The sequence below is a fragment of the Gilvimarinus polysaccharolyticus genome (assembly GCF_001187555.1).
GTDB lineage: Bacteria > Pseudomonadota > Gammaproteobacteria > Pseudomonadales > Cellvibrionaceae > Gilvimarinus > Gilvimarinus polysaccharolyticus.
This window is the reverse complement of the sequence record NZ_LFIJ01000002.1, coordinates 329,402-387,072: the sequence shown is the minus strand read 5'-3', so window position 1 is coordinate 387,072 and position 57,671 is coordinate 329,402. Positions and strand designations below refer to the sequence as shown.

Sequence of the window (57,671 nt, the reverse complement as noted above, 5' to 3'; positions counted from 1 at the left end):
AGCCACCACTCTCGCGACGAGTGCTGAATAAACGTTGTGTGAATTAATAAAGCGATTGCAGTAAACAATAATGCCCAGCGTGAGCCGCCTAATAGGCAGACAAACCAACCCACTTGAAATAGTGCCAAGTTGATAATAAGCCGAGCAATATGCATTTTTGGATTAATCATTTTTTAGGTTGCTCTGGAGTAAGATTTTCGCCATTGGGGTTTGCTCAATAAAAATTGTCCAGTGCCAATGACTCGCTCTTTAAAACCGCCTTCACAGTAGCTTAAGTAGTACTCCCACATGCGGATAAAGGTGTCGCTAAAACCCAGTGCTTTAACCTCGTTACGTTTGTTTTGAAAGCGACGGCTCCAATGTTCCAAGGTAAGTGCGTAATCTTCTCCAATCTCTTCCATAGCCACTATTTGCATATCGGTATGGCGACTAAGTTGTGTGGTTATTTCGCGATCGCTGGGTAGGCAGCCACCGGGAAAAATATACTTTTGAATAAAATCTACAGAATGTCGAGCGTATGCATAACGCTGATCTGGAATCGTGATCGCCTGTAACAGCATTAAGCCATCTGGTTTTAATAGTTTTGAGCAGGTTGTAAAGTATTCAGGGTAATATTTATGTCCTACGGCTTCGATCATTTCGATAGAGACGAGTTTGTCATAATGACCGGTAAGGTTTCGATAATCTTGACATAAAACTGTTATCTGTTCAGTTAGCCCTGCGTCTTTTACGGCCTCACATGCGTGACGGTACTGCTCTTTGGATATTGTAGTCGTAGTAACTTTACAGCCGTAATGGCGTGCAGCGTGCAGTGCCATGGCCCCCCAGCCTGTGCCTATTTCTAGTAGGTGATCGTGAGGAGTAAGATTTAGTTTCTGGCAAATATTATCGATTTTTTCTAATGCAGCATCTTCTAATGATGTCTCTTTAGTCGCGAATCTTGCGGCGGAATACATCATGCTGCTGTCTAAAAAAAGCGAGAAAAACTGATTGCTTAAATCGTAGTGAGCGGCAATGTTAGCGCGCGCGTTATCTTCGGTGTTGCGTCGTGACCAGTGATAAAACTTCTCTAATAGGCGCCCTAGGCCAAAGCGTGAACTGTCAACCTCGTTGAGTAGCTTGAGGTTGGCACACATGAGTCGAATGAGAGCCGTTAAATTGGGCGAGCTCCATGATCCTGCCATATAGCCTTCAGCTGCACCGATAGATCCAGCCAGCATAAAGCCTCGGTAAGCACTGGCTTTGTGTACATAGATGTGCGCGTGGTGTTCGGGGTTGGCATTGCTATCGCTATCACCAAAGCAGGTGATCTCTCCACCGTCCTCTATAATTAAGCGTCCGATAGTAATTTTTTTTAGCTGATTTAAAACAGTTTTTTTGGCAATCTGATCCAGCATGCTGGGTTTTACCTGTCGAGCAATTCTCGGACGGTTAAGCGACTCCATCGTCATGGTGGGTTACCTTAAGGTTTGGTTTTATTATCGACTGTTGCGTTAGCAGCTTGAGTCGGTTGATTGTGAAATGGTGAGCCTTTTAGCCAAAGTTTTAATGCTTGCCAGTAAATCGCGCCGACAACTTTTATGGTCATCCACGGATAACGCCAAATGACTCTGTTGAGTTCATGTGTGCTAATTGGTTCACGCTTAAGCGACAAGGTTGCATCCATCACGTCTTGTTTTTCTATCGAGCATCGCAAATCAATCAATAAACGCTCGCCAGGCACATTGCTGCGCCAATGGTATTGCATGTCCATGGGGTTAAATGGTGATACATGCATACCTTTATTAAAGGTAAATTTATTAACCCTGTCTCTTTGTTTTAGTTTACGTGGCCGCTCACTGTTCGGATCACAGCTAAGAACATAGCTGATACGCTCGTCCCAAGGTGTACTGGTAACCTGCGCGACAATAAACTGCAACTGTTGTTGCTCATTAAAGCAATAGTAGGTGGTTATTGGGTTGATAATGTAACCAAAGTAGCGCAAGTTGGTGAGTACTCGAATAGGTCCTGTATGGTGTTGTTGGGTTTTTTCTAAAATCTCATTGCGTATCGCGGTATCTAAACTCAGCGATGGATCACCAAAGAAATCTTTACGCCTAAATTGCGCTGGGGCCCAGCGACTTTTTGACCAAAATCTCGATTGGGCGAGAACGGCATCAATTTCGTTGATGTCGAGATACATCATAAAAACCCGATATAAAAACGAGTTCTTGCGTGGGCTAAAACGACGGTGCCTAACCCAGCCGTGATATATTCCACTGTGTTCAATGGTAGACTTTTCTAGTGACAAATCACTCACGGGGTGTGGCTCTTAGAGTTTTCCGAAGTTTTTAAGATTTTCTTTAATAGCATCACTTACACGTTTTGCGCTAACAACCCCGTCTTCGTGAAATCCGTTGCCCCAGTACGCACCACAAAACCATGTACGGTTTACACCATTGATAACGCTCCAGCGGTTCTGTGCATTTATCGCCTGGCGAGTAAAGACCGGATGAGAGTAATTAAAGCGTTGTAAAATAGTACTTGGGTCAATTGCTTGAGTATCGTTGAGCGTTACGCAAAAAGTTGTGTCGCTGACAATCCCCTGCAGAATATTCATGTTGTAAGTCAGTACGGGGCGTTGTTGCTCGCGCTGGCGTAAACGATAGTTCCAGCTTGACCAGGCTAAATTTCGCTTGGGTAATAGCTGGGTGTCGGTATGTAAAATCACCTCGTTTGATTGATAGTCTATAGCCCCTAATATCGCACTTTCATCGGGTGAAATGTCGGCTAATAAAGTGCTTGCTTGGTCGCTATGGCAAGCAAAAATAACTTGGTCGTATTCATCGTTCTGACCACAGGCTCGCTTAATAACAACGCTATTTTCCTGACGGATTATTTGCGTAATTTTAACATCGGTCTCAATTTTGGCACCGCTATCTTTAATGGCTTGGGTAAGGGCGGGTAGGTAATTGCTTGAGCCGCCAGTAATAACTCGCCACTGAGGTCGGTTACTGACACTTAACAGGCCGTGATTTTTAAAAAATCGAACAAAAAATAATAATGGGAAGTCGAGCATTGTTTTGGTCGAGGCCGACCAGATGGCGCATCCCATGGGAATTAAATAATGGTTAATAAAACTTTGGCTGTAACCGCGCTCTTGTAAATAGTGACCAAGGGTTATATCGGCATCAATACAGTCGGCCTCAAGATCGGCTACTGCTTGTTTATTAAACCGTAAAATATCGCGCACCATCATTAGAAAAGATGGGCGTAGTAAATTGCGTCTTTGGGCAAACAAGGTGTTGAGGTTGTTGCCGCCGTATTCTATGCCGGTTGTGTCACAGCTGACGCTAAAGCTCATTTCGGTGGTGTGTGTGGCAACCCCCAAAGTGTCCATCAAAGCGATAAAGTTAGGGTAGGTCCACTCGTTGTAAACAATAAACCCGGTATCGATGGAGTACTGCTTGCCATCCACCGCAACATCTACCGTAGCGGTATGGCCCCCCACGCGGTTGTCGCATTCGAGGATATGCAGGTTATGTTCGTCCTTTAAATAATAAGCGGCGCTTAAACCCGAGATGCCGGCCCCGATAATGGCGATTTTCATGGTGTTTTCTCTGGAGTATTTTGTTTTATCATGGCGCGGCGCCATAGACTGGGTAAGCGTCGTGCTAACCACAAACTGGCGCTTAACCGACGTGGAAAACTTAAGCTGATGGCACGTTTGTTAATGGCGCGTGCCATGCGCGTGGCAGCGTCATCGGCGTTCATTAAGAACGGCATTGAGAAATCGTTTTGAGCTGTCAGGGGGGTAGCGACAAAGCCTGGGTAAATAGCGGTTACATCGATCTCATGGGCTAAGTCGAGACGTAAGCTGCTAAGAAAATAACTCAGTGCGGCTTTGGATGCACCATAGGCTTCGGCGCGAGTGAAGGGGGCGTTGACCACTTGCGAGACGACCCCGACAATATGTCCGCGTCGCAGGTTGCTGCGTAACAGCGGTAATGCCGCCTCTATGGTGGCGACGGCGCCATTAAAATTTACCGCGAATACCCGTTCAATGGCGCTCCAGTCGGGGTGAGGAAAGTCCAGATATTCGCAGCTGCCGGCATTGGCGATCAGTCGATCGATACGCCCCAGTTTGATGTTGATAAGTTCGCTGGCGGCTAGCAGACTGCCGCGGTCGGTAACATCCAAAACAACGGTGAGAATACGCCCTGGCCCGGAGTTATCACTGGCAAGTTGGGCCAGCCCTTGTGGGCTACGGGCACTGGCGATCACCCAGTGCCCCTGCTGGGCTAGCTGTAGCGCTAAAGCTTTGCCTAAGCCGCTGCTGGCGCCGGTAATCCAGCTAATCTGGGTACTATCGGCTACGCTTTGGGTGTTGCTGAGTTGGGCTAGAGCTGTCATATATCCTCCTTGATTAGCGGGTTAGACGCGCTTTTAACCAGCGGGTGATACTGCCTAACAGTGGTACTTGCTCATACAGCATAGCTCCCATATCGTAGATGTCTTCATGAAAATCAATTTTGTCACTGAAGTGAATATGGGATACCCCGCGAACGCTAATCAAGCGGTTGCCCAGTTTGTTGTGGCGAAAGCGCATAACCCACTTTATATAGGCATTGTTGTCATCGAGTAGCTCATCTAAGTATTCAAACCGGCACTCTGTTAAACCCTCTGATTGTGCCGATAAGTAATCTTGTAGGGCAACCAGTCCTTCTATATCGTGCACGGGATCTTTGAATTTAACACCTGTTGCATAGACCTGATCGAGCTTTGCGATGCTGGTTTCGTCGAGCTTTTGGTACAGTTGCTTAAAGTCATTCAGTAAGCGGTAGGCAGCAGTGCCGGGTGTTATATTGGCGTGGGACATAGTCGGCTCGAATAATGAATGCGTGATATTAACCATACGTTATTAATTGACCGTTGGATCAGGTGATCCAACGGTCAATTTGCTGCGTAAAATAAATCATTACACACAAGCACCAAAAACCAGTAAAAAACAATGCGCCGCCATTAAGAGCTGGGGCACAACTTAAAAGGCAGGTAGCCATCTATATGGTGCAGGCACAAGTAAAAGCAGAGCAGCAAAAGCAGCTTAAGCAATGGCTTAAAGCCGTAGGGCAAAGCCAAGATAGGGCCGCCTTTGCCAAGCTATTTGAGCATTATGTGCCACTGTTGAGAGCTTACAGTTTGGCACAAGAGCCGGGTGCCACCTTAGTGGCCGACGATTTGGCACAAGAGGTCATGATTAAGATTTGGAACAAAGCTGCCAGCTACAACCCTAGCCTAGCCAACACCAATACTTGGGTGTTTACCTTGGCGCGTAATACCCGCATCGATGCGTTGCGCCGTAACGGTCGCTACAACACGACTATCGATGCCGATGATCTATTCGAGCACATAGAGGATGAAGGCCCAGGACCGTTTCAGGCGGCACAGACATTAATGACGCAAGAGGCTATTAACGCTGGGCTGGCACAGCTGCCAAAAGAGCAAGCTGATGTCTTACATAAGGTTTATTTACAGGGGCGCAGTCACCAGCAAGCGAGCGAAGAGCTGCGCTTACCGTTAGGGACAATCAAATCGCGAATCCGCTTAGCGTTAAAGAAAATGTACCTGCTGATGGGAGGCCAATAGCATGACGATTACACAACACCCCAGTAGTGACTGGCTATCAGCCTACGCCGCGGGCACACTGCCCTTGGGGCAATCACTGTGTGTAGCGACACACTTAGAGTTTTGTCATCAGTGTCGACAAAACTACAGCCGTCTTAATCAGTTGGGTGGCGAGTTAATGCAAACCCTCACGCCTGTGCCTAGCGCTAAGTTGTCGCTTGATGAGTTGATGGCGCGCATCGAGGCGCAGCCAGCTGCACCGAAACAAGATATCGAAGCTGAAGGGGTGACGTTATCTGGAGCAGCCGCGACAAGCCCAACCAAACATCCGACAGCGGGTGTGCCTCGTAGTTTGCGTAAATTGATTCCCGCTGGGTATCAAAAACTTAAATGGTCACGCATCTCTCCCAGTATCCGTGCTGCCGAGCTCTGTCGAGATAATAGCGGGCTTAAGGTTGAGCTGCTGCGTATTAAACCCGGTGGCGCAACACCCACGCACACTCATTTAGGTGACGAGTTAACATTGATTTTACAGGGCAGCTTTTCAGATGAAGAGGGGGTTTATCATGCGGGTGATTTTATGAGTTGTGACCAAAGTGATACCCATACCCCAGTGGCAAGCGTTGATCGTGAATGTATTTGTTTGACTGTGACCCAGGCACCCATTCAATTAACGGGCTTTTTTGGTCGTTGGCTCAATCCGCTGCTAAGACGGGGTTATACGTCGCATTAAGTTTACAAGAACGCCGGCAATAGCCGGCGTTCTTGGTTTTATAGTTGCACAAGCTGGGCTAAAAATAAGTTGATATCATTTAATAGCCAGTTGCCGAAGGGGGTGAGTAAATAGGTTAGGGCGCCGATGTTCAAAATAACGGTCAACCAAAACACCGTGCGAAATTCTTGTTTTTTTGATTTATGGCGCAAGTGTTGTTGGGCAAATAAAGCGCCAGGCCAGCCTCCTGCAACGGCAACTAAATGCAGTGTTACCTCTGGCATTCTACGTTGATTTTTACGCGCGGCCGATTTATCCCATGCATATATTATGTAAGAAAATAGACTGGCGCTTAAGTATAGCCATAAAAGCATATAAGGTATTATCTTCAGCACTGCTAACGAGGCAACAATAAATAAATACAAAGCACTGGTAAAAAAGGCGTTAACAGCCGGGCTTGTATGTTTGTTCCCTGGACTTGAGGTTAGTGGCCTTACCCGGCTTGCACGGTTACGCCCTTGCTTATCCCGCTCGGGGATAAAGGTGACTTTTAAACCTAAGGTTGGTCTGGTGTTATTTTTAAACGCCGAGACATGAAAAAACACCTCGCTTGCACCTGATTCGGGAGTAATAAAACCAAAGCCTTTATCGTCGATCCATTTACTGATGGTTCCAGTATTAGTGTGTTTCATAATGATATCTTTTACATGATTTCTTTTTAAACGCCAGATTCAATCATTTCTTTTATTTTGTAAGCTTTCTCAAAGTGATCAAGTCGATGGGTTTTAATCCACCAGGTGGCGGCTTCGAATAAGAGCTCAGGATTGTCGTTTTTATTGGCAAAAAAAGCGTAAAAAGACAATCCCACGGTATCGCCTTTGGCGGCTATTTTTTGCTCGCAAACGGTAATAATTTTTTGTCTTAACGTTGCTCTCATTGGGCTTCTTCGTTGTTGTAGAATATTTTAGCGTTTAGTATTTTTTGATCAGACTGATAGTGATGCTAAAACTTCATCAGTAGGCCGACTGTGACTGTTGGCGCATCTATTAAGTAGCTGGCGCTGAGTGTTAACAAAAAAGCAGTAGTATAAAAATACTTGCTGCCCGGGCAAGAATTTAGTTAGCCCGCATTTGGCTTGTGCGGGTTAACTGGTGCTTTAATCTGCTAAATTAAGCAGTTTTAATTATGCAGTTACAGGCGAGGTTAAAATCTGTAACGCTTGCTGTACATGCACCGCGGCCTCGTATCCTAACGTGGTTAAATAACCGCCATCTGGTTGAGTAATCAATTGTTTTTCATGCAATCGCTGAGTCGCTGCCACCACGGCGGGCGCTGCATCAGAATGCACCTTAATACCAATTTGAGTGCCGGACACATCAAAAGACCGTAAAACAGTAATTTCATCAACAAGCTCTGAGCTAATAGACATAAGGTGTTATCCGAGTGGTTATGGTTGGGGTGTATAAGTCGATAGAATGATAAAACAGACTATAGCAAAATAATCTGGACTTGGCTGTTATCGGAAACAATGATCGATTGAAGCCCGTGAGGGGTAACCAATTAAAGCCAAGGATAACGTCGCAGCTTCCTTGCTCTGACGGTTGCGCGCAGTGAATAAAGGTATATCTGCTTAGAGACAATTTTGAGTTATTTTTTGCTCATTAATTGCGCTAATTCAGTAATATCCTTGACGATATAATCGGGTTTTTCGGCCAGAGGGTATAAAGCTTTACCGGGTCTTGCCACAAACGCGGTTTGTAATCCGGCGGCTTTTGCGCCGGCAACATCCCAGCCGTGGGCGGCGACCATTAAGGCTTCTTCGGGCTGAATGTTCAATTGTTGTAATACCCACGCGTAAGCTCTTAAATCTGGCTTGTAAATTTTTATATCTTCGATGCTATATCGGGTATCAAAATAATCAGTCAATCCGGCATTCTCAAATTGAGTTTTAACACCGTTATTGGAAGAGTTGGTTAGGCTGACGATTTTAAAGCCTTGTTTTTGAAGAGTAGTTAATCCGGCCTTGACGTCTGGATGTGGAGGTAAGCTTAATAACGGAGTTACAATAGCGCTTTTAGCATCGTCGGCACTTAATTCAATAGCATTATTCTGAGCTACCATTAATAGCGATGCGACGCCGATCTTACCAAAATCTTGATAGTCGCCGGTTACTGTTGTCACCAGTGAGTTGTGCAGCATGGTAGAAAACCACAAAGGCAATAAATCCTCTCTATTGCCTAATGCCGTACCAATTGATGAGCGCATCGATTCAAGGTCAAGTAGCGTCTCATTAACATCAAAAATAATAACTTTAGGTTTTACTGGCGTTATTGCGATCTGATTTTTTCCGGATGATGAATTCTCTTGAGCCATAGTCGTGCCTCCGAAAAAAGTGCAGAGAATAAGTGAAATTATAGATAGGCAGCGTTTACTCGTAATCACGTCGGATGTCCTTGCTGGGTGTAGGGGAGAGTGTAGATGTTAATTTAATTGGGGTATAGAATTGGTGCGATTTCGGAGAAGGAAAGTGGCGCACCCGGCAGGATTCGAACCTGCGACCAACGGCTTCGGAAGCCGCTACTCTATCCAGCTGAGCTACGGATGCGTAGTACTGAAGTTTTAACTGGTTCAGTGCCAGTGTTTAGATAGTAGCGCTAAACGCGCTACCCGCTACTCCCCTCGCTACCCGCTACTCCCCTCGCTATCGCTCGGGCCCTGTCTTCCAGCACAGCTGAAAGCCGTTCGGCGGCGCACAAAGCAGCGCTTTGTAAAACGCTTGCCTCACCCAGCTGAGCTACGGATGCGTAGTACTGAAGTTTTACTGGTTCAGTGCCAGTGTTTAGATAGTAGCGCTTAGCTCTACATCAGTGAGAGCGCATTCTACTAGTCAAAATGTTAATCGTCTATGGCTGCAGAGCTAGGTTATTCACCTTGAGGGGTATTTCTGGCTATAATGACGCGCCAGAGACCCGAGCAGCATCCAGTGTTGCCGTTATATAGAGGAAGCATCCGTGAGCCAAGCGAAAAAAATGATCGGCCTGATGGTCGTACTGGGAATGGGGCTGTTTGCCTCTGGGTTGGCTATGAGCCAATCGAATGACGTTACAAAAGAGATTGCCGAGCGTATTGCGCCGGTGGGTGAGACTTGTATGGCAGGCGATGACTGTGCTGCGGCACCTGTAGCAGCCGTCAGTGAAGGTCCACGCTCGGGCCAGCAAGTATACGATACAGCTTGTCATACTTGTCATACTGCGGGTATTGCCGGTGCACCTAAGCTGGGCGATGCTGCAAGTTGGGCCGATCGCATAGCGAAGGGCATGGATACCTTGCACGAGCATGCATTGAAAGGCTTCAACGGCATGCCGGCGATGGGTTTGTGTGCCACTTGCTCGGATGATGAAGTGATGGCTGCGGTTGATTATATGGTTGAAAATAGCCAGTAATTAGCTTGCGATATAAAAAAACCCGCTACGGCGGGTTTTTTTATATCTACTATCTCGCAAAAATACCCTGTGCGATTAATCAAACATATTCAATAAGCTAGAGATGGTTTGTTCTCCGGTGGCTTTAACTTGCTCGGCCGTGGCTGGGCTAAAGCCTTCAAAGACGATATCTTCTTGTGGTAGTTCGTCGATAAAGCGGCTTGGAGTGGTCTCGTTAATATCGCCGTATTGTTTGCGTTTGCCGGCTAGGGTTAATGTCATGGTGCGTTGGGCTCGGGTAATGCCCACGTAGGCTAAACGGCGCTCCTCTTCTATGTTGTCGGTTTCGATACTGTTGCGATGCGGCAGTAAATCCTCCTCCATCCCCACTAAATAAACATGAGGAAACTCCAACCCTTTGGATGCGTGTAGCGTCATTAGCTGTACTTGGTCGAGGGTCTCCTCTTCCTCTTGGCGCTCTAGCATATCCCGCAGTACCAGCTTGCTGATGGCATCATCGATGGTGAGTGGTTCGCCATCGTCGCGTTCGAGCATTTTTTGGATCGAATCTGTTAGGTAGCGAACGTTATTCATACGCTTTTCGGCGGCTTTAGCGCTGGATGAATTTTGGTGTAGCCAGGCCTCGTAACCTATATCTTCTAACATTTGCTCAATGCCTGCGACCGGCTCTGGACCGTTACAGCGCTCAACCACGCGAGTAATCCAATCGCTAAAACGGCGTAAACGTTCTAGGTTTTGTTTGGGGACGTGGCGTTGTAGGGCAATATCGTCAGTGGCAGCCAGTAGGCTTAAGTGGCGTTCGCCAGCAAAGCGGCCCAATGCTTCTAAGGTACTGGTGCCAATTTGGCGGCGCGGGGTGTTAATAATACGTAAAAAAGCATTATCGTCGTCGGGGTTAACCAATAATCGTAGGTATGACATCACATCTTTGATTTCGGTTTTGCCGAAAAACGATGAGCCGCCACTGATTTTGTAGGGTACTTGGTGTTGTTGCAGTTTGATCTCTAGCAAACGCCCTTGATGGTTGCCCCGATATAAAATGGCATAGTCGCTAAATTTACCGCCACGACGCAGTTTGTTGGCCAAAATTTCGGTGGCAACGCGTTCGGCCTCGGCATCCTCAGAGGCGCACTTCACCACTCGGATCTCGTCTCCTAATCCCATCTCACTCCACAAGGCTTTGTCGTATTCGTGAGGGTTGTGGGCAATTAAGTGGTTGGCTACTCGTAAAATCCGGCTGGTAGAGCGGTAGTTTTGTTCAAGCTTAATTAAGTGCAGGTTGGGAAAGTCCTCTTTAAGCAGCACTAGGTTTTCGGGGCGCGCGCCGCGCCAAGCGTAAATAGATTGGTCGTCGTCGCCTACCACAGTTAGCGCATTGCGCCCGCCCACCAGTTGTTTAACCAGCAGGTACTGGCTGGAGTTGGTGTCTTGGTATTCATCCACCAATAAGTATTGAATTTTGCGTTGCCAGCGGGCGAGCACCTCGGGCTGGGTGTTAAATAGGTGTACCGGCACCAGAATCAGATCGTCAAAATCCACCGCGTTATAAGCCCGCAACGCTTGGTTATAGCGCTCATAAATGCGCACCATAGTGAGCTCGGCGGGGCTTTGGGCTAGTTCTTCGGCGGCCTCTGGGGTGGTCAGGTCGTTCTTCCAGTTGGAGATTTGGTTTTGCACCATATTGAGATGGTCGTTATCCATCTCGCCGTCTTTCATCATTAGTTCTTTTAACAGCGAGCGGGCGTCTTCGGCATCAAAGATAGAAAAGCCCGGTTTAAAGCCTAGGGTTTTGGCTTCGCGACGGATAATGTTGAGCCCTAGATTGTGAAAGGTCGACACCGTTAAGCCACGCGCTGCGCTGCCTTTTACTAAACTCCCCACACGCTCTTTCATCTCGCGGGCGGCTTTGTTGGTAAAGGTTAAGGCCGCAATGTGCCGTGCGGGCATATCGCATTTTTGAATCAAATAAGCGATTTTACGGGTAATAACCGAAGTTTTACCGCTACCGGCACCTGCAAGTACCAAGCAAGGGCCATCAACATACAGTACAGCTTCGCGTTGGCGGGGGTTGAGTCGGGTCACGGGGCCTCGTTACTAAATTGCAGGGGTGATATCACGGGGCGCCATTGTAGCAATGCAGCGAAGGAGTTGGAACGTAAAGGTAAATTCAACGCTGTACAAAAAATGGGCTAATGGTGTATGTTTACAGTCAGAGCAATTATGTTGATTTAGACGCAGTTTTTAACATTGTCAAAACACGACAGAATTAGAAAACTTACTCAATATTAACGCCTAAGATTGCCAATGGCCGTACAAAAGGCAGGTAGAAATGGAATTTTCACGTTGAACAGGGAACCACAATGATTAGCTGTACGCGCGTACTGTTGCTCGGCGGCGATCATTCGCTCGCCCAGTATTTAAGTGGTTTGTTGGACGAGATTAGCCCCGCAAGTTATCAACTACAGGCCGGTCATCTTGAAAAAGAGGGCTTAGAGGCATTGCTCGGCGGCGAATACGCGATCGGCTTAGTGTTGTTGTCCGATTGTGCAGCAGCTGCCCGAAACTTATTGGCCGAGATTAAAAACCAAACTTCCTCGATCCCTATAGTGGTCATGTCGCAAGCCATGGACTTATTGCTTGATCGTGAAGCCATCCCCTGTGGTGCCGCCGATTATTTAGTCCTCGATGATATCAACGCGGTGCTGCTAGAGCGCTCGGTACGCTACGCCATCGAGCGCAAACACAGCGAGCAAAATTTAGCGCGTCTGGCGCATCACGATCCTCTGACTGATATCCCCAATCGCGCCCTATTTCGCGATCGCCTCGAGCATGCGATTCGGGTGGCTACTCGAGATCGTGCCCGTTTTGCGCTGATGTTTATCGACTTAGATCATTTTAAGGTGGTCAACGATCGCTACGGTCACGATATTGGCGATAGTTTAATTCGTCAGTGTGCTGGGCGCTTGCAAACGCTTCTACGTCGCAGCGATTCGATGGCACGGATGGGAGGAGACGAATTTACCCTGTTGCTCCTAAATGTCGAAAGTTCATCAAAGATTGCGCATCTTGCGGTCAAGATCATTGAGACAATCACCTCAGTTTATAACATTAATGGTTATCAGCTCTCGGTTGGTTGCAGTGTTGGAGTGGCGTCTTTTCCCGAGGCCGGTCGCAGCGCCGATGCGCTGTTAAAAAGTGCCGATTTAGCGATGTACCAAGCCAAGCAACATGAGGGCAGTCACTTTCGTTTTTTTACCGAAGAGATGAACCGCGATGTGCGCTATCGTTTGAGTCTTGAAGAGGATCTACGGCGCGCGGTGGAGAACCGTGAGCTGTACTTGGAGTATCAGCCACGCTTTGCTGTGAATAGCGGCAAAGTTGTGACGCTTGAGGCATTGTTGCGTTGGAACCATCCACAAAAGGGTATTTTGAGCGCGCCTAACTTTATTTCGATTGCCGAGGATACCGGGCTTATTTTTGCCATAGGTTACTGGGCCGTGCGGCAAGCTTGTGGTGATTTACAACAATTAAAGGATGACTGTGACGTTGAATTAAAAATGGCGGTGCGACTTTCTGTGCGGCAGTTTCGCGACGATGCGATGGTGCAAACCATGGCCAATATATTTGCTCAAACGGGGGTCGACGCCAAGTGCATAGAGTTTGAGCTGACCGAGACGGCCTTGATGGAAAATATCGAAATGGTCAGTTTGTGCATGCGGCCTTTATCGTATTTTGGGGTGACGTTTACTTTAGATGACTTTGGCACCGGCAGCTCGTCTTTTTTGCACTTACAACGTTTGCCGATTGCTGCACTTAAAATAGATTCGCAGTTTATGGCGGATTTACTGCGGCGTAAGAGTGAGCGGCGATTAGTGGCGGCAATGATTACCCTTGCCCACAATTTAGGTAAGGTTGTGGTGGCCGACGGCGTGGAGTCGGGCCGCCAGCTGCAATGGTTGGTGGCCGAGGGATGCGACCAGGTTCAGGGACACCATCTTGGTGCTCCGATGGGCTATCGTCAGTTGGTAAACACGATTCACACTCTGCAGTTAGCCGGTGATCCGCCGCCTCAACCTTGAGCTTTTCTTGTTAAGGTGCACGATCCAGGGCTCTAAAACTTAACGCCTCGGCCAGCTGTGCGCGGCCAATAGTATCTTGTTGGATCATATCGGCCAGTGTGCGCGCTACCTTGAGTACCCGGTAATAAGAGCGAGTTGATAACCCCAGACGCACCACCGCAGCTTCTAAAAACTGTTGATCTTCCGCAGTTAACACACAAAATTGTTCAATATCTTTCGAGTTTATCTGTGCGTTAGGCTTGTTTTGCCGCTGTTGTTGTCGGTTAACCGTTCGGCTTACTCGCGCTTGCACAGTGGCGCTAGATTCACCCATAGGGGCGTTGTTAAGTTGGCTGGGCGGAATATTATGCACCGGGACGTGCAGATCGATCCGGTCGAGCATAGGGCCCGATATCTTATTGCGATAGCGTTGTATTTGCTCGCTGGTACAGCGGCAGCGATTATTATTACCGTTGATGGCTCCGCCAAAATAACCACATGGACAAGGGTTCATGGCGGCTATTAGTTGAACCCGCGCCGGATAGCAGGTTTGTGCTCGGGCGCGGGAGATACGAATCTCTCCGCTTTCCATAGGCTCGCGCAGCACCTCTAGTACTTGTCGTTGAAACTCGGGCAGCTCATCTAAAAATAACACCCCACCATGGGCCAGTGAGATTTCCCCCGGGCGTGGTTGAGTGCCGCCGCCCACTAGTGCCGCCGCCGAGGCGGTGTGGTGCGGCGCCCGAAAAGGTCGTTCAAGCCAGAGCGGCGTATGGCCTACACCACATACCGAATAAATCGCGGCAACGTCTAAGGCGTCGCGCTCATCAATAGCGGGCAAAATGCTAGGTAAGCGACTGGCAAGCATGGTTTTACCCGTGCCGGGCGGGCCAAACATCAATAGATTGTGACCGCCGCTGGCGGCGACTTCTAAGGCCCTTTTGGCCTGTTGTTGGCCCTTCACGTCGGCAAGCTCTGGCTGTGGACGGCGCGTAGGCGAGGCGGGAAACTCGGCGCTGGGTAGCTCGCCACGCCGATGTAGATGGGCGCAGACGCGCAGTAGGTTTTCGGCACTGTAGATGTGGGTGTCGCGCGCCAGAGCCGCTTCGGGGGCGTTGGCCGCAGCGACAATTAGACTGTGTCCAGCCTTACCTGCAGCTAATGCCGCTGGCAGTGTGCCGGTTACTGGCCGCACCGCACCAGATAGCGCCAGCTCGCCGATCAGCTCTAGTTCATTTAATAGCTCGGAGGGTACTTGCTCGGAGGCGGCCAGAATGCCAATGGCGATGGCCAGATCGTAGCGACCACCCTCTTTGGGTAAGTCGGCAGGGGCTAAATTGACGGTAATGCGACGAGCTGGAAACTCAAGATGAGAATTTAAAATTGCGCTGCGAACCCGATCTTTGCTTTCTTTGACCGCGGTTTCTGGCATTCCCACTATCGCTAATGATGGCAGGCCGTTAGACAGATGAACCTCAACGGTGACCGGTGGTGCATCGACGCCGAGCAGCGCGCGGGTGTGGACGATGGCGAGTGACATAGGCAATCCTTGCGTGACAAATTATCCCTTAAGTATAGAAGTGAGCGGGCTTAAAGCCCGCACTTTATAGAACTTAGCTGGCTCTACTGCTGGGGTCAATGGTGTGCTCGAGGGCGGCAACCTCGGTCTCGAGTGCCTCAAGGCGTGCCCGGGTGCGGGCCAGTACCGCCGCTTGTGCGTCAAAGTCGGCACGGGTGACTAAATCCATGCGTCGCACCACGGCCTCTAGCGCCGCCTGTAGCTGGGCTTTGGGTAATACATCGGCACCGGGTAAGGCATCTTGTAGTTCTTTAAGCATACGCTGAGTAAATTCTGACATGTTAGCGGCTCTGATAAATTCGGAATTGCGTATTGTACACCCTGAAAATCCCGTAAGTTGAGCCGAGTCGTCGGTTCGGTAATTCAATGCGCCGAGCGTTAGAGTTGTTTTTATTGCTCGGATCGATTTTTCTGCGGCGCTTGTATTGCCTACTCAAATCCTCTTGTTAATGTCGAAAAAAACGTCGCTCGCTAATGGTGCATAGCGCTTTGTGCTTGGGGCGTTTTTGGTGCGCGGCTGTGAATTGGCTGCTCCGTTTTCCGCAGGCGAGCTTTGCTTTGCACGCTAATCCTTTGAAAACAATAGAGTTTGTTTGGTTGGCCTGCTCTGTGCAAAGTTGTGCTTGGCAGTAATGGTTAGTGGCGATTAATCGCACGGCAACAGGTGCTGTTTTTATTGCGACGCGTTACTTGATCGATTTTCTAGGAGTTAAAAAATGAAACTAATAACAGCGATTATCAAGCCGTTTAAGCTCGATGTGGTGCGTGAAGCGCTTTCCGACATTGGTGTACACGGTATGACAGTGACTGAAGTAAAAGGTTTTGGTCGTCAAAAAGGTCACTCAGAGCTGTATCGCGGCGCTGAGTACGTTGTGGATTTTTTGCCTAAAACTAAGTTGGAAATAGCGGTTAAAGCGTCGGATGTCGACACCGTTGTCGAGGCCATTGGTAAAGCGGCTAACAACGGCAAAATAGGTGACGGCAAAATTTTTGTTGCGGCTCTTGAGCAAGTTATTCGGATACGTACCAACGAAACCGGCGATCAAGCGATTTAAGAATACTTATATACAACAGACGGGGATTAAGCGATGGAAAATCAAATTTTTCAGTTGCAGTACGCCATGGATACCTTTTATTTCTTGGTATGTGGTGCACTGGTAATGTGGATGGCCGCTGGCTTCTCCATGCTAGAGGCCGGCCTAGTTCGCGCCAAAAACACTACAGAGATTTTGACTAAAAACGTCGCTCTGTTCTCGATCTCGTGCATCATGTACTTGATCTGTGGCTACGCAATTATGTACGACGGAAGCTTCTTCCTGTCGGGCATTCAAGGTGGCGAAACCTTAGTGGCTGATGCACTAGCATCTTCTGCTGAAGAAGGTTTTGAAGGTGGCTCGGTTTACTCCGGCGCATCGGACTTCTTCTTCCAGGTGGTGTTTGTAGCTACGGCGATGTCGATCGTATCGGGCGCGGTTGCCGAGCGTATGAAGTTATGGGCATTCTTGGGTTTTGCGGTTGTTATGACTGGCTTTATCTACCCAATGGAAGGTAGCTGGACCTGGAATGGTGCCGACGTATTTGGTATGTACAACTTGGGTGACTTAGGTTTCTCTGACTTTGCAGGCTCGGGTATTGTCCACATGGCTGGTGCTGCGGCTGCTTTGGCTGGTGTTATCCTGCTGGGTGCGCGTAAAGGTAAATACGGTAAAAACGGTGAGATTCACGCGATTACCGGCGCTAACCTGCCAATGGCGACTTTGGGTACTTTCATCTTGTGGATGGGTTGGTTCGGCTTTAACGGTGGTTCGGTGTTAAAACTGGGCGATATCGCTAGCGCTAACTCGGTTGCCATGGTGTTCTTGAACACTAACGCTGCCGCCGCTGGTGGTTTGGTTGCCGCGCTGATTGTTGCTCGCATCTTGTTCGGTAAGGCCGACCTGACTATGGCGCTTAACGGTGCACTGGCCGGCCTGGTAGCGATTACCGCTGAGCCTTCAACCCCAAGTGCTCTGGGCGCCACCATCATCGGTGCTGTCGGTGGTATCATCGTCGTCTTCTCTATCCTGTCTTTGGATAAGATGAAAATCGATGATCCAGTAGGTGCCATCTCTGTACACGGTGTTGTCGGTCTGTTTGGTCTGCTGGTTGTCCCTTTAACTAACGACGGTTCGACCTTTGTTGGTCAGATTGTGGGTGCCTTGACCATCTTCATCTGGGTATTCGTTTGTAGCCTGATCGTATGGAGCATCATTAAGGTGATCATCGGTCTGCGCGTTAGCGAAGAAGAAGAGTACGAAGGTGTCGACTTGGTAGAGTGTGGTATGGAAGCCTACCCTGAGTTTACCTCTGCTAAGTAAGTAGTATGTAAGCAGATGACCAACTGCCGGGCGTTAGCTTGGCAGTTGGTTTAACTGGTATCTCTGGCGTAAAATACCCTATGTGCGGGCAGAGATGATTTTTTGACGGCTTGCGTGTATCTTTACCCATACTTTGGTAACCCTCTACAGGGTGAACCCCCAAACCATTCAGCAAGCTAGCTGGTTCCGCCGGATCAAGAAGGAAACTTACATGAAATTGATTACCGCTGTCGTAAAACCGTTCAAACTCGATGATGTACGCACAGGGCTGTCCGAGGTCGGGGTGCAGGGTATGACTGTAACTGAGGTTAAAGGCTTTGGCCGGCAGAAAGGTCATACAGAGCTATATCGTGGCGCCGAGTATGTGGTCGACTTTTTACCTAAAGTTAAAATCGAGCTGGCTGTCGATGATGCACTGGTCGATCAGGTCGTTGAGGCAATTACTAAAGCGGCCCAAACTGGTAAAATTGGTGACGGTAAAATCTTTATTACCCCGCTTGAAGAAATTATACGTATTCGCACTGGCGAGACCGGTAGCGATGCAATCTAGGTAAGACTAAATAAAGCATATAAAAAAACGGCGACTTTGGTCGCCGTTTTTTTATATGCTTTATTCCGTGCCGAAACACAACACTTAAGCATTTAGGCCTCTGGTTGCTGTAACGCGCGTCGAATTAAACGTAAATAGCGCCGCTGTTGAAGGACAAAAAAAGCCGGTAACACAACCACTAACATAATAATGGCGGCGGCATCTTGCGATAACCCAAGCGCTGGCGCTATAAGCGCCATAAAACCCACCGATCCGATAAACATTAGGCCAAATAATAGAGTGTTGCCGCGCCAACGCTGTAGACGGTTATCTGGACCAAAAGCAATGGCCTTGGCATTGTTCAGGCGCTGTTGTTGCTCTGCTACAGGTAGCTCTGATAGCTCTGGAAAGTACTTGAGCTCACGTGGGGTGGTCATGGTCAATCTCTTGTTCTATTTGTCGATGTTGTTTAGGTGGCGTGCAGTGTACGGTTTATCGACTGCCCTGACAAACAATGCGTGTGTTGCAAGGCTGCTGATATTACAGGGCGCAATTGAGAATGATTAGATTTTTAACTGGGGCTTTAAGGCTTAACAAGGGTAAATAACAAAAATGTAAGATGGCCGTCGTGCTAATAAAAAACAGGCCTAAAAAATTGTAAATAATCTGTGACGAAAAGCTCTCCTTGCGATATAAAGGGAACAAGCCCATATAACAAAAACAGTACCCTCAAAGAGGTTCTGATTTACATTTCAAGACAGTAAAAATTGGTTATGGGTGATTTTTGTTTTGGCATGAATAAGGCATACGGTTTGAGAGGTGTTATTTATGGCGAGTCAATATGAACTAAATGAAAGTGCTAGTTTAGATGACGATAATGACGTCGATATCGATGATAATGATGAGATCCAAGCTGACGTTAAAGGCAAGCCGTCAGAAGACCTAAGCATCGCATCACGTGAACGCGTAAGAATGGAGTTACAGGCCCAGATTGAGGCTTTTTTGGTCAACGGTGGCCGAGTTCATGAAATTCCTAGTCGTGTAGAAGATGCCAGTAGGCCTAGTAAGTTGGCCAATGTAGACTCTAGTTTGTTAATTTAATCCCTGTATCAAGGCTCGCTTACAGTGAGCCTTTTTAATTTCTCTTTTAAATAAACATTAACCTAAATTCTTAGGCTATTACTCATTAAAAAGTGGGTTTTAAGGCTATAAAATTGGTCTTAGTCGTTGGTCTTAGCTTCTTTAGCCATGATGGTTTTACAATAAAGCCTTGCTAAGTCTTAAACCCCACCGGTATACTTTTGCCATCGTCTTGTCGGAGTGCCCTTGTGGGCTGAGACTGTTTTACAGAATCCGCGGAACCTGATCCAGTTAATACTGGCGTAGGAATCAAGATTAAGCGTTAGATTTGTCTTTTTTTAAAGATAAACCGGCGCTGCGTCCCTTCGCATTAATGGCAGCTTCCCGTTCGGCAGACACTTACTTACTTTTAGTGGTGGCCGACATGTCAAAAGCAACATCCTCAGAAAAACCCGTTAACTTTAGTCAATCTTTTATTTCCGAGTTAAATCGTCAGCCGTTTCCTGCCTCCGATAAAGTGTATCTGGGGCAAGAGCTTGGCTTGCAAGTGCCTATGCGGCGTATCACACAAAGCGACACTCCGCTGGAGTCGGCAACCGGAGAGCTAAGTGTTGAAATCAACGAAGATATCTTTGTTTACGACACCTCTGGACCAATAACCGATGCCGATACTGTGGTGGATGTTCGCGCGGGCTTGCCTACGCTTCGCCAGCCCTGGATCGCTAATCGCAATGACAGCCTACAGGTTGCGCAAGCTGTGGTTGATACAAACTCGGCGTTACTTAACAAGCCGCACTTACAAGCTAAAGCCGGTAAGGCGGTAACGCAAATGGCCTATGCGCGGGCCGGTATTATCACCAAAGAAATGCAGTTTGTGGCGGTGCGCGAAAACTTAAACCGCAAAGCATATCGCTCCGAGCTTCTTAGACAGCAACATCTGGGAAACGCTTGGGGGGGGGCAACTCCTGATGATATTACTCCGGAATTTGTTCGTCAGGAAATCGCAGAAGGGCGCGCGATAATTCCAGCCAACTTAAATCACCCAGAGCTTGAGCCGATGATTATTGGGCGTAACTTTTTAGTTAAGGTTAATGCCAATATTGGCAATTCACCGATTAAATCAAACATCGAAGATGAAGTGGAAAAACTGGTCTGGTCTACCCGCTGGGGAGCCGACACTTTGATGGATTTATCCACTGGTGACAATATTCACCAAACCCGTGAGTGGATTATTCGCAATTCACCGATTCCCGTAGGTACGGTTCCTATTTATCAGGCGCTAGAAAAAGTGAATGGTATAGCGGAGGATTTAAGCTGGGAAATAATCCGCGATACGATTATCGAACAGGCAATTCAGGGCGTCGATTATATGACCTTGCATGCCGGAGTGCTGTTGCGCTTTATCCCGATGACGGCAAACCGCTTAACCGGCATCGTCTCACGCGGCGGCGCTATTATGGCAAAGTGGTGTTTGGCGCACCATCAAGAAAATTTTATTTACAGTCACTTTGATGAGCTGTGTAGTATTTTAAAACAGTACGATGTTTCTATTTCGCTAGGTGATGGGTTGCGCCCCGGCTCTATTTACGATGCGAACGATGAAGCACAATTCGCAGAGCTTCGAACACTGGGTGAGCTGACCAAAATTGCCTGGCAACACGATGTGCAGGTTATGATCGAAGGTCCAGGGCATGTACCACTACAGCTTATTAAAGAGAATATGGATGAGCAGCTACGGCACTGTTATGAGGCACCTTTTTATACTTTAGGGCCGCTGACCACCGATATTGCGCCTGGCTACGATCACATGACTTCGGCGTTGGGTGCGGCCAATATTGGTTGGTATGGTTGCGCAATGCTTTGCTATGTCACGCCTAAAGAACACTTAGGCCTGCCCAATAAAGAGGACGTAAAGCAAGGCTTGATCGCTTATAAAATTGCCGCCCACGCCGCCGATTTAGCGAAAGGGCATCCGGGGGCACAAATTCGTGATAACGCTCTTTCCAAAGCACGCTTTGAATTTCGCTGGGAAGATCAATTTAATTTATCGATGGATCCAATGACAGCGCGTGATTTCCATGATGCAACATTACCTAAGGCGGCAGCTAAAAAAGCACATTTTTGCTCGATGTGCGGTCCTAAGTTTTGCTCTATGAAATTAAGCCAAGATTTAAAACGAGATTACGGCAATTCGGCCGAGCTGCAAACTGTGACCGAAGCCGACATTAACCGTCAGAGTGACGCGGCCGATGAAGGCTTTGTTAGCATGGCCAAAAAGTTTAAAGCGCAAGGCTCCGAGCTTTATATCAATGCCGAGGCCGATTTGTGAAAGTTGCCGTAGTTGGGGCGGGTGTTGTTGGTCGTTTAGCGGCCCTCCAGTTGGTTAACAAGGGCGTAGCAGTTACCCTCTTTGAAAAAACACCGCTATCTGTACCGCACAATGCCGCTCACGTTTCGGCAGGCATGTTATGTCCCATCAGCGAGATTATTCACGCCCCTAAAGAGGTAGCCCAGATGGGGCTGTGGGGTGTGGCGCAGTGGCCTAAATTGTTACAGCAATTGCAATTGCTCGACCCGCAACAAGAGCCGGTTTTTTTTCAAGCTAAAGGCAGTTTGGTGGTGGCTTTTGATGCTGACCGCCAATGCTTTGCTCAGCTTAAGTCGGATTTGACGACTAAGGCTACTGACTACGCCGCTAATATTGATTGGCTGACAGAAAATGAACTGCATCAGCTTGAACCCAGCTTGCACAATTTTAAACAGGCGAGTTTTCTTAAGCCCGAAGCACAGCTTTGCAATCGAGCTTTTTTAGCCGTATCGACCCGAGCATTACAGCAGCATTGTGTTATTTACGATAACCAAGAGATTAGTGTTAGTAAGCTCCAGCAACTTACTGGCGAGTATGATTGGGTGGTCGATGCACGCGGAGCTAATGCCATTGGCCAAGAGCACCATCAAAATCCAGTGGGGCCGCTACGCGGCGTGAGGGGCGAGGTGATTAGGGTGCACTGTCCAGAGGCGACGCTGTCTCGTCCGGTGCGGGTACTGCATCCGAGGCACGCTATTTATATAGTGCCTAAACCTGGGGGTGAGTTTGTGATTGGCGCAACCGAAGTAGAGTCCAGCAGCGAGCATAATATAACCGTAAAAAGTACATTGGAGTTATTGAGTACTCTTTACAGTGTTAATCCGATGTTTTCAGAAGCTCGAGTTCTCGAGGCCAGTGTCGGTATCAGAGCGGCTTATTTAGATAACGTGCCCAACGTCTCTATTCGGCAGCGAGTGATTGTAGCTAATGGTCTGTATCGTCACGGGTGGCTAATGGGACCGGCAATCGCCAATCAAATAGTTGACCATGTGATTAGGAGGGAAAGTGAAAATATTGCTTAATGGTGAAGCTCAAGAATTAGCCCATAGCGAGCTACACGAAATTATTAAACAGCATGAGTTTAAACCGCCCTTTGCCGTTGCCATTAATAATACCTTTGTGCCAAAACATTTGTACGTAACAACTTACTTACAAGATGGCGATACACTGGATGTGGTATCACCGATACAAGGCGGCTGATATGGACCTATTAAGGATTTACGACAAACGCTATGAGTCGCGTCTTATCTTAGGCACGTCGCGTTATCCTTCGCCAGCGATTATGCAAAAAGCCATTATCGCATCGGGTGCGCAATTGGTTACTGTGTCACTGCGCCGGCAGCAATCTAACTTAGCGGCGGCACAGTCTTATGTGGCTTTAATTAACGCCGCCCAAGTTGATGTTTTACCCAATACCGCAGGCTGTGAAAGCGAGCAAGAGGCCATTACCTTAGCCAGAATGAGCCGAGAGATTTTTGCGACAGATCTTATTAAGTTAGAGATTATTGGGGACAACTATACACTGCAACCGGATATGGAAAAAACGCTGTCTTGTGTTGTTAAACTGATTAAAGAAGGCTTTAAAGTTTTACCTTATTGCACCGATGATTTAGTCGCCTGTAAAAAATTAATAGATGCCGGTTGTGAGGTTATTATGCCTTGGGGTTCACCCATCGGTAGCGGTAAAGGTTTAAACAACCCTTATCAACTGGCGGTGCTGCGTCAAAGGTTGCCCGAGGCTACCATTGTGGTAGATGCAGGGCTCGGTAAACCCTCACACGCAACTGGCGCGATGGAACTCGGTTGTGATGCGGTACTGCTTAATACCGCCGTCGCCCAAGCTCATAGCCCAGAGCTTATGGCCGAAGCTTTTTGTCATGCGGTTAAAGCCGGCCGCTATGGCTATAAAGCCGGTGCAATACAAGCGCAAGAGTTTGCTACCCCCAGTACCGCTACCATAGGGATGCCTTTTCGTGTTAATGAGTAGTGCCAACTTGCTGATTATTGCCGGCTTAGAGGCAAACGGCTTTGCCGGTGTGGTTCGTGATGTTCAAGTTGCGAATGCGTTAGGTGCATCGGTGTCGGTAGTGGCGAGCTGTTTAACGGCGCAAAATGCACAAGGCTTATCGGCTAATCAGCCGGTGTCCTGTGAACTCATAAAGCAGCAGTTGAACAGCTTGATAAAGCCGCCAGATGTGGTAAAGATTGGAGTCCTTCCCAGTCAAGCAATCGCTATGGTGATTACCCAGTGGCTGGACGCTTGTAGCGTGCCAAAGCCAAAGCTGGTACTTGATCCCGTGTGGCTAAACAGCGGCGATAACGGCGCTTTTTCGGACGACTCTATTCTGACTATTATTACCCCGTTACTGCCATTTATTACATTGTTAACCCCCAATCTGGCGGAACTCGAAGCACTTACTGGTCAGGCTTTAAAGGCAGCTGGCCCAGAGGCATTAATGGCGAGTTTTTATCGACAACAAGCTACTTTTAAGGGGGCTATTTTATTAAAGGGGTTAATCATCCAGCCGGCGGATGATCAAGTTAAAGATATTTTGCTTAAAAGCCAGCACCAAAATCAGCCTTATTATTTTAGACAAAGAAAAAATAATAAGTCGATGCGTGGTACTGGCTGCTTGTTGGCGACGGCAATAGCCTGTGCCCTGCTTGAACAGCACAGTTTAGAAAGCGCGGTGACTTTAGCCAGTGCCTACTTGGCCCGAGAATTTTCCGTCAGGGCAACGCTTGCTGCAACCAGCAATAGCCCACTTAACAATGGTTGGCCTGCTGCAGCTCGGTATTATCCTGCGGTTGGCAGTACTGGGTTGTCGCGACCGATAACAAGTTTTACTACTTTAAGCCAGCCACAGGGTTTGTATCCTATTGTCGATAGCAGTCAGTGGCTCGAGCGGTTGGCCAGTCTGGGTGTAAAAACGATCCAGTTAAGAATAAAAAATAAACCCATGGATGAAATCGAGCAGGAGATACAGCAGGCGGTACAGATCGAAAAAAAATATCAGCTACAGCTGTTTATTAATGACTACTGGCAATTGGCTATTAAGTGCGGTGCTTACGGGGTGCATTTGGGCCAAGAAGATTTAGCAACGGCCAAGCTAGACGATATCCAGTGCGCCGGACTGCGTTTAGGTATTAGCACCCATGGTGATTACGAGTTTTTACTCGCTAAGCAATATAAGCCAAGCTACCTTGCGGTGGGGGCTATATTTCCGACTCGCACTAAAGATATGAGTGGAAAAATTCAAGGTATAGCGCGGCTTAAGCGTTATTGCGCTATGGCGGGCAATACACCGGTGGTGGCCATAGGTGGTATAAATTTGGCCAATGTAGCCTGCGTGCTAGAGGCAAAACCTGCGATGATTGCCGTGGTTTCTGCGATTACCCACGCTCAATCGCCAGAGGCGAGTGTTCGGGCTTTAAGCCAATGTTTAGCCAGTGCGAAGCGGCCTATTTAAGGCGTTGTTTGCAGCGCCTGCAGTACCGATAGTGTGCCCCAAATAATAAATCCATAGCGACACGCTTTGCCCAGTGTTAACCATACATAAGCCGCAGGACGATTGATCGAGAACGCTCCGGCAACCAGCGGCAGTAAGTCGCCGATAATCGGCAGCCAGGCAAAAAATAAAATAGCGCTGCCGTAACGCTTAAAGTAATACTGCGAGCGTTGCCAGCGCTGGTGTTGTTGCGCTTTTTTCTGGCTTATCGATGCCGATGAAAAACGCGCTAATTCAAACATGGTAATAGCGCCAAGGGTATTGCCTAGCGTTGCGGTTAACCAAACCATAACAAATAAGTCGGGTTGATTAACAACGTAGTAGCTGACATAAGCCTCTGATGCCATTGGCCAAATAGTGGCGGCAATAAAAGCCACGGCAAACAGTAATAGCATGTCTGAATCTCAGGTATTACGATATGTAATTAGTGAGTGTAGGCGCGATTTTATCAAGAGCTGGCTTTTAAAAATGTACCGGTGTGTTTTCTTGGCTGGTATGTTAACAGAAAGACCAGTCATAAATGCGCTCTCACACAGTAAATCAAGTGGCTCTGTGAGAGCGCATTTAATCACAGTAATTATTATTGCTCGTATTTGACGGACCACTCATTGACTTCGCGCTCGGCCTCTTGTTGAGTCATGCTGTAGCGCTCTTTTATCGCGCCAATCAGTTTGTCGCGCTTGCCAACGACACGCTCGATGTCGTTATCGGTTAGTTTTCCCCATTGTTCGCGGGCCGTCCCTTTAAGTTTTTGCCAATTACCTTCTAATTCTAGCTTGTTCATAATGACCTCTTCCTAAATGACAATATCAATCAAAGGTAACCATTCTTAAATAAGAGTGTGTTGTTACCTTTGCTTAACTAGGACTTAGCAAACATCGGTCCAAATAAAATCAGCCGAGCCTTGTTGGCTGTGGCGCGCGGCCGCAGGATCATCGGCGTGAACAATCGCGGGTTAAGCGCAAGCGCGGTTTGGCTAATTTACAAAATAATCAGCAAGTGAGAGGTTTTTTACAAACGTAGTTGCCATTTGTGCTATTGCCGCTCGCGGATTAATACTGCCGCGCGATAACCATTTTTACCATAGCCTAAAATACGGTTAAGTTGATCTAGGGCCAGCGGCAGATTGGCGTTATCCAGTGCACTGCGGTGCTCGAGGGGGTCTACATCGGGATCGTGTAAATACGCAAAGCGTTCATCTATGGCCGATAACCAGACCCAGTGAGGGGCTTTGTTACGGTTGAGCTGCCAAGTGCTGATTAACAGCAAAATGGTGTAACCCGCGTCTATTTGCTGGCGCAATACACTGGAGTTAATGGTGCATATATCACTCGGGACTTTGGCCTGTTGTAAGCGGGCGACATGGTCATTGTGTACCAGCTCGACCAGCTCTTTTTTATGCTCACCGCGAACGCTGTCAATAAACGCTACTTGATTGTTCGATTGCAATAGGCGCACATCAAAGCTGCGCTGGTGCAAGGCTAATGCTAGCCCGTGCGGCGAGCACCCGCCGTGGCCGCGAGTCATATAAACAGTGGTGGCCTCGCGCCAGAGGTTGATCTCGTCAATGCGGCCATACTCACTGTTCGGACGAATCGCCTGCATGGCCATAATGGCCGCTGCCGGACCACAGGTAAAATCGGTGGTTTGGGGGTAAAAATTGCTGCCGCTATTACTGCGGATATTACGCTCTAAGCGTTTTTCTAGCTGCAGTGCATCGGCGCCGTTTTCGTAGTAAGCGGCCAGTTGTTTTATTGGCCGAAACTCCAGTGAGCGATATAAACCGATAGCCGGCTCATTGCTGTCGGCTACTTCTAGCCGTAAAAATAATGCTCCGCGCAGTCGGGCACAGGCTTCGGCGGCCTCCATAAGGGCGCGCGCAAGGCCACGACCGCGCGCCTCGGGGGCAACGGCTAGCGAGTATATACGCGCGAGTGAGGTGCCGCGTCGAAACAAAATCAACACATAAGCCTGCACCGGCTGATCGATCACTAAAATCTGATTTTGCTCGGTATCTAAAAAGTGCTTAAAACTACGCCGGCTAATTTTATCGCCCATAAAGCTCGAGTTTTCAAGCGCGACAAGTGCGTCTAGGTCGGACATTTGTGCGGGGCGGGCAGGTGAGTTCATAGCGATCTCGATGGCAGGTTTGCCCAGTGCAAACCTTTACAGACAATAGGCAAAATAATACTTGCCTATTGTCGCGATTTTGCCACACTTGCGTCGCTGCGCAATGGATTATTTGCGCTCTTTTAAGGTGACCACAGTTCTTATGACACAATTGAAAATCATTGTTGAAAAAGCTTCCGATTGGGCGGGTCTTTATCCATCGGCCGACGTAATATTAGCCAGCGATTATCTCGCCGATGCCGATACTCGGCAACGCTGCCGGGTGATTAACTTGTGTCGCCAGTACGATTACCTGTCTACCGGTTATTACTGCTCGCTGCTGGCTGAAGCCCGTGGCCACAAAGTGCTGCCTTCGGTAAAAACTCTGCGGGATTTATCGCGCCGGCAATGGCAAGAGGTGTTGGCCCTTAATGTAAAGATAGACGAAAAACTGAATGCCATTGCCGCTGCCGACGATTCGGTATCGTTGTTGGTGTGTTTTGGCCAAACCGAGATCGCGCCCTTGGCCGAGTTGGCTCGGGCACTGTTTGAGCAAATATCTGCGCCAATATTGCGCGTGCGCTTTAAGCGCAAAAGCGGCTGGAAAATTCAGTCACTCGAAACTGTGCCTTTGGGGCAACTGCAAGAGGCTGAGCAAACCCTGTTTGCCAGTGCGCTGGACAACTTTAGTCGGTTGATTTGGCGTAAGCCGCGTGCCCGCAAAGAGTACAAATACGATTTAGCGATTTTGGTGGATAATCAAGAACCTATGCCGCCCAGTAACTCGACCGCTATTAAACGGTTTATTAAAGCGGCGGCCAAGCAAGGCATTATGGCCGAGATTATTGGCCGTGGTGATATTAACCGTATAAGCGAGTTTGATGCGCTGTTTATTCGTGCCACGACCTCGGTAAACCATTTTACCTACCGGTTTGCCCGCCGTGCCCAAGCCGAAGGTCTGGTGGTTATTGACGATCCAGATTCTATTTTACGTTGTACCAATAAAGTCTATTTAACCCAGCTGTTAAAAACCCATAAGCTACCTATGCCACCGACGCGTATTTTGAGCCGAGCAGATATTGGCCGTGAGCAAGAGCTGATTGATGAGTTAGGTCTGCCGGTGGTGGTAAAAATTCCCGACGGCTCATTCTCTGTGGGAGTTAAAAAAGCCGGTAGTTGTGAAGAGCTGGCCGCGGTGATGAAAGAGATGTTTCAAGGCAGCGCGCTGTTATTGGCGCAGCGTTATTTGTATACCGAGTTTGACTGGCGTATCGGTGTATTAGCCGGTCAGCCTATTTACGCTTGCCGCTATTTTATGGCTAAAAATCATTGGCAAATTTATCACCATTCAAGCAAAGGCACAGCCTCAGGTGGGTTTGATGCAATGGGCACATTTGAGGTGCCAAAGCCGGTACTAAAAGCTGCGGTGGCGGCCAGCAAGCTAATAGGCGATGGTTTTTATGGTGTTGATTTAAAGCAAAATGGCAATGATATTTCCATTATTGAGGTGAATGACAACCCATCCATTGATTCGGCGGTGGAGGATAAGTACCTAGGACTTGAGCTGTACGATGTGATTATGGCTGAGTTTAAACGTCGATTGGATGAGCGCGGCTAAGCCTCTGGGCGTCGGCTGTGGTTGCCGGCGCCGATTTACGCTAGTATCTGACTCTAGTGTTTATAACTATAAAATCTGAAGAGAGTCGAATGAGCGATCGTAAACCCACATCGTTTGATATTGCCTATCGTGCGGGAGTCTCCCAGGCGACGGTGTCGCGGGCACTTAGAGACAGTCCTTTGGTGAACGCCGAAACTCGCCGGCGAGTACAAGAGATCGCCCTTGAGTTAAATTACAAGGTCGATAAAAATGCCCGCAATTTACGCTCGCAAAAAACCCGCACCGTGGCGTTGTTGCTTAATGAAGACCACGGTACCGGTGATTCTTTAATCAATCCCTTCTTTGTGTCGATGGTGGCCAGTATTATCAGCGCCACGGCTGATCGCAACTACGATTTACTGGTATCGTTTCAGCAATTTAGTGAGGATTGGCACGCCGATTACGAGGACGCTAACCGCGCCGATGGCATTATCTTTTTAGGCTATGGGGACTACACCACTTACGTTAAAAAGCTTACCCACTTAGATGAGCAAAACGCTCATTACATTACCTGGGGGCCGGTATTGCCAGGCCAGCCTGGGGTGTCTATTGGTTGTGATAATTTTAACGGCGCGCGCAAAGCGGTGGAGTATTTATTAAGCTTAGGGCGCCGTGATATCGCTTTTGTGGGAGGCATTTCGGAGGGTAGTCCCGAGTTTAAAAGCCGCTACGAGGGTTATTGCCAAGCGCTTAGCGAGGCGGGTATTACTGTTAACCCGGCGCTGCAAATAGATGCCGAAACCTCAGAGGACGCCGGCTACCAAGCCGCACTGCAGTTGCATCAGCGCGATTTACCGTTTGACGCCATATTTGGTGCCAGCGATTTAATCGCTATTGGCGCTATGAAAGCCCTAGAAGAGGTCGGCTTGAAGGTTCCCGATGATGTTGCCATTATGGGCTTTGACGATATTCCGATGGCAGCCTACACCCATCCGCCGCTGTCTACGGTGCAGCAAAATACCAAATTTGCCGGTGAGTTATTGGTGGATGGATTATTAAAACTGATGGAGGGCGAGCCGCTGGAATCGTTTTTGATTCCCGCCGAGTTAGTCGTGCGCGGTTCGTGTGGTGGTAGCGCTAAAGATTAAAGGGAGCACAGCCTGCTCCCTTTGATTAAGTGGCGCGGGTTACTCGTAGGTTTAGTTGTCGTCGTCATCCACTAGCATCGTAAAGCCGGCCGCAAGGATAAAACACACGCCCCCCAGTACCAGCGCGTAGATACTTTGCCCCTCAAACACGACCCCGACCAATAAGCCCAATAAGCTGGCGGCTAAAATTTGCGGGATCACGATAAAAAAGTTAAAAATCCCCATGAACACGCCCATTTTGTGGCCTGGTAAGGCACAAGACAAAATGGCGTAAGGCATCGAGATAATAGAGGCCCAAGCGCAGCCCACACCCACCATCGACAACAGCAGCCAGCTGGGGTCGCGAATCAATACAAACGAGATAAAACCAGCGGCGCCCAGCAGCAAGTTAATAGCGTGGGTGAGTTTGCGGCCCAGTTTGCGGGTCATTAAAGGGATGATAAATGCCGCCAGCATGGCAAAGCCATTGTAAGAGCCCAGCAATACCCCAGACCAGTCGGCCCCCTCGTTATACAGTGCGCCGCTGGTGTCGGTGGCGCCAAAGTGAAAACTGGCAATCGCGGGGGTGATATAGATCCACATGGCAAATAGAGCAAACCACGAGAAAAACTGCACCACAGCCAACTGCATCATGGTGCACGGCATATGAAACAAATCGTGGGTAACCTGATATACGCCGTGTTGGGTCTTGCCGCTGTTTTGTAACCAGCCGGCCAGCAATTGCAGTAGGCCAAAAACAGCTAAACCGCCGGCCAGAATATACAGCTCGGCCTTTAGCTGTAGGGCGTAAATAAGCCCCGCGCTGGCCAAGCTGCCGGCACACCAAGCAAAACCACCTTTGAGGTAGCGTGCTGCAGGTCGGTGCATAAGATCGGCTGGGGATTCAAGCTGACCTTCGTGAGCATTAAAAGCGGCCAGTTGTTCGGGGGAGTACTCGCGGGTGGTAAAAATTGTCCAACCCATGGCCAGCAGTAGTATCACGCCGCCCAAGGTAAATGAGAAAATCACCGAGTCGGGCACTACGCCGGGCGCCGCGGTGTTGCTCACGCCCCACATATTGGTCATTAACCACGGCAGGGACGATGCCACCACAGAGCCGACACCGATAAAAAACGCCTGCATGACAAACCCCAAGGTACGCTGGCGCTGGGGCAGCATATCGCCGACAAAGGCACGAAACGGCTCCATCGAGATATTAATCGAGGCATCCATAATCCACAGCATACCGGCCGCCATCCAGAGGGTGGGCGAGTGCGGCATGACAAACAGCGCGCCACTGGTCAGCAGAGCGCCGACTAAAAAGTAGGGCCGCCGCCGGCCTAAGCGGTTCCAAGTTTTATCAGAAAAATAACCGACAATGGGCTGTACCAGCAGCCCGGTAATAGGCGCGGCTACCCATAAAATAGGTAGCGCATCGATCTCGGCGCCTAAGGTTTGAAAAATCCGGCTGACATTGGCATTTTGCAATGCAAAGCCAAATTGGATACCGATAAAACCGAAGCACATATTCCAGATGTGCCAGAAGCTTAGTTCTGGACGGGACTTGGCGGCTTGGGACATAAGAGCCTCATTATTTGTTGTTATTAATATAACTGGGGCGCACGAGCGCCCCTAATCGTGATTAAGCCGGTTAAATACTATTGGCTGCGGTAGCGCGCCTCGACACTGGGGTAATGATCCCACACCTTGCGGTCGTTAAGTGAGCGCAGCAGTTTAATATATTCGGCGTGGGTCCAGGCCAGTGGCGTGGCTGAGTTGGTGCCTTGGCCTTTGGCGTACTGATAGGTGCTGTTATCGCCCACCCCGTCCCAAACTTGTTCGGGTAGCATTAGCCCCTCGTTGGCAAAGGCCTCAAGCGCACCGGCATAAGTGTTGTTTAAACCTTTGATGGCGCTATTGTTATTGCTGGCTAAGGCATAGGCCAGTTCGTAATGGCCGCGCTCGCCACTTAAAAAGGGCCATACTCGGCCGCGTTGTTCGGCATGATTTTTACCGCCCACAGCGTAACCGGCACCATCGTTAATACGCTCACCGTAGCCGTCGCCACCGTAGCGGCGCCAGCCCGAGTACTGCTGCCCGTTGTTGTTAAAGTCGTATTTAACTCGCAGGTAATCTGGCAGCTCGGGGTTGTCGATTTCTGCCAGCGAATCGCGGACCGCAGGATCGGTGGCTGCCAGCACGCCATAACGCACCAATTCTAAAAAGCCGGGGTCGACAATCTCGCTTTCGTTGAGCGCGCTCTGGCCGTTGCGCTCCATTAGGGCGCCGTTGTCGTTGGGGTTTTCGTTGCGGTTAATGCGTAAAAAGTAGCGGCCATCGGAGCCATGGCTGGTCAGCGCGCCACTGTTGGTAACGGTGCGTGGTATCAGTTTGGCGACGTACTCGTCGGCGCGGCTTAAATAGTGTTGCGCGCGTTCCGGCTCACCGGCCAGTTCGGCCAGTTCAGCGGCGCTTACCAGTCCGGCAATAACTGCTGCGGTGGTCGAGGGTGAATGTCCTTCTTGCTCCTCCCAGCGCTCTTGTTGGGTAAAGGGTGGATGAATAGTGGCGCGGTTCCAGTCGAGAGAGATGTCGCCGCCATCGGCTAAAAAGTCAGCCGCTGGGCGCAGCATATCGGTATACCATTGGCGCGCTTCGGTATCGCTTAAAATGCCGTCTTGCCAGAGACGCCAGCCCAGCATAATCGGCATAGCCGTTTGATCAAGCTGCACGGCAAACCATTCGAGCGTACCGTCGACATGGGTTTTTTGTAAAAACCAGCCGGGGGTGCCGCTATAGCCAGGGGTTTGTGGGCCAACCTGAACTTTCTTTAAGTAGCGAAACGCCACCTCTGGGGTTTGGGTATCGCCCAACGCCAAAAAGGCCATCGCCACTTGATAAAAATCTCGCGGCCACACAGCTTTATAACCGGTAGCGGATTTGTCCGCCGGGACGATATCGCCCCAAGGGTTAGACAATGAAGCAATCAGTGCACCGGCGTGGGTTTTATCCTCTTGTGCCTTAAGTACCATGGCACTAGCGTAAGCCAGTTGGCCGCCATCGGTGGCACTGGCGCTTAGTGTGGGTAAAGCGCCAAGACTGGCGAGGTAGTCTTGCCAGCCAATGGCATCGCCTGCGCCGTTATAGTCGGCCAGCACTTGTTCAAAACCGCGCTCGAGCGAGGCATCGGCTTGAGTGCGTGCGGCGGTGTCACTGTTGCCAAAGCCCAGGGCAAAATCCCACTGAGCGCTGGTGTTGCTAAGGGTGGGTAGGGTAAGAGCAATACTGACATTACCCGCGGTACTGCCGGTGCTGTGATAAAAGTGGTCTTGGCTGCCGTCGGCTAAGTCGCTTAATAAATCGGATGTACCGACAAAACCTACCGAACCCTGCACTGGGGTTTGGGTGGTCAGCACCATGCTGGTATCGCCCTCGCTGGCGTACCAATATTGTCCTTCGCCACGGGCGCTATCATCGGTGCCAGTGTTGGCGATGTGAGGGTTGGCGACTAAGTGCGCGGTGATATTGTCGGTTAGTGCGGTAAAGGTTACTCGCTGCAGTAGGGTTTGCTGCTCCGGATCGGTAACGATTTGTTTTTCAATTTGATATAAACCGTCTTTGTCTGTATTGGTAATTTTATACGCGAGTGACAGCGGTCGACCTTGCTCGTCGGTGTGCAAATATTCGATGCGGCTGTTGGTGGCCTCTTGTTCCAGCTCGACAAAACCTGGGCCGCTAATCACAAATTGCATGTCTTTTAGTTGTGCTTGGTGAATCAAGCCGTACATGGTTTCCGTTACGATGCCCTCGGCCACAGAAAACCACACCTTAGATACCGTGCCGGTATCGGCCTGATCACTGTACTCACCGTTTACATATTGCTCATAACTGGTGCCAATACCGGTTTTACCCGAGTAAGCCCATGTGGGCGCGTTGCCGGGTGCACCGGGGGCCACTGATGTGGTTAGCGGGTCGCGGCTGGCGGTGTCGTTACACGCGGCTAAAGTGGCAACGGCAATACTGCCAATAAGGCTGGGGAGTAATCTTGCAAGGGTCATGTTGTGTCTCTCTTATCGTTTATAGCTCAGCGCTTGCACAAATTTCGGCGCAGCAATAGAGCGTAGATGTTCAAGATAATCGAGCCACTGGGGGGGCGGCAACCAAATGAATACGTATTCATCGGCTTTTGGCGTTGCATACGAATGCAGGATCTTGCGTGTGTTTGGCTCGGTGAATTAGTCTTTTAACCAAGCTGACAATAACAAATGCCGAAAACTCGACAAGCGCCGAGTGGGCATGCACTTTTAGGAAGTATCATGCAAAACACCCCTTGGTGGCGCGGTGCCATTATTTATCAGGTTTACCCACGTTCTTTGATGGACAGCAATGGCGATGGCGTGGGCGATATCGCCGGTATTATCGATAAGCTAGATTACATTGCCAGTTTGGGGGTGGATGCGATTTGGGTTTCCCCATTTTTTCGCTCGCCGATGAAAGATTTTGGTTATGACATTAGTGATTATCGCGATGTCGACCCGCTGTTTGGTAATCTCGACGATATTGATCGGCTAATTGCCGAGGCGCATCGGCGGGGCATAAAGCTGATTATTGATCAGGTGCTTAGTCATACATCTGATCAGCACGCTTGGTTTCAGCAAAGCCGCGAGTCAAAAGATAACGCCAAAGCTGACTGGTATGTGTGGGCCGATCCGAGCGAGGATGGCACCCCACCCAATAATTGGTTGGCCATTTTTGGTGGTAGCGCTTGGGAGTGGGAGCCACGTCGCGAGCAGTATTACCTGCATAACTTTTTGAAAAGTCAGCCAGATCTCAACTTTCACAACCCCCAAGTACGCGCGCAAATTTTGTCCGAGGTAGAGTTTTGGTTAAAGCGTGGAGTTGATGGTTTACGGTTGGATGCGATTAACTTTTGTTTTCACGATCAACAGTTACGTGACAACCCCGCTAAGCCAGTTGCCGAGCGTAAAGGCAGAGGCTTTAGTGAGGACAATCCTTACGCGTTTCAGCGTCATATCTTTGATAACACTCGTCCCGAAAACTTGGGTTTTATGGAAGAGATTCGCAGTCTGATGGACCGTTACCCCGGCGCGGTAACTTTGGGCGAAATTTCATCAGAAGATTCATTGGCCACCATGGCCGAATATACCCAAGGCAATAAACGCCTGCATATGGCATATAGTTTTGAGTTGTTATCTGATGAGTTTTCGGCCGCTTATATTCGTCAAACTGTAGAAACCCTAGAGCAAGGTTTGGGTGAAGGTTGGCCCTGCTGGGCTATCGGTAATCACGATGTCGCTCGGGTGGTAAGCCGCTGGGGTGCAGGCAATCAATCGCCGCAGCTGGCTAAAGTGCTTAACGCCATGCTGTTTTCACTGCGCGGCAGCATTTGTAGTTATCAAGGTGAAGAGCTGGGGTTAACCGAGGCAAGCATTGAACAGCACCAGCTGCAGGACCCTTACGGAATTACTTTTTGGCCTCGCTTTAAAGGTCGCGACGGTTGTCGTACGCCAATGCCGTGGAGCGACGAGGCTAATGGCGGTTTTACCGCTGCAGTTCCTTGGTTGCCGGTGCCGCAAGAGCATTTGCTCCGCGCTGTGTCGGTGCAGGATCCCAATAAAGATTCAGTGCTGAATGCTTATCGCCACTTTACCCAGTGGCGCAAACAACAGCCTGCCTTGTTGTGGGGCGATATTCAGTTTTACGATTTAGGTAAAAACGTTTTAGCTTTTAGTCGTCAAACGGCCGAACAAACGCTGTTGGCTGTATTTAATTTATCGGCCGAGGACGTGCGCGCTACTTTACCCTCAGAGTTAAACGAAAATGGTGGACTTGATCCGTTAACCGGGCATGGATTTTCTGGGATGAAGCAAGCTGAAGTTTTGGTGTTGCCGGCCTTTGATGCTTACTTTGCCGTAATTAATCAGTAATAAGCGTTTTAATCTGTGCTATTGCATCAATTTATATGATGGCCGATTGAATACGTATGCAATGCATTGCCTGTTTAGTAATGGCTGATTAATATCAATGCAAATGGCACTTTACGCTACATAAAATTAATAAAAAAGGCTCCGGCCTAGGGTGGTCACATGATTAAAAAGCAATTCAATCCGTTTTTGGCGATGTTATCGTCGTTAACCTTATTGGCTGGCTCACAAATGGTTTACGCTCAGCAAGATGCGGTGGTAGCCGATGAGCTGTTAGAGGAGGTCGTTGTTAAGGGCTTCCGCGTCAGTGTTGCCAGCTCTGTCGAAGAAAAGCGTGATGCCGATACAATCGTTGAGGCTATCTCGGCCGATGAGCTGGGTATTTTACCCGACACCTCTATTGGTGATGCCTTGGCTCGTCTGCCGGGTGTCACTTTACTGCGTGCTGGTGGCCAAGCCGGTAAGATCAATATTCGTGGTTTAACCGGTGATTTTGTTCAAACCACTTTAAACGGACGCGAGCAAACTGCCACCAGTGGCTCTCGTCAAGTAGAGTTTGATCAGTACCCCTCAGATTTAATCTCTGGTGCAAAAGTTTACAAGTCACCAAAAGCCTCTTTGATAGAAGGTGGTGTAGCCGGCACTGTAGAAATGCAAACGGCCAGTCCACTGGATAACGCCGAAGCACACAAGTTTAATGTCAACTTACGCGGAAGCTACAATGATCGCGCCGACGAAGCGGTCGGTGCCGATGATTACGGTTACCGCTTTAGTGCCGCGTATCAAGGCAAGTTTGCCGACGATACCATCGGTGTTGCGTTAGGTTATTCGCGCATGACGGCGCCCTATGTCAACACGCAATTTGCGGGTTTTGCCTACACTAACTCGTGGGATGTAAACAACGACGGCCAAGATAACTCGGTGAGTGAAGGCTTTGAGATGCAGCAGCGCGGAGGTGAAGAAATTCGCGATGGTTATGCTGCTACTATTCAGTGGGAACCCAGTGAAAACTTCACCTTAAAAGGCGATGTGTTTTATACCACTTTTGATTCAGAAGCATTTGCCCGTGGTTTTAGGGTAAAAACTTTAGCCAATGGCGAGCTCACTAATTTAGCCATTCAACCTAACGGCGCTATTACGGGAGCCACCATTACTCCTTGGTCCGATAACGATTACTTTGCGGTGCAAACCACTAACGATGATGAGTCTCGTTACCGTGAGTCTATATCTGGTGGCATTAATGCCGAGTGGCGTGATGGCCCTTGGACGGTTGCGTTAGACATCTCGCGTTCGGAAGCCGATCAAACCTTTACCAACTCGGTAACTTGGAGTATGCCGTTTGAAGACATGAGCGCGGCCACTTTAATGCCAGAGCGTGATTTGTCGGTTAGTTATTTACTGCATGGCCAAAATGTTCCAGATATCAGTTACTCGAACGCCTCTGACTACACCAATCTAAATAAAATGGGTTTGGCTAAGGTCGGTGTTTACCCTTATGAAAACACCGATGTGTTGGATGCCTTTAAAGCGGATATACAATACGATATTTCTGACAGCTCATTATTTTCATCGTTTGAATTTGGTGTGCGCTACTCTGAGCGTACCTATAGCGCCGACCGCAGTGTGTTTGAGTACGGTCATGACTTTGGCTTAAACAGTAGCGCCACACCTGATCAGCCGGCCTTAGCGTTAACTGATAACACGGCCAGTGTGGTTAACTTTGCCAGCGAGTTTGCTAACTTCCCAAGCTTCTTGATGGTCGATGCTATGGCGGTTTTAGCCGAGCACGGTATTACTCCAACACCGATTAAAAATTGGAATAATAACTGGACTTTAATTCAGTCGGGCGAAGTGTATGAAGATGTCTTGGCCGGTTATATTCAGGCCAATATTAACACTGAGCTAATGGGTAAAACGTTAACTGGTAATGTGGGTGTGCGAATTGTTGAAACCGATCAGAGCAGTTCGGGTTTACAACAATTGCAGGGCGCCGAATTGGGTTCAGGGCCAGATATTGTTGATGGCAACGGTGTGGTAAGCAACGATTACCTACCTGTAGTGCGCGGTAAAAAGTTTACTGATTATTTGCCGTCTATTAACTTAAATTACCATTTAACCGAAAACGACTACCTACGTTTTGGTGCGGCTAAAGTAATGGGCCGTGTGCCATTGCAAAAGCTGAAGTCGGGCGGTGGCTCTTGGGCCTCTGACGGCAAGTTTAATATGTGGGGTAATACCAGCCCGTTCTTGGATCCGTTTTACGCGACTCAGTACGATTTGTCCTACGAGCATTACTTTGACGATACCAGCGGTAACGTATTTGCAGCGTTGTTTTATAAGGATATTGAATCGTTTATCGAAGATTCCACCATCTACAACTATCCTTTCGCGGATAACGGTATCTTAGTACCTACCGATCCGACGACCGGTGAGGCTTTTGCCAATGGTGAGTATCAAACGGCGGTTAACAACGACAAAGGCGGTTACATTCGCGGTATTGAATTAGGTTATAACCAAGCTTTCGATTTCTTACCTGGTGCATTGTCTGGTTTGGGCTTTACCGGTAGTTACTCATATACAGAAAGCGAAGTGGAAAACATCATCTCTAGCGGCGCCGTTGGCTGGGATGCAACCCTGCCTGGGCTTGCACCTAACGTGTTTACTGGGACCTTGTTTTATGATTACGAAGGTTTCTCGACACGCTTATCCGTTAACTACCGCGATGCATTTGTTAATGAAGAAGTGATGGCCGAGAACCCACAAAACGTCTATTACGCGGAAGAGACCATACTGAACTATCAGGCGTCTTACTCGTTTGATAGCGGTTTAAGTGTTAATTTCCAAATCAGTAACTTAACCGATGAACCGTCTTTGACTTATTTTGGTGAGTCGGCGCAAACCGGTAATGTTAACTATTATGGACGTCAAATATTTGCAGGTGTTAACTACTCGTTTTAATCTCTAGCGCGTAATGTTTTATCCCCTTATGTGGTAATCTTTGCCGGCTCTGTATAAAACAGTGCCGGCATTTTTTTGTTTAAATAATAGGTAATAGCATGAAATATTGGCTTGTATTAACAGTACTAATGCCGCTGTTGGCTTTTGCTAATGGCATCGATAGAGTCGAGCCGCCGTCGTGGTGGGTAGGTATGGACAGTGCCAAGTTGCAGCTTTTGGTGCACGGCAAGAATATCGGTCAACTGCAGCCTAAGCTCGACCATCCTGGGGTTAGTGTCGTTAATGTACATAAAGCCGATAGCCCTAATTATTTATTTATTGATTTACGTATCGACCCCGATGCCGCTGTCGGCGAAATGACACTAGAATTTTACCAGGGCGAAACATTGACCACCCGCTGGCCGTATTCGCTGCAAGCTCGGGTCGACGACTCGGCTAAGCGCCAAGGTTTTTCTGCTAAAGATGTTATTTACCTGATCACCCCTGATCGTTTTGCTAATGGTAACCCCAGTAACGACAGTGTTGCCAGTCTAGCAGAAGGTCTTACCCGCGATGCGCCCGGCGGCCGTCATGGCGGTGATTTAGCCGGCATTATGAATCACCTCGATTACATCAGTGATATGGGTTTTACTCAGTTGTGGCTCAATCCCGTGTTAGAAAATGCTCAGCCAGAATATTCTTACCACGGTTACGCCATCACAGATTTTTATCGGGTTGATCCGCGCTTTGGCAGCAACGATCAATATCTGGCGTTGGCGCAACAGGCACGTCAGCAAGGCGTTGGTCTGATTATGGATGTTGTGCTTAACCACTGCGGCTCGGAGCATTGGTGGATGGCTGATGCGCCTTTTACTGACTGGATTAATTTTTCCGGTGAGTTCTCGCCCACGACACACCGCCGCACTACTTTACGCGATCCGCACGCAGCCGCCAGCGATACTCGACAATTCACCGATGGTTGGTTCGTGCCAACCATGCCAGACTTAAATCAGCGCAACGAGTTTATGGCAGAATACTTGATTCAAAACAGTCTGTGGTGGATCGAATATGCGGGCTTAAGTGGTGTGCGGGTGGATACTTACTCCTACCCCGATAAAAACTTTTTAGTCGCTTGGGGTGAGCGTGTCATGGCCGAATACCCCAATTTTAATATCGTCGGTGAAGAGTGGTCTAACAACCCTGCGATTGTCTCTTATTGGCAGACGGGCAAGCATAACCCCGATGGCTACCAACCTCAGCTGCCAAGTTTAATGGACTTTTCTTTGCAGACGGCGCTTATTAATGCGCTAACCCATGAAGAAAGCTGGGGTGAAGGGATGATCGAGTTGTACGAAGCATTAAGCAACGATTTCTTATACCCTAATCCAGATAACTTAGTTGTGTTTGCCGATAATCATGATATGAGCCGAATTTATACTCAATTGAATGAAAACTACGACCTCTGGCAACAGGCGATGGTGTATTTGTTAACAACTCGTGGAATTCCGCAAATTTATTACGGTACAGAAATTTTAATGACCAATCCAGGCACTGAAGATCATGGCGTTATTCGCACAGATTTTCCTGGCGGGTGGCCCGATGACAAGATTAATGCTTTTACCGCTAAGGGGTTGAGTAAAGATTCTAAGCGCGCACAAGATCTTTTACGTAAATTATTAAATTGGCGTAAAAATAACGCGGCTATTACCGAAGGACGCTTAGTGCACTATGCTCCCCAAAATGGCGTTTATGTATATTTTAATATTGCTGAAAAATCGGAAGTCATGACTATTATTAATCATAGTGATAAAGCTCGTGAGTTAAAGTTAGACCGGTTTTCTGATTTATTGGCAGGATCAAATAAAGGTGTGGATGTTATGAGTGATAAGTTAGTTAAACTTACAGAATCGTTGAGGTTGGCACCTATGAGCTCACAGATAATTGAATTGCAATAGCCAATAAAACGCCATATTTTATGGTTATTATTAAAAAATTACTTAAATCTTTGTGGCGGTAATATTATTGCGCCATAAGGATTTTTGTTGTTCGTTAAATGTTAATTATGCCTTAAGGTCTACCCGACAATAACCTTGTTTAAATTTTCTGCATACGTATTCATATTGAACAAAAACTGTTCTATCAATAATCTAGTTCCATAGGCTAAATAGCGCCGAGATATTAAACGAAGCCACTAATAATAATGAGGGCTAACATGAATATATCAAAAATCTTTATTTCCCCCCAGAGCACTTGTCTGCCCCTTTCTTGCTGACGACTTTTTTGCAATAAATTTATATCTGTTGCGTTTCTATAGAATAGTAATAGAAGCATAACTGATAAAACGCTCGAAAGACTGAATTCTGTATACAAGAATTTAGTGTAGGTAAGCTCGCGCCTAAAAATTATTAGCTGTTGATTTTCGCGAGCATAAGTAATTTTATGCGCTTAAAGTTTGGCGCGTTATTCCAATAATGGTGCTCGTTGAGTGCTCATAATAAAACTGGATAGATTGCTATGATTGACGACAATCGCATGATTACGCCCACCTTGCGCCCGCATTTGGCTTTGTTGGCACTGCTGTTTACTTTTTTTCTGGCCATGCCAGCAAAAGCTCAGTTGTGGGATAACGCCTACTTTAGAGGGACCGCTAATAACTGGGAGGTTGCGGCGCTAGATTATAACGCTACAACCCAAACGTGGCAGACAACCCAAACTTTTTCCACCGACAATCCACGATTTAAAATAACGCGGTTTGATAACTGGAGTGAAGCTTACCCTGCGAATGATTATTTAGTGACGCAGGGAGAAGGTCGTTACCAGATTAGTTTTAATGATAACAATCACGCCATCACTTTAACGAAGCTCGCGACTGCTCCTGCAACCCCGATAGCAGAGCACGCTATATGCTATGACAATCCCGATAACTTTGCCCAAGGTTACGTTTACCTATGGAATGCCAATCCGGTTCAGTCTGTCACTAACTTGGATCAGTGGCCCGGTTACCCGTTGACAAAAATTGATAACTATCTGTGTTTTGATTTGATGCCTTTACTGCAGGGCGATATTAAACCTAACAGTATAAATGTGATATTTCATAATAATGCCGGGCAACAAACCGACGATTTATTATTTAATGAGGCGGCTTGTTTTAATGATAATCAATGGCAAAGCTTAACATCGTGTGGTTTTAACCCAGAGGAGCCAGAGTTTACTCTGGATGTTGGGGCTGACCTTAACGTTGAGGCGGGAGGCATTGTTACTTTAAGTGCAAACCCCAGCAATGGCGCTATCAGCACTCTTGAATGGTCCAGTGATGCTTGGGACGGGGTCTTGTCAGGTAACTTGATTAACTCGCCAGCACTAACTGTGGCGGGTAGTTATACCGTCACCGCCACGGCGATTTCAAGCGCCGATGCGCTGGCCAGTGATAGCTTCTTGCTAACGGTTGATCCTGCTCCGGTGGCGGATCAGGTTAATGCCAACAGTGTGTGTTTTAGCAACCCTGATCATTATCAGGCTCCTCATATTTACCTGTGGGATGCGGCTCCAGCCGGATCATTAACCGCAACTTCGGGTTGGCCTGGCGATGCAATGACACAGGTGGGTGAGGTTTATTGTTTTGATTTAACCCCTTATTTACTCGGTGTGATGCCGGAGTCGGTGAATGTTATTTTTAATAATGCCGATGCGCAGCAAACACCAGATTTAACGTTTACAACTAACGCGTGTTACACCGCGCAGGGTTGGCGCGCGTTGGCTGAATGCGGCGTGTCGTTGGGCGATCAAAAGCCATTGGCTAATGCCGGTGAAGATCGGGTGATATCGATTGGTTCGAGCGTTAATTTGTCGGCTCTGGGCTCCAGTGGTGTTTATCAAGAGGCTCGCTGGAGTAGTGATGAGTGGCCTGATACGTTAATTGGCGAGCAGGTGACGAGCCCAGTTTTTACCCGCGCAGGTGAGTATACCGTGACCTTAACGTTAATGGCGGCCAATGGCGTCACGGATAGCGACGTTTTGCAGGTGACAGTTATTGCAGACGGCAGTGCGCCGGGGATGAGCGAGCGGCTGCTGTTGGCACAGCCACATAATTTGCCTATTGAAGGTAGCGTCTCTCAGGGTAACTATCGCTTTGAAGTTGCCTACCCTAATTTGACCAATCAGTTTATGTCGCCGGTGATGATTATCCCCGAGCCCATCAGCGGTTTAATGTTTGTGGTAGATAAGCCTGGGGTTATTTACGCGTTTCCCGATACAGCAACAGTAACACCCGCCGATGTGCTTACACTGCTCGATATTTCGGCTCAGGTTAAAAATTATCACGAACAAGGTTTGCTAAGTATTGCCTTTGACCCTAATTACGCCAGCAATGGTTTTATTTATGGTTATTATATTAACGGTAGCGATGATAATGAGCGTGAAGCCAACGGCCAGTTTGGAGATGGGGTGCTGCAGCGCTGGAGCATTAATGATCCTTATAACCCCACCAGCATTAATGCCGGCTCGGCGACCGAGCTGTTGCGTATCGCGCAGCCAGGCCCAGATCATAAAGGCGGCATGCTGCAATTTAGTCCCGAGGACAACTATCTTTATTTAAGTGTTGGCGATGGCGCTTACGGTCACAGTGCCATCACCGCTTACCCAGAAGATCCACGTACTAATAACAACGCCCAAGTCACCAGTAATTTATTGGGCACGATAATTCGTATTAACCCAATCGAGCAGGCGTTGAACGGTAAATATTATGAAGTGCCCAGCGACAACCCGTTTGTCGGTGTGCCGGGGTTTCGCCCAGAAATCTGGTCGTATGGGCATCGCAACCCTTGGCGTTGGGCGTTTGATAGCGAGGCACCTTATACCCTGTGGGAAACCGAAGTCGGACAAGCTGGTTTTGAAGAAGTTAATCTGATTGAAAAAGGTAAAAATTACGGCTGGCCGATCTGCGAAGGTAGTAATAATCGCGGTGATTTAGGTGGCGACAGCAGTAAAGATTGCAGCACCGATTTTGAGCCACCAAGGGAAGGCTATAACCACCCAGTAGGCCGCTCTATTATTGGCGGTGTTGTTTATCGTGGTAATGCTTTGCCGGGGCTGAGCGGACGCTTTGTTTTTGGTGATTATGTTACTAAAAAAATATGGGCTATTGCCGATGGAGAGGCTAAAACTTTAGTCAGTGATGCCTTTCCTGAAAACATCGCCTCATTTGGCACCGGTATTGATGGCGAGTCGCTACTGGTATCAACGTACGGTGTAGAGTACGGCGGCAATTCGACGATTTATCGTGTACTGGATGATGATGCGGAGCGGGCCATTATTCCTGCACAGCTTTCGGCTACCGGTTTGTTTGCAAGTTTACAACCGTTGGTTCCGCTTACCGGAGTCATCGAGTATCAGGTTAATTCACCCGGTTGGTTTGATGGCGCCGAGCTGCGTCACTTTATGGTAATTCCTAAAGATAAGGCCATAAGCTTTTCGGCAACCGATGATTGGAGTTTACCGATAGGTTCGGTGTTGATTAAACATAAAACCGTGAGCGCGACCGATGGCAGCTCGGTGCCCTTTACCACCTCGGTGCTGTTTCGTCAGCAAGACGGAAAATGGCAAGCGGCCAATTATTTATGGAATAGCGATCACAGCGACGCCACTTTGGTTGCCGAGACCACCACGGTTAGCAATACCGATGCCGAGGGGCGCGAGCGCGCCGTGCAGTCGGCCGCCGATTGTGGTTCGTGCCATACTGGCAACGGTAGTCGCGATCCGCTGGCTATGCATACTCGCCAACTTAATCGAGATTTTAATTACGCCGGCGTGATCGATAATCAAATCGATGCACTTAATTATGTTGCAATGTTTACCAGCGGTATCGATAGCGCCGATCATTACCAAGCGTTTAGCGCCTTAGAGGATACCACTGCGAGTGAGACTCAACGAGCTAAAGCGTATCTGGCGACGAACTGTGCCCACTGTCACTCCAGCAGTTTTATGGACTTGCGCTACGATACACCGCTGGCCGATATGAAACTGCTTAACGTGCAAACTACCGGTGGCAAGTATCGTTTAAAACCTTTTAGCCCCACCGATAGCTTATTGCATATTTATCAAGTTACCGATGGCAACCGTATGCCCAAAGGAACGCTTTATACCAATCCTGAAGCCGACACATTCTTTAATGATTGGATAACCGCAGCAGGTGCTCAACAAATTGCACTTCGCATTGTGATGGATGATACGACCAACCCCGGTGACGCTATTAGCGCGCAAATAGAAGCGGTGTACGACAATGGCTTTAACGCCGCGGTCGATACCATTACGGCGGCCACGACCAGTCATCCGGAAATTCTTGAGGTGGAATCTATTACCGGTAATACCGTTGTGTTGCGCGCCTTGGCAGTGGGGTCGGCGAGTGTAACGGTACAAGCGGAAGGTTATGTCAGTACGGCGGATGTAACGGTTGTCGGGGCTGATACTGCGGTTACCGCGATCGCTATTTCACCCGCTCAAGTAACGGTTGCTACGCAACAACAGCTAGTGGCTTACGGCTTAAGAGCCGATGGCAGCAAGGTTAATTTGTTTGGTTTGGCAAGCTGGCAAGTAACCGCAGGCGCTAATGCGATAACGGTAGATGATCAAGGAATATTGCGCCGGATAGGCGATGGCCCTGGGACTGTTACCGCGCAAGTAGGTGAGTTGGTTGCCAGTGCCGAGATTATTGCACCTGTGCAGGGCTTGGCATTGCGTTACGACAATAGCAATAACTGGGAAAATGTTTACGCCCATTTATGGGTAACCGTTAACGGGGTTGATCAACCTCTTGCGCCTTGGCCGGGAGTAGCAATGACGGCCGATAATGACGGTAATTGGTGGAGCTATTATATCGAGCCTGATTTGCTGCCTAATGGTAGCGTCAACGTCGTGTTTAATAACAATGATAATGGCGAGCAGTCAGAAAATATAATCGATGTCTCAGAGTCGTCTAGTTATCAAAATGGCGAGTTACAACGATGGGATGGCGGTGATGCTAATGGCGCTGATATTTATCGTTTGGCCGTTATTGGTGGCAGTACCGCTAATAACGAGCGCGATTTTCCGCAGGGTAGCGTGGTGACGGTAACGGCTGATACGCCCCCCTTGGGGACCGAATTTAGTGGCTGGCAAGGCGATGGTGCGGCGTTTATTGTCGGTGCGCTCAGCACTCCAGTAGCCCAGGTGTTGATCCCCGAGCATAACGTATCGTTGCAAGCGTTATTTACCGGTAGCGTCGACGAGTATCAAGCTGGCCGTGATCTTTATGCTGCGCAATGCGCAAGCTGTCATGGCAGTGATGGTAGTGGCGGTGTTGCGAAGGCGGTTAACAACTTAGATAACACGTGGAATCAAAGTTTACTGAGCAGTTATATTGCCAACTTTATGCCTATGGATAATACCGCTAGCTGTAGTGGTAATAGTGAAGGTGAGTGTGCCTTTGAAATCTCTAGCATGATGATCAATGATGCTTGGGAGCAGAAGGTGTGCACGGGAGCCGAGTGCGAGGGCAATGCCATTGATGCACGGAACTTGCGCTTACTGACAAAAGAGGAATATCTCAATAGCGTCAGAGACATCTTTAATATTAATTTCGCAACAGAAATAATGAATACCGTTCCAACCGATGGCCGCTACCGAAATTTTACCACGGCTTCTTATCTAACCTCGGATTACGACCGCACGTTAGGTTATCAAATGGTGGCCAAAGAACTTACAGAGCAAGCTATAACTCGTTATACCTTTAACGGTTTAGAGGTTGGCTGCCAAGATGCTCGTTGCGCCATTAATGGTTTGGGTAAACGTTTATTCCGTCGCCCGCTGTCGAGCACCGAGGCGGATGCCTATGTTGCTTTGTACAGTGCCGATGATGCTGGCCGCAGTGCGTTGCAAGCGATGCTAATGTCGCCGCACTTTATGTACCGCTCAGAGCTCGGCCAGTTGAATGCAGAGTCGGGTTTGTATCAACTGTCGCCTTATGAAATCGTGACTTCTTTGGCCTATACCTTTTGGGGTACTACGCCAGATGCAACACTGTTGGCGGCGGCCACTGAAGGCGACATAGATATTAATAGTCTATTCACCTATGTGCTTAATGATGCTCGTGCCGAACAAGGTTTACGGCGCTTTATTAACGGCTGGCTGATCAACAACCAGTACCCGTTCCCGGCGATTTCTGACACAGACTTAGTCGTAGCGTTAAAAGAGGAGACTGTGCGTTTTGTTTTAGAAAATATTGAATCAAATATGCCGTTCTCGGAATTACTTTTGGCCGAATACACCCAGGCGAATGATCTGGTGGCGGATCATTATGATCTTGCCGGCTCTGCAGCCGGCGGTTGGGGGCAGCGCAGTTATGCGGCCGACGACCCACGCTCTGGCGCAGGCTTGTTGGGACACGCGAGCTTTTTAGCCTCGCGCACTAACACGATTAATCCGTCGCCTATTAAGCGCGGTGTATTTGTGCGCGAGATGCTGATGTGCCAAGAGTTTCCGCCACCGGCGGCCGCTAACTTTGATATAACGTTTGAAGCGGATGACAGCAACCGCGACGCTACATCGCGCCACACCAGCGAACCGGCTTGCCGTGCTTGTCACCAGTTTATCGACGGTATTGGGTTTGGATTTGAACGTTACGACAGCCAAGGGTTGTATCGGGTGATTGAAACGCTGGGTAATGGCGAAACTCAAACAATTGACGCCAGCGGATCAATTAAAAGTTTGTACTCGCCCGAGACTGTTATGGACCCAGACAGTGAGGCGGTGCCGTATCATTCGATCGCTGAATTGGCCGAATTGATTGCCGGCAGTGGTCAAGGAGAGGCGTGTTTTGCGCGCCAGTTTTATCGCTATTTGGTGGGTCGTGAAGAAAACGAGCTAAGCGATGAAATTATCATTCGAACTTTTAGCCAAGATCTGCGTAACGGTGGTGGTATGCGTGACATGCTGAAAGACTTGGTGTTATCCGAAAGTTTTACTCAACGCCGTTAAGCGATAGGAGAATGACAATGACAAAAATAACAAATCAGTCACGGCGTAAGTTGTTAATTAATATGGCTCGCAGTGGTGCGCTGCTGCCATTTGTCGGTCAGATGCTGGGGCAAAATGTGTATGCCCAAACAGGAATGGCGCAGCGGGTATTGTTTTTATATTACCCCAATGGTGTGGTTCCCTATAATTGGCAGCCGAGCCAGTTTGATGGCAGCATTGGTGGCTCGCAAGAATTAAGCTTCGGTTTGGGGCCGTTGGCTAATTGGCATGATCGGTTAATTATTTTAAAAAATTTAACCCTAGATATTGGTTCGGGTGCTGGCGCTCATTACAACGACATGCGCGGTATTTTAACGGGCAATAAAGATATCAGTACCGGTAGCGCCAGCATCGATCATTTAATTGCCGAGCAGCTGGGGAGTGAAGGAGTGCTGAGTCTTGGGGTACGCACAGGTCCTAAATCCGACATTATGATTTCTAAACCGCGTAATGTTACAACCACTCAGCGGCCGATTCCTAATAACGATCCACGTGATGTGGCGACTAAACTGGCATTGGGTATTGGCAATGTAGATAGCCCACAATCGGATGAAATGCGCCGAACCTATGAGGCTATTTTGGCCGACTTTGACTCATTGGCAAATGCCACGCTCGACAGTGTGCGACGAGCTAAGCTAGATATGCACGAGAACGCGCTAAAGCGATTAAAAGATCAGTCGAGTGTGCAAGTGGGCGAGTGTGTATTTAATACCAATGTGCTGGCCGACCCTTACGCCAACTCCAGCCAAGAATTAAATCAAACCGAGTGGCAAATGTTTCCGCATTTGTGTCGCGCTCAAATTGATAACATTGTGGGCGCCTTTTCTTGTGGTTTGCATCGTGTGGCTACACTGCAACTATCCAAGGGTGATGAAAACGGTAACTTGGTAAACTACTCGTTTGATGAGTGTTGGCAAATGGCGCAGCAAGCGATTGCTCAGGGTATTCAATCCAGTCAGGGTGGTGATCCAGTCAGTTCGATGACTCGTTGGTACAACGAGTTTGCCAGCCACAGTGCATCGCACAGACCGGGCGATGTACCACATACGGCGCAGGTGCGTTGGTATCATTCGCTGCTGGCTTACACGTTAGAGCAGTTAAACAACAAAGGGCTGCTGGACGACACGCTAGTGGTGATGTTCTCGGAAGTGGGGGATGGCTCGCAACACGGCGGCGCGGCGGGGGCGGTAACTCTTGCGGGTGGTGCCGGCGGTGCGCTGAGTAGCGGGCGAATTATTCACTGCGGCAATGGTAGCAATGAAAGCCAGCAGCGGATTTGGGGCACTCACCAATTGTTTGGCGATGTGGCGCGCTTAATGGGGGTTAATTCTTTGCCCGAACCTTATTGGACCGGCGGCGTGGTGTAGTCGCAGTTGCATACGTATTCACCGCAAGTGGGTGGCTGTATACGTATGCAGTGCGTTGTATCGTGCGCTTAAGGTGGCTATTCTAAAACTCTACATTCACTTCTCTGGATATGTAGTTATATATGGGCTCTTCTTTATATTGTGTTAGCGCGGCTTTGGCTGCGCTTTTTTTTGCCTGCTATTAATCTTGTTTATCCTCACTGTTGTCTCGGCGGCGTTGCGCGCGAGGGTGGGCGCTGTCATAGACTTTGGCTAAATGTTGAAAGTCTAGATGGGTATACACTTGGGTGGTAGAGATATTGGCGTGTCCGAGTAGCTCTTGCACCAAGCGTAAATCCGAGCTGGATTCGAGCATATGGCTGGCAAACGAATGACGCAACATGTGTGGGTGTACGGGTTGCTCCATACCTTGACGCAGGCTCACTTGCTCCAGCCGTGCTTGCACACTGCGGTGACTAATACGGTTGCCTCTTTTACTGACAAATAATGCCAGCTCGTCACTGTTAGCGTGTAAATCCCGTACGGTTAAATAACGTTTAACGGCGTTGATGGCAAAACGGCCTACCGGCAGCTCGCGCTGTTTATTACCTTTACCGGTTACTCGAATACTGGCGCCCGCCAAATCGATATCTTTTATGTTAGTGCCTACCAGTTCTGCTAAACGCAAACCCGAGGAATACATGAGCTCGACCATGGCGCCATCGCGCAGGCTAATAAAATCATCGCCGGCTAATTGCACAAACTGACCGGCTTGGTCGGCATCTAATGTTTTGGGCAATTTTTTAGGTGCCTTAGGCGCCTGTAAGCCTTCGGCCGGATTGGTGTTAAGCCAGCCACGTTTAATGGCAAATCGAAAAAAACTGCGCAGTGCCGATAGCCCGCGTGCCAAAGTTTTACCACCATTGCCGGCACGATGTTGCTGCGCAAGCAGAAGCCGAAGTTCTTGGTGATTAATAGCATTTAGGTTGTTGAGGTTGCGGCTATCGGCGTACTGCTGGAGCTTGAGTAAATCGCGGCGATAGGCGTCTAAAGTGCGCTCTGAGAGTTGTCTTTCGATGCGTAGATACTGGGTGAAGGCGTCAACTTCGGCGGCCAATGGTAGCGCGTTTATGGGCATAGCCGCCTCTTTATAGCATTAACGTTTCGCCCGTCGTGATTACGCAATAGGCGGTAAATGGGGTGGCAAGCGGCGGTTAAGCACCTCGGCAATATAGGCTAAAAATAGCGTGCCCATGCTCGAGCTATAATATTTAGGGTCGCGATTACCAATCACTAACAGACCAAAAGTCTGCCCGTTGTTAAGCGGCACGGTGGCGGCCGAGCCAACTTGCAGTGCGACATCGCCAAACAGGTAAGCTTTTTCTTTATCGCCCAACTTACCGCAAAACGAACGGTTACTTTTTAGCAGTACACCAATATTATCGTTCGCTTCTTTTAGGCTTACTACCCGTGCGGCCGAGCCGCCGATAGCGTTGGCATCGCCAAATAATAGCGTGCGGGTAAAGTGAATATTAAATTCTTTGTCAAAGCTGTAGTGCAGTGCGTCGATAATGTCGCCTAGGTCACGACCTTCGAGCAGCTCTAAAATCAAACGCTTGGTTTTATCAAACAGGCGGTCGTTGTCGCGGGCGTTATCTAATAGATGGCTTAGACGATGCCGCATGTCCATGTTGCGCTCACGCAGTACCGCCACTTGGCGCTCTACCAACGAAATGGCGCTGCCGCTATCGTGGGGCAGTTCGATATCGGCCAGTAGAGCAGGGTAATCTGCGAAAAATGTCGGGTGAGCCATTAAGTAGCGAACTACATCGGAGGCACTCGGCATAGGGGGCATGTTGTTGCTGTTGTCCGTCATATTAAATTTTGACCTGTCCGTGAAATACATTGGTCGCGGGCCCAGTCATCAGCACCGGCTGACCTTCTCCGGCCCATTGGATGGTTAAGTGCCCACCGGGCAGTTCGACATCGACTTGTTCATCTAAAATACCGCGCAATTGGCCGGCGACTACTGCGGCACAAGCGCCGGTGCCGCAGGCGAGAGTTTCGCCAGCGCCGCGCTCGTATACGCGTAGTTTGATGGCGTTTGAATTTAAGATTTGCATAAAACCGGCATTAACCCGACGCGGAAAGCGCGGGTGTGATTCTATCAGGGGGCCGAAGCTTGCGACCGGAGCGGTGTCAACATCATCGACGACATACACCGCATGAGGGTTGCCCATCGAGACTGCCGAAACACTGATTTCGTGATCGCCCACTGTGAGCGGGTAAACCACGGCGCGGTTGTCGGCGACAAACGGTATGTCGGCGGGTTCAAGCACCGGTACGCCCATATCGACACTGACGTTATCATCGCCATCGACGCTGAGAACCATAATCCCCGATGCGGTTTGGACTCGAATAACGTTTTTGCCGGTGAGGTGGCGATCGCGCACAAAACGGGCAAAACAGCGTGCGCCGTTGCCGCAGTTCTCGACCTCGGTGCCATCGGCGTTAAAGATACGGTAGCAAAAATCCACATCGGGAGAGCTGGGCACCTCGACCAGCAGCAGTTGATCGCAGCCGATGCCAAAGTTGCGGTCGGCCAGTGCTCGCACCTTGTCGGTGCTTAGGCGTACTTTTTGGCTGATGCCGTCAATGACAACAAAGTCGTTACCAAGGCCGTGCATTTTAGTAAACCGCAATCGCATAGAGGTCCCTGATGCTTACTTCTTAAATGAAAAGACGAACCATTTTATCTTACTTGGCTCGTCTTTGCTCGCAAGCTGTTGCGGCCGATTACTGCTCGACGATGTGCTCGCCGCGAATCATATCCACAAAGCTTTCGCGCTCGCGAATTACATGAATCTGATCGCCGTCTACCAAGATCTCTGCCGCGCGAGCACGGGTGTTGTAGTTGGAGCTCATGGTAAAACCGTAGGCGCCTGCCGACATTACCGCGAGGTAGTCGCCGGAGGCCAGCGCTAAATCGCGATCTTTGCCTAAAAAGTCGCCGGTTTCGCACACTGGGCCCACTAAGTCCCAGCGTTTGGTGGCCGCTTTAGAGCTGGCCAGCGGTCGAATATCTTGCCACGCCTGATACAGCGCTGGACGGATATTATCGTTCATGGCGGCATCGATAATGGCAAAGTTATGTGCTTCGGTAGGCTTTAAATACAGCACCTTGGTCAGCAGTACGCCGGCATTGGCGGCGATCGAACGGCCCGGCTCGAACATTAAGGCCAGCTCGCGCTCGCCGATTTTGGCTTTGATGGCGGCCATATAGGTTGCGACCTCAGGAGGCTGTTCGTCGCGGTAAGTCACGCCTAAACCGCCACCCAAATCTAGGTGGCTAATATTTATACCGTCGGCACTGAGGTTATCGACCAGCACCAGTAGCCGGTCGAGCGCGTCCAAGAAGGGGGCGAGCTCGGTAAGCTGTGAGCCAATATGGCAGTCGATGCCCTGAATATCGATATTGGGTAGCTCAGCTGCGCGGCGATACACCATCGGCGCACGGTTAATATCAATGCCAAACTTGTTTTCTTTAAGGCCGGTGGAGATATACGGGTGTGTTTTAGCGTCGACATCGGGGTTAACTCGCAGTGACACCCGTGCGGTAAGGTTTTTCTCGCTCGCCACTTGGCTTAATAGCTCAAGCTCAGCCTCTGACTCGACGTTAAAGCAATAAATGCCCACGGCCAGTGCTTTGGCCATTTCGGCCGCTGTTTTGCCTACCCCAGAGAACACAATGCGCTTGGGGTCACCGCCAGCGGTTAATACCCGCTCTAGCTCACCGCCCGAGACGATATCAAAACCGGCACCTAAGCGGGCCAGTAAATTTAGTAGGGCGATGTTAGAGTTGGCTTTTACGGCATAGCAGATCATGCCTGGATGCTGCCCCAACGCTTGGGCGTAGGCTAAATAATGCTGGGTAAACGCGGCGCGGCTGTATACATAAGCGGGGGTGCCATATTGCTCGGCAATCTCGCGCAAGCGCACATCCTCGGCGTACAACTCATTGCTGCGTTCGGTAAAAAAAGACATAACATTCTCTCTTGGACTAATCGGCCGGTGCTGGCTCCGAAGGGGCGGAATCGTCAGCAGGTAAGTACAGCGGACCCTGTTGGCCACAGCCGGTGCTGAGGCAGATAAGGGCTGTGGCACATAAAAGCCGTAGATAGGTCATAAACGGGTCACAGTTTGTAGGCGAATAAAGCCGCTAGTATAACCGCCGGCTTGAGTGGGAACAATTATACTGCACGCGAGGCGCCGACCGGCGTTTACATTCTTTGCACTTCCTTGCTTGCGATGAATAATATGACATTGTACAAGAGAGTCGCTAACCCTAAAACTCAGACGCTTACGCCCAGCTTGCTTACAGGATGACTGTTTTGAATCAAACTATTATCGAGCTTGAAACTCTGCGCAAAGAGTATCGCAGCGGCGAGATCTCTGTCGCCGCCTTGCAGGGGGTGAGCCTAACCATCGCCGAAAATGAATTTATAGCCATTATGGGCCCGTCGGGCTCAGGCAAATCCACCTTAATGAATATTCTTGGCTGTCTTGATCAGCCCACTTCCGGCTGTTATCGCTTGGGGGGGCGTGAGGTGAGCACCATGAGCGATGACGATTTAGCGGCCGTACGCAATCGAGATATCGGCTTTGTATTTCAGTCGTTCCACCTACTGCCGCGATTGAATATCGTGCGCAATGTCATGCTGCCGTTAAAGTATTCTGATATTGACCTCGTGGAGGCGCGTAAGCGTGCTTGCGATATGCTGGCGCGAGTTAATTTGGAAAATCGGCTAGATCACGTTCCTAACGAGTTATCCGGTGGTCAGCGACAGCGGGTGGCCATTGCGCGAGCTTTGGTTAACCGGCCCAAAATCATTTTTGCCGATGAACCTACTGGGAATCTCGACAGTAAAACCTCGGTAGAGATTATGGAGCTTTTTAGCGAGCTGCATCGCGCCGGACAAACCATTATTTTGGTAACTCACGAGCCCGAGATCGCCGAGTATGCGCAAAAGGTTATTCATATGCGCGATGGCAAAATAGAAAAGGTAGAAGTTAATGCGTCTCGCCCTATGTAGCTTGTTATTTTTGCTGTGGCTGCCGGCGGCGGCCGAGCCATTATTGTTGACCGGTGAGGTTGCAGCGCGCAACTCGCAAATGTTTGTCGCGCCAGAAACCGATGAATGGATTGTGCAAATCGCTTGGATGGTGGAGGAGGGCACTCGGGTTGAGCCGGGCGATGCCGTAGTGCAATACGATAGCGCCAGTGTCGCGGCTAATCTAGAGCAGCTAGAGGCGGGCTTGCGCAAAGTAAAAGCCGAGAGTCGGCGCAATGGTCTGGTACAAGATTTACAGCTGCGAGAGGCACAGCATCAATACGATGTTGCATTTTTATCGTTACAAAAAGCTAAGCTTAATGCTGGTATTCCAAGCGAGTTATTAAGTCAGTTGCAATATGAGCAATATCAACTGGCCTTGGTTAAGGCGATCAACGCTGAGGTTGAAACGCGTAAAGCACTCGAGGTAAAAAAAGACGATGTGTTGGCCGAAAAAAAACGCAGTCAAGTTGCCATTGCCGGTGCGCAAAATGAATTGCGTCGAGTGCAGTTAATGCTTGATGGAATGACGCAAAACAGTACTCGCAGCGGCACCGCCATGTATGTCGATCACCCTTGGACGCGCGAAAAAATTCGCCAAGGTGATTCCGTTGAGCGCGGCTTTAGTGTGCTCGCCATTCCCTCAACCGATGATTTACACGTGCGCGCCTGGCTTAATGAGGTGGATATTGCAAGGGTAAGTGAAGAGCAACAAGTCAGTATCGGTTTTGATGCGCGTCCCGAGCTAAAAATAGACGGTGTGATTGAAAGAATTGGCAAACAAGCGGAGCCTAAAAATCACTGGGGCGACTCCGGTTATATTGATGTTGATATTCGTTTTGTCGATGATGTGATGGCAGCCGGTTTGTTGCCGGGCATGAGTGTGCTGGTGGAAATAAAAGCGGAGGCTTGGCAATGAGTCGTTGGCGAGTATTCGGCCTTGGGGCAATGGCGCTATGGCTTAGTGCCTGTGGTGCCAGTGATGTGCCAACCCTAACGGTAAAAAAAGCAGACATCCCTTTGGCGATTCAAACCACCGGTGAACTGGCGGCGGCACGCACCATCGAAATGGGGCCACCTAAAGTAAAATACACTTGGCAATACAAGTTGTCGTATTTGATTCCAGAGGGCACCTGGGTAAAAGAAGGTGATCCCATTATGGCTTTTGATGCGCAACAGCAACACTCGCGTTTGCGCGATTTAGAAAACTCTTTGGCTACAGAGCAGCAGCGTTTGGCAAGCCAGGCGCTAGACAGTAAACAAGAGCGCGAGCAGTTAGAGCTAGATTTGGCTGAGGCAAAGATGGAGCTAGAGAAAGCCACACTTAAGTCAAGTAATGTGGATGATTTAATGGCTCGACTAGAAGTTGAACAGCTGCGTATCGATCGCAAAATTGCCGAGCTTAACTACGCCATGGTGGATTTTAGACGCGCTAACCGAATTAGTCAGATGGTGGTCGACCGAGAAATTACCGAGACCGAAGTGTCGCGCTTAACCTCCGAGGTTAATGAGCAAAAAAAATCTATCGCGGAAATGCAAATCAAGGCGCCGCGGCCAGGTATTGTGGTTTACAAACCCAACAATGATGGCGACAAGCCCGCCGAGGGCGATCAGTTCTCGGTCATTCAAAAAGTTATTGAGCTCCCTGATTTAAACAGTCTAGTAATTGAAACCACCGTTGATGAGCAAGTGGCTCATAAAGTAAAAGCAGGCGACAAAGTCGAGATAAAACTCGATGCGGTTCCCGAGCGAACCTTTACCGGTCAGATAGAGTCACTGGGCAGTATCGTGCGTTTAAAATCGCGGCGCGAGCCCAGTAAAGTATTCGACGCGGTGGTGCGTATCGATAACCCAGATACCAATGCTATGCGACCGGGAATGGCAGCGCGACTTTCTATTGTCCAGCGAATCGAACCTGATGCGGTGGCTGTGCCTCAGCATGCGTTACTGTATCGTGACAATAAAGCTTTTGTGCGGCTTAAAAGTTTAACCGGTGAACAGCAACAAGAAGTTACCATTGGCGCGCGTCAAGCGGGTGAGGCAATTATTACCCAAGGGCTAGACGATGGCGATGAGGTGATATTGTGAGAGCGGTTAGTTTTTTGCGAGGGATGTTAGTCGTGGGGCTGATAGCGCTAGCCGCCTGTACCTCAAAGGAGGTGTCGACCACTTTAACTATGACCGTGGCGGCTAAGCCGTTTGATTTTTCGGTGCCAGCCAAAGGCGAGCTAGTATCAGCAGAGGAGGTGACTATTAATGCCCCTTCGGGGAATCGGGGGCGTTTAACCTTGGCGTGGATGAAAGAAGAAAATAGCCGCGTCACTGCCGGTGATGTCGTCGCACGTTTTGATGGAACAGAGCACGAGCTAGAAAAGCAACGAGCTGAGCTTGAACTTGAAAAAAATTCTCTGTCGCGAAATATTACGGCTCGAGGTTTGGATCAAGGCCAGTTTGCCATTGTTCAGCAGGCCGGCGAAGTCGCGCAAGAGAAAGCTATGGTTGAACGTTTTAGTGTTGATGATTTAACGGTTTATTCGAAAAATGAAATTATTGATCAGCTGCTCAGTAAAGATTACTTGGCTGCGCAACAGCTCTACCTTGATTGGCGTCAAGGCTCGCAAAAAAATCAAGGCGAAGCTCAACTCCAACTGCTGAGCCTTGAGGGAAAAAACTATCAAGATAAAATAAAACTTCGCCAGAGCGCATTAGAGCATCTGGAAGTGTTGGCGCCAGCCGATGGCATCTTAATTCACGCTAAAAACTGGCGCGGTGAAAAAGTTCGTGCCGGTCAAACACTGTGGCCTGGCTCTAAGCTTAGCTCGATTCCCAGTTTAGAAAAATTACAGGCACGTTTGTATGTGCTAGAGACTGAAGCCGCCGGTATCGAAATAGGTCAGCAGGCGGATGTTGTGCTGGATGCGTACACCGATAGACCACTTAGTGGCAAAGTGGTGGCTCTGGCTAATATTGCCGCGCCACAGGATACCCGCAGCCCTACTAAATACTTTGAGGTGACGGTCGCGTTAGATCAATCGGATTCCAGTTTTATGCGGCCGGGACAAAAGCTGCAAGGTACCGTTAAGGTCGCATATAAAGAGAGTGCTTTAAGTATTCCTAATCAAGCTGTGTTTAAGAATGAGCAAGAATCGTGGGTGTATCTAAAAAATCGCAGCGGTTTTAGTCGAAAAATTATTCAAACCGGATTGCGCAGC

Annotated in this window: 48 protein-coding genes, 1 tRNA gene and 1 riboswitch (2 of these 50 running past the window's edge); of the genes, 24 read left to right on the top strand and 25 right to left on the bottom strand. The window is 48.9% G+C overall.

Annotation, left to right across the window (positions count from 1 at the left end):
• The 6 genes in view from GILYN3_RS10250 to GILYN3_RS10225 are tightly spaced (at most 13 nt apart) and all read right to left on the bottom strand, a layout consistent with a single transcriptional unit that may run on beyond the window.
• Nucleotides 1-170, bottom strand: partial view of a DUF2878 domain-containing protein gene (locus GILYN3_RS10250; protein ID WP_049722891.1) — the 5' portion only. Its footprint begins 394 nt before the window's first position; 170 of the gene's 564 nt are visible here — the first part of the coding sequence; it begins with the start codon at nt 168-170; the stop codon falls past the left edge of the window.
• A 3-nt stretch (nt 171-173) separates the two neighbouring features.
• Complete coding sequence (locus GILYN3_RS10245; RefSeq protein ID WP_049722890.1) at nt 174-1,451, bottom strand: SAM-dependent methyltransferase; 1,278 nt, start codon at nt 1,449-1,451, stop codon at nt 174-176.
• Nucleotides 1,452-1,462: 11 nt separating this feature from the next.
• Nucleotides 1,463-2,299 carry a DUF1365 domain-containing protein gene (locus GILYN3_RS10240; RefSeq protein ID WP_232305564.1) on the bottom strand — a complete coding sequence of 279 codons (837 nt, stop codon included), beginning with the start codon at nt 2,297-2,299 and terminating at the stop codon, nt 1,463-1,465.
• Between the two features lie 12 nt (nt 2,300-2,311).
• Nucleotides 2,312-3,589, bottom strand: coding sequence for an NAD(P)/FAD-dependent oxidoreductase (locus tag GILYN3_RS10235; protein WP_049722889.1), 1,278 nt, complete (start codon nt 3,587-3,589; stop codon nt 2,312-2,314).
• Nucleotides 3,586-4,392, bottom strand: a complete 807-nt coding sequence (locus tag GILYN3_RS10230; protein WP_049722888.1) for an SDR family NAD(P)-dependent oxidoreductase — start codon at nt 4,390-4,392, stop codon at nt 3,586-3,588. Before GILYN3_RS10230 ends, GILYN3_RS10235 begins: the two co-directional genes overlap by 4 nt.
• Before the next feature lie 13 nt (nt 4,393-4,405).
• Entirely contained in the window at nt 4,406-4,858 is a 453-nt protein-coding gene (locus GILYN3_RS10225) for a nuclear transport factor 2 family protein (RefSeq protein WP_049722887.1), read from the bottom strand.
• A gap of 185 nt (nt 4,859-5,043) precedes the next feature.
• Between GILYN3_RS10225 and GILYN3_RS10220 the strand changes: the two genes are divergently transcribed.
• Both GILYN3_RS10220 and GILYN3_RS10215 read left to right on the top strand, forming a co-directional pair.
• Nucleotides 5,044-5,625, top strand: coding sequence for a sigma-70 family RNA polymerase sigma factor (locus GILYN3_RS10220; protein ID WP_049722886.1), 582 nt, complete (start codon nt 5,044-5,046; stop codon nt 5,623-5,625).
• 1 nt (nt 5,626) lies between these two features.
• On the top strand, nt 5,627-6,337 hold the full coding sequence (locus tag GILYN3_RS10215; RefSeq protein WP_049722885.1) for a ChrR family anti-sigma-E factor: 711 nt from the start codon (nt 5,627-5,629) through the stop codon (nt 6,335-6,337).
• A gap of 38 nt (nt 6,338-6,375) precedes the next feature.
• On the opposite strand, the gene GILYN3_RS17075 is transcribed toward GILYN3_RS10215, so the two are convergent.
• From GILYN3_RS17075 to GILYN3_RS10190, 5 genes are all read right to left on the bottom strand, one after another.
• The gene (locus tag GILYN3_RS17075) at nt 6,376-7,008 is read right to left on the bottom strand and encodes a DUF1294 domain-containing protein (RefSeq protein ID WP_049722884.1); all 633 of its coding nucleotides are present in this window, start codon (nt 7,006-7,008) and stop codon (nt 6,376-6,378) included.
• A 26-nt stretch (nt 7,009-7,034) separates the two neighbouring features.
• The gene (locus GILYN3_RS10205) at nt 7,035-7,253 is read right to left on the bottom strand and encodes a DUF6500 family protein (protein ID WP_049722883.1); all 219 of its coding nucleotides are present in this window, start codon (nt 7,251-7,253) and stop codon (nt 7,035-7,037) included.
• 246 nt (nt 7,254-7,499) lie between these two features.
• A complete protein-coding gene (locus GILYN3_RS10200; protein WP_049722882.1) occupies nt 7,500-7,745 on the bottom strand; it encodes a TIGR02647 family protein in 246 nt (81 codons plus the stop codon).
• Between the two features lie 218 nt (nt 7,746-7,963).
• Complete coding sequence (locus GILYN3_RS10195) at nt 7,964-8,758, bottom strand: haloacid dehalogenase type II (protein ID WP_232305563.1); 795 nt, start codon at nt 8,756-8,758, stop codon at nt 7,964-7,966.
• Between the two features lie 86 nt (nt 8,759-8,844).
• Nucleotides 8,845-8,921 (bottom strand) — tRNA-Arg (locus tag GILYN3_RS10190).
• Nucleotides 8,922-9,357: 436 nt separating this feature from the next.
• On the opposite strand from GILYN3_RS10190, the gene GILYN3_RS10185 reads away from it, so the two are divergent.
• Nucleotides 9,358-9,759 (top strand): c-type cytochrome, encoded by a 402-nt coding sequence (locus GILYN3_RS10185; RefSeq protein WP_232305617.1) that lies wholly within the window; start codon nt 9,358-9,360, stop codon nt 9,757-9,759.
• A gap of 75 nt (nt 9,760-9,834) precedes the next feature.
• Here the strand turns inward: GILYN3_RS10185 and rep are convergent, their stop codons facing one another.
• A complete protein-coding gene (gene rep, locus GILYN3_RS10180) occupies nt 9,835-11,841 on the bottom strand; it encodes a DNA helicase Rep (RefSeq protein WP_049722879.1) in 2,007 nt (668 codons plus the stop codon).
• Between the two features lie 278 nt (nt 11,842-12,119).
• On the opposite strand from rep, the gene GILYN3_RS10175 reads away from it, so the two are divergent.
• Nucleotides 12,120-13,838, top strand: a complete 1,719-nt coding sequence (locus GILYN3_RS10175; RefSeq protein WP_049722878.1) for a putative bifunctional diguanylate cyclase/phosphodiesterase — start codon at nt 12,120-12,122, stop codon at nt 13,836-13,838.
• Nucleotides 13,839-13,848: 10 nt separating this feature from the next.
• Here the strand turns inward: GILYN3_RS10175 and GILYN3_RS10170 are convergent, their stop codons facing one another.
• Nucleotides 13,849-15,357, bottom strand: coding sequence for a YifB family Mg chelatase-like AAA ATPase (locus GILYN3_RS10170; protein WP_049722877.1), 1,509 nt, complete (start codon nt 15,355-15,357; stop codon nt 13,849-13,851).
• Between the two features lie 73 nt (nt 15,358-15,430).
• Nucleotides 15,431-15,676, bottom strand: a complete 246-nt coding sequence (locus GILYN3_RS10165) for an accessory factor UbiK family protein (RefSeq protein WP_049722876.1) — start codon at nt 15,674-15,676, stop codon at nt 15,431-15,433.
• A 436-nt stretch (nt 15,677-16,112) separates the two neighbouring features.
• Between GILYN3_RS10165 and GILYN3_RS10160 the strand changes: the two genes are divergently transcribed.
• The 3 genes from GILYN3_RS10160 to GILYN3_RS10150 all read left to right on the top strand — a co-directional run bounded on the left by GILYN3_RS10160 (nt 16,113) and on the right by GILYN3_RS10150 (nt 18,303).
• Nucleotides 16,113-16,451, top strand: a complete 339-nt coding sequence (locus GILYN3_RS10160; RefSeq protein WP_049722875.1) for a P-II family nitrogen regulator — start codon at nt 16,113-16,115, stop codon at nt 16,449-16,451.
• Nucleotides 16,452-16,484: 33 nt separating this feature from the next.
• Complete coding sequence (locus GILYN3_RS10155) at nt 16,485-17,753, top strand: ammonium transporter (RefSeq protein ID WP_049722874.1); 1,269 nt, start codon at nt 16,485-16,487, stop codon at nt 17,751-17,753.
• 211 nt (nt 17,754-17,964) lie between these two features.
• Complete coding sequence (locus GILYN3_RS10150; protein ID WP_049722873.1) at nt 17,965-18,303, top strand: P-II family nitrogen regulator; 339 nt, start codon at nt 17,965-17,967, stop codon at nt 18,301-18,303.
• A gap of 92 nt (nt 18,304-18,395) precedes the next feature.
• Here GILYN3_RS10150 and GILYN3_RS10145 read toward each other — a convergent pair whose 3' ends face one another.
• Complete coding sequence (locus GILYN3_RS10145) at nt 18,396-18,719, bottom strand: hypothetical protein (protein WP_049722872.1); 324 nt, start codon at nt 18,717-18,719, stop codon at nt 18,396-18,398.
• 391 nt (nt 18,720-19,110) lie between these two features.
• Here GILYN3_RS10145 and GILYN3_RS10140 point away from each other — a divergent pair, with 391 nt between their 5' ends.
• From GILYN3_RS10140 to thiE, 6 genes are all read left to right on the top strand, one after another.
• On the top strand, nt 19,111-19,383 hold the full coding sequence (locus tag GILYN3_RS10140) for a hypothetical protein (RefSeq protein WP_049722871.1): 273 nt from the start codon (nt 19,111-19,113) through the stop codon (nt 19,381-19,383).
• A 205-nt stretch (nt 19,384-19,588) separates the two neighbouring features.
• Nucleotides 19,589-19,688: riboswitch (TPP riboswitch) on the top strand.
• 98 nt (nt 19,689-19,786) lie between these two features.
• Entirely contained in the window at nt 19,787-21,691 is a 1,905-nt protein-coding gene (gene thiC, locus GILYN3_RS10135; protein ID WP_049723912.1) for a phosphomethylpyrimidine synthase ThiC, read from the top strand.
• Nucleotides 21,688-22,752, top strand: coding sequence for an FAD-dependent oxidoreductase (locus GILYN3_RS10130; RefSeq protein WP_049722870.1), 1,065 nt, complete (start codon nt 21,688-21,690; stop codon nt 22,750-22,752). Before thiC ends, GILYN3_RS10130 begins: the two co-directional genes overlap by 4 nt.
• Nucleotides 22,736-22,930 (top strand): sulfur carrier protein ThiS, encoded by a 195-nt coding sequence (gene thiS / locus GILYN3_RS10125; protein ID WP_049722869.1) that lies wholly within the window; start codon nt 22,736-22,738, stop codon nt 22,928-22,930. Before GILYN3_RS10130 ends, thiS begins: the two co-directional genes overlap by 17 nt.
• Nucleotide 22,931: 1 nt before the next feature.
• Nucleotides 22,932-23,717, top strand: a complete 786-nt coding sequence (locus GILYN3_RS10120) for a thiazole synthase (protein ID WP_049722868.1) — start codon at nt 22,932-22,934, stop codon at nt 23,715-23,717.
• A complete protein-coding gene (gene thiE / locus GILYN3_RS10115; protein WP_049722867.1) occupies nt 23,710-25,200 on the top strand; it encodes a thiamine phosphate synthase in 1,491 nt (496 codons plus the stop codon). The genes GILYN3_RS10120 and thiE overlap by 8 nt, the downstream gene beginning before the upstream one ends.
• Here the strand turns inward: thiE and GILYN3_RS10110 are convergent.
• The 3 genes from GILYN3_RS10110 to GILYN3_RS10100 all read right to left on the bottom strand — a co-directional run bounded on the left by GILYN3_RS10110 (nt 25,197) and on the right by GILYN3_RS10100 (nt 27,369).
• Nucleotides 25,197-25,634, bottom strand: coding sequence for a YqaA family protein (locus GILYN3_RS10110; RefSeq protein WP_049722866.1), 438 nt, complete (start codon nt 25,632-25,634; stop codon nt 25,197-25,199). The two genes, thiE and GILYN3_RS10110, sit on opposite strands and share 4 nt — an antisense overlap.
• A gap of 185 nt (nt 25,635-25,819) precedes the next feature.
• Entirely contained in the window at nt 25,820-26,023 is a 204-nt protein-coding gene (locus GILYN3_RS10105) for a CsbD family protein (protein ID WP_049722865.1), read from the bottom strand.
• Between the two features lie 251 nt (nt 26,024-26,274).
• Nucleotides 26,275-27,369, bottom strand: a complete 1,095-nt coding sequence (locus GILYN3_RS10100) for a GNAT family N-acetyltransferase/peptidase C39 family protein (RefSeq protein ID WP_049722864.1) — start codon at nt 27,367-27,369, stop codon at nt 26,275-26,277.
• Nucleotides 27,370-27,511: 142 nt separating this feature from the next.
• Between GILYN3_RS10100 and GILYN3_RS10095 the strand changes: the two genes are divergently transcribed.
• Both GILYN3_RS10095 and GILYN3_RS10090 read left to right on the top strand, forming a co-directional pair.
• On the top strand, nt 27,512-28,966 hold the full coding sequence (locus tag GILYN3_RS10095; RefSeq protein WP_049723911.1) for a RimK family protein: 1,455 nt from the start codon (nt 27,512-27,514) through the stop codon (nt 28,964-28,966).
• Between the two features lie 89 nt (nt 28,967-29,055).
• On the top strand, nt 29,056-30,093 hold the full coding sequence (locus GILYN3_RS10090) for a LacI family DNA-binding transcriptional regulator (RefSeq protein WP_049722863.1): 1,038 nt from the start codon (nt 29,056-29,058) through the stop codon (nt 30,091-30,093).
• Between the two features lie 51 nt (nt 30,094-30,144).
• Here the strand turns inward: GILYN3_RS10090 and GILYN3_RS10085 are convergent, their stop codons facing one another.
• Both GILYN3_RS10085 and GILYN3_RS10080 read right to left on the bottom strand, forming a co-directional pair.
• Nucleotides 30,145-31,653 (bottom strand): MFS transporter, encoded by a 1,509-nt coding sequence (locus tag GILYN3_RS10085; RefSeq protein WP_049722862.1) that lies wholly within the window; start codon nt 31,651-31,653, stop codon nt 30,145-30,147.
• A gap of 77 nt (nt 31,654-31,730) precedes the next feature.
• A complete protein-coding gene (locus tag GILYN3_RS10080) occupies nt 31,731-34,130 on the bottom strand; it encodes a glycoside hydrolase family 15 protein (RefSeq protein ID WP_049722861.1) in 2,400 nt (799 codons plus the stop codon).
• A gap of 258 nt (nt 34,131-34,388) precedes the next feature.
• Between GILYN3_RS10080 and GILYN3_RS10075 the strand changes: the two genes are divergently transcribed.
• The 5 genes from GILYN3_RS10075 to GILYN3_RS10055 all read left to right on the top strand — a co-directional run bounded on the left by GILYN3_RS10075 (nt 34,389) and on the right by GILYN3_RS10055 (nt 49,369).
• Nucleotides 34,389-36,020, top strand: coding sequence for an alpha-glucosidase family protein (locus GILYN3_RS10075; protein WP_049722860.1), 1,632 nt, complete (start codon nt 34,389-34,391; stop codon nt 36,018-36,020).
• 159 nt (nt 36,021-36,179) lie between these two features.
• Complete coding sequence (locus GILYN3_RS10070) at nt 36,180-38,975, top strand: TonB-dependent receptor (RefSeq protein WP_049722859.1); 2,796 nt, start codon at nt 36,180-36,182, stop codon at nt 38,973-38,975.
• A gap of 98 nt (nt 38,976-39,073) precedes the next feature.
• Entirely contained in the window at nt 39,074-40,909 is a 1,836-nt protein-coding gene (locus GILYN3_RS10065) for a glycoside hydrolase family 13 protein (RefSeq protein ID WP_049722858.1), read from the top strand.
• 559 nt (nt 40,910-41,468) lie between these two features.
• Nucleotides 41,469-47,963, top strand: a complete 6,495-nt coding sequence (locus GILYN3_RS10060) for a starch-binding protein (protein WP_049722857.1) — start codon at nt 41,469-41,471, stop codon at nt 47,961-47,963.
• 17 nt (nt 47,964-47,980) lie between these two features.
• Nucleotides 47,981-49,369, top strand: a complete 1,389-nt coding sequence (locus GILYN3_RS10055) for a DUF1552 domain-containing protein (RefSeq protein ID WP_049722856.1) — start codon at nt 47,981-47,983, stop codon at nt 49,367-49,369.
• A gap of 181 nt (nt 49,370-49,550) precedes the next feature.
• Here the strand turns inward: GILYN3_RS10055 and xerC are convergent, their stop codons facing one another.
• The 5 genes from xerC to lptM form a co-directional block, all read right to left on the bottom strand.
• Nucleotides 49,551-50,486 carry a tyrosine recombinase XerC gene (gene xerC / locus GILYN3_RS10050; protein WP_049722855.1) on the bottom strand — a complete coding sequence of 312 codons (936 nt, stop codon included), beginning with the start codon at nt 50,484-50,486 and terminating at the stop codon, nt 49,551-49,553.
• Nucleotides 50,487-50,525: 39 nt separating this feature from the next.
• The gene (locus GILYN3_RS10045; RefSeq protein WP_049722854.1) at nt 50,526-51,224 is read right to left on the bottom strand and encodes a DUF484 family protein; all 699 of its coding nucleotides are present in this window, start codon (nt 51,222-51,224) and stop codon (nt 50,526-50,528) included.
• A gap of 1 nt (nt 51,225) precedes the next feature.
• Nucleotides 51,226-52,056, bottom strand: coding sequence for a diaminopimelate epimerase (gene dapF, locus GILYN3_RS10040; protein ID WP_049722853.1), 831 nt, complete (start codon nt 52,054-52,056; stop codon nt 51,226-51,228).
• An 88-nt stretch (nt 52,057-52,144) separates the two neighbouring features.
• Nucleotides 52,145-53,392, bottom strand: a complete 1,248-nt coding sequence (lysA, locus tag GILYN3_RS10035; RefSeq protein ID WP_049722852.1) for a diaminopimelate decarboxylase — start codon at nt 53,390-53,392, stop codon at nt 52,145-52,147.
• Between the two features lie 16 nt (nt 53,393-53,408).
• Nucleotides 53,409-53,534: an LPS translocon maturation chaperone LptM gene (gene lptM, locus GILYN3_RS17070; RefSeq protein ID WP_408606312.1), complete on the bottom strand. Its 126-nt coding sequence runs from the start codon at nt 53,532-53,534 to the stop codon at nt 53,409-53,411.
• Nucleotides 53,535-53,739: 205 nt separating this feature from the next.
• Here lptM and GILYN3_RS10030 point away from each other — a divergent pair, with 205 nt between their 5' ends.
• The 4 genes in view from GILYN3_RS10030 to GILYN3_RS10015 are tightly spaced (each overlapping or abutting the next) and all read left to right on the top strand, a layout consistent with a single transcriptional unit that may run on beyond the window.
• Nucleotides 53,740-54,441, top strand: coding sequence for an ABC transporter ATP-binding protein (locus GILYN3_RS10030; RefSeq protein ID WP_408606311.1), 702 nt, complete (start codon nt 53,740-53,742; stop codon nt 54,439-54,441).
• Nucleotides 54,422-55,378 carry an HlyD family secretion protein gene (locus tag GILYN3_RS10025; protein ID WP_049722851.1) on the top strand — a complete coding sequence of 319 codons (957 nt, stop codon included), beginning with the start codon at nt 54,422-54,424 and terminating at the stop codon, nt 55,376-55,378. The genes GILYN3_RS10030 and GILYN3_RS10025 overlap by 20 nt, the downstream gene beginning before the upstream one ends.
• A complete protein-coding gene (locus GILYN3_RS10020; protein WP_049722850.1) occupies nt 55,375-56,547 on the top strand; it encodes an efflux RND transporter periplasmic adaptor subunit in 1,173 nt (390 codons plus the stop codon). Before GILYN3_RS10025 ends, GILYN3_RS10020 begins: the two co-directional genes overlap by 4 nt.
• Nucleotides 56,544-57,671: the 5' portion of an efflux RND transporter periplasmic adaptor subunit gene (locus GILYN3_RS10015; RefSeq protein ID WP_157484916.1), read on the top strand. Its footprint extends 81 nt past the window's final position; the window shows 1,128 of its 1,209 coding nt (coding positions 1-1,128); the start codon lies at nt 56,544-56,546; the stop codon falls past the right edge of the window. Before GILYN3_RS10020 ends, GILYN3_RS10015 begins: the two co-directional genes overlap by 4 nt.

Excerpts from the sequence above, each read along its gene's own strand:
- thiC (WP_049723912.1), top strand. The coding sequence starts at position 19,787 with ATGTCAAAAGCAACATCCTCAGAAAAACCCGTTAACTTTAGTCAATCT.
- GILYN3_RS10225 (WP_049722887.1), bottom strand. The coding sequence starts at position 4,858 with ATGTCCCACGCCAATATAACACCCGGCACTGCTGCCTACCGCTTACTG.
- GILYN3_RS10090 (WP_049722863.1), top strand. The coding sequence starts at position 29,056 with ATGAGCGATCGTAAACCCACATCGTTTGATATTGCCTATCGTGCGGGA.
- GILYN3_RS10140 (WP_049722871.1), top strand. The coding sequence starts at position 19,111 with ATGGCGAGTCAATATGAACTAAATGAAAGTGCTAGTTTAGATGACGAT.
- GILYN3_RS10065 (WP_049722858.1), top strand. The coding sequence starts at position 39,074 with ATGAAATATTGGCTTGTATTAACAGTACTAATGCCGCTGTTGGCTTTT.
- GILYN3_RS10200 (WP_049722882.1), bottom strand. The coding sequence starts at position 7,745 with ATGTCTATTAGCTCAGAGCTTGTTGATGAAATTACTGTTTTACGGTCT.
- GILYN3_RS17075 (WP_049722884.1), bottom strand. The coding sequence starts at position 7,008 with ATGAAACACACTAATACTGGAACCATCAGTAAATGGATCGACGATAAA.
- thiE (WP_049722867.1), top strand. The coding sequence starts at position 23,710 with ATGAGTAGTGCCAACTTGCTGATTATTGCCGGCTTAGAGGCAAACGGC.
- GILYN3_RS10145 (WP_049722872.1), bottom strand. The coding sequence starts at position 18,719 with ATGACCACCCCACGTGAGCTCAAGTACTTTCCAGAGCTATCAGAGCTA.
- GILYN3_RS10045 (WP_049722854.1), bottom strand. The coding sequence starts at position 51,224 with ATGACGGACAACAGCAACAACATGCCCCCTATGCCGAGTGCCTCCGAT.
- GILYN3_RS10150 (WP_049722873.1), top strand. The coding sequence starts at position 17,965 with ATGAAATTGATTACCGCTGTCGTAAAACCGTTCAAACTCGATGATGTA.
- GILYN3_RS10075 (WP_049722860.1), top strand. The coding sequence starts at position 34,389 with ATGCAAAACACCCCTTGGTGGCGCGGTGCCATTATTTATCAGGTTTAC.
- lysA (WP_049722852.1), bottom strand. The coding sequence starts at position 53,392 with ATGTCTTTTTTTACCGAACGCAGCAATGAGTTGTACGCCGAGGATGTG.
- GILYN3_RS10055 (WP_049722856.1), top strand. The coding sequence starts at position 47,981 with ATGACAAAAATAACAAATCAGTCACGGCGTAAGTTGTTAATTAATATG.
- GILYN3_RS10185 (WP_232305617.1), top strand. The coding sequence starts at position 9,358 with ATGGTCGTACTGGGAATGGGGCTGTTTGCCTCTGGGTTGGCTATGAGC.
- GILYN3_RS10165 (WP_049722876.1), bottom strand. The coding sequence starts at position 15,676 with ATGTCAGAATTTACTCAGCGTATGCTTAAAGAACTACAAGATGCCTTA.
- GILYN3_RS10215 (WP_049722885.1), top strand. The coding sequence starts at position 5,627 with ATGACGATTACACAACACCCCAGTAGTGACTGGCTATCAGCCTACGCC.
- GILYN3_RS10025 (WP_049722851.1), top strand. The coding sequence starts at position 54,422 with ATGCGTCTCGCCCTATGTAGCTTGTTATTTTTGCTGTGGCTGCCGGCG.
- GILYN3_RS10070 (WP_049722859.1), top strand. The coding sequence starts at position 36,180 with ATGATTAAAAAGCAATTCAATCCGTTTTTGGCGATGTTATCGTCGTTA.
- GILYN3_RS10060 (WP_049722857.1), top strand. The coding sequence starts at position 41,469 with ATGATTGACGACAATCGCATGATTACGCCCACCTTGCGCCCGCATTTG.
- GILYN3_RS10160 (WP_049722875.1), top strand. The coding sequence starts at position 16,113 with ATGAAACTAATAACAGCGATTATCAAGCCGTTTAAGCTCGATGTGGTG.
- GILYN3_RS10120 (WP_049722868.1), top strand. The coding sequence starts at position 22,932 with ATGGACCTATTAAGGATTTACGACAAACGCTATGAGTCGCGTCTTATC.
- GILYN3_RS10100 (WP_049722864.1), bottom strand. The coding sequence starts at position 27,369 with ATGAACTCACCTGCCCGCCCCGCACAAATGTCCGACCTAGACGCACTT.
- GILYN3_RS10080 (WP_049722861.1), bottom strand. The coding sequence starts at position 34,130 with ATGACCCTTGCAAGATTACTCCCCAGCCTTATTGGCAGTATTGCCGTT.
- GILYN3_RS10230 (WP_049722888.1), bottom strand. The coding sequence starts at position 4,392 with ATGACAGCTCTAGCCCAACTCAGCAACACCCAAAGCGTAGCCGATAGT.
- dapF (WP_049722853.1), bottom strand. The coding sequence starts at position 52,056 with ATGCGATTGCGGTTTACTAAAATGCACGGCCTTGGTAACGACTTTGTT.
- GILYN3_RS10155 (WP_049722874.1), top strand. The coding sequence starts at position 16,485 with ATGGAAAATCAAATTTTTCAGTTGCAGTACGCCATGGATACCTTTTAT.
- GILYN3_RS10175 (WP_049722878.1), top strand. The coding sequence starts at position 12,120 with ATGATTAGCTGTACGCGCGTACTGTTGCTCGGCGGCGATCATTCGCTC.
- GILYN3_RS10245 (WP_049722890.1), bottom strand. The coding sequence starts at position 1,451 with ATGACGATGGAGTCGCTTAACCGTCCGAGAATTGCTCGACAGGTAAAA.
- lptM (WP_408606312.1), bottom strand. The coding sequence starts at position 53,534 with ATGACCTATCTACGGCTTTTATGTGCCACAGCCCTTATCTGCCTCAGC.
- GILYN3_RS10095 (WP_049723911.1), top strand. The coding sequence starts at position 27,512 with ATGACACAATTGAAAATCATTGTTGAAAAAGCTTCCGATTGGGCGGGT.
- GILYN3_RS10170 (WP_049722877.1), bottom strand. The coding sequence starts at position 15,357 with ATGTCACTCGCCATCGTCCACACCCGCGCGCTGCTCGGCGTCGATGCA.
- xerC (WP_049722855.1), bottom strand. The coding sequence starts at position 50,486 with ATGCCCATAAACGCGCTACCATTGGCCGCCGAAGTTGACGCCTTCACC.
- GILYN3_RS10020 (WP_049722850.1), top strand. The coding sequence starts at position 55,375 with ATGAGTCGTTGGCGAGTATTCGGCCTTGGGGCAATGGCGCTATGGCTT.
- GILYN3_RS10205 (WP_049722883.1), bottom strand. The coding sequence starts at position 7,253 with ATGAGAGCAACGTTAAGACAAAAAATTATTACCGTTTGCGAGCAAAAA.
- GILYN3_RS10110 (WP_049722866.1), bottom strand. The coding sequence starts at position 25,634 with ATGCTATTACTGTTTGCCGTGGCTTTTATTGCCGCCACTATTTGGCCA.
- GILYN3_RS10235 (WP_049722889.1), bottom strand. The coding sequence starts at position 3,589 with ATGAAAATCGCCATTATCGGGGCCGGCATCTCGGGTTTAAGCGCCGCT.
- GILYN3_RS10220 (WP_049722886.1), top strand. The coding sequence starts at position 5,044 with ATGGTGCAGGCACAAGTAAAAGCAGAGCAGCAAAAGCAGCTTAAGCAA.
- GILYN3_RS10085 (WP_049722862.1), bottom strand. The coding sequence starts at position 31,653 with ATGTCCCAAGCCGCCAAGTCCCGTCCAGAACTAAGCTTCTGGCACATC.
- GILYN3_RS10105 (WP_049722865.1), bottom strand. The coding sequence starts at position 26,023 with ATGAACAAGCTAGAATTAGAAGGTAATTGGCAAAAACTTAAAGGGACG.